The organism is Sandaracinobacter sp. T42 (assembly GCF_059115405.1).
Map to the genome: position 1 here is coordinate 1,247,994 of NZ_CM181101.1, position 53,150 is coordinate 1,301,143.

General features: G+C 68.8%; 61 protein-coding genes (2 of these 61 cut by a window edge). 24 read left to right on the top strand and 37 right to left on the bottom strand.

Features of this window, described 5'->3' with window-relative positions; translation table 11 throughout:
• Together recG and ACW9TV_RS05975 are read left to right on the top strand one after the other, a co-directional pair.
• Positions 1-98, top strand: partial view of an ATP-dependent DNA helicase RecG gene (recG, locus tag ACW9TV_RS05970; RefSeq protein ID WP_494304934.1) — the end only. The gene continues 1,975 nt to the left of window position 1, outside the view; 98 of the gene's 2,073 nt are visible here — the last part of the coding sequence; the start codon falls outside the window, past its left edge; it ends in the stop codon at positions 96-98.
• 82 nt (positions 99-180) lie between these two features.
• Positions 181-657 (top strand): tetratricopeptide repeat protein, encoded by a 477-nt coding sequence (locus ACW9TV_RS05975; RefSeq protein ID WP_494304935.1) that lies wholly within the window; start codon positions 181-183, stop codon positions 655-657.
• Positions 658-682: 25 nt separating this feature from the next.
• On the opposite strand, the gene grpE is transcribed toward ACW9TV_RS05975, so the two are convergent.
• Positions 683-1,207 (bottom strand): nucleotide exchange factor GrpE, encoded by a 525-nt coding sequence (gene grpE / locus ACW9TV_RS05980; RefSeq protein ID WP_494304936.1) that lies wholly within the window; start codon positions 1,205-1,207, stop codon positions 683-685.
• The gene (hrcA, locus tag ACW9TV_RS05985) at positions 1,204-2,247 is read right to left on the bottom strand and encodes a heat-inducible transcriptional repressor HrcA (RefSeq protein ID WP_494304937.1); all 1,044 of its coding nucleotides are present in this window, start codon (positions 2,245-2,247) and stop codon (positions 1,204-1,206) included. Before hrcA ends, grpE begins: the two co-directional genes overlap by 4 nt.
• Positions 2,248-2,474: 227 nt before the next feature.
• Between hrcA and rph the strand changes: the two genes are divergently transcribed.
• The 4 genes from rph to ACW9TV_RS06005 all read left to right on the top strand — a co-directional run bounded on the left by rph (position 2,475) and on the right by ACW9TV_RS06005 (position 5,424).
• Entirely contained in the window at positions 2,475-3,191 is a 717-nt protein-coding gene (gene rph / locus ACW9TV_RS05990; protein ID WP_494304938.1) for a ribonuclease PH, read from the top strand.
• 2 nt (positions 3,192-3,193) lie between these two features.
• A complete protein-coding gene (gene rdgB, locus ACW9TV_RS05995; RefSeq protein ID WP_494304939.1) occupies positions 3,194-3,805 on the top strand; it encodes an RdgB/HAM1 family non-canonical purine NTP pyrophosphatase in 612 nt (203 codons plus the stop codon).
• A gap of 85 nt (positions 3,806-3,890) precedes the next feature.
• Positions 3,891-5,081, top strand: a complete 1,191-nt coding sequence (hemW, locus tag ACW9TV_RS06000) for a radical SAM family heme chaperone HemW (protein WP_494304940.1) — start codon at positions 3,891-3,893, stop codon at positions 5,079-5,081.
• A gap of 19 nt (positions 5,082-5,100) precedes the next feature.
• Positions 5,101-5,424, top strand: coding sequence for a hypothetical protein (locus tag ACW9TV_RS06005; RefSeq protein WP_494304941.1), 324 nt, complete (start codon positions 5,101-5,103; stop codon positions 5,422-5,424).
• Between the two features lie 8 nt (positions 5,425-5,432).
• On the opposite strand, the gene ACW9TV_RS06010 is transcribed toward ACW9TV_RS06005, so the two are convergent.
• On the bottom strand, positions 5,433-6,446 hold the full coding sequence (locus ACW9TV_RS06010; protein WP_494304942.1) for an NADP-dependent oxidoreductase: 1,014 nt from the start codon (positions 6,444-6,446) through the stop codon (positions 5,433-5,435).
• A gap of 64 nt (positions 6,447-6,510) precedes the next feature.
• The gene (locus ACW9TV_RS06015; RefSeq protein ID WP_494304943.1) at positions 6,511-7,404 is read right to left on the bottom strand and encodes an alpha/beta fold hydrolase; all 894 of its coding nucleotides are present in this window, start codon (positions 7,402-7,404) and stop codon (positions 6,511-6,513) included.
• Between the two features lie 198 nt (positions 7,405-7,602).
• Between ACW9TV_RS06015 and ACW9TV_RS06020 the strand changes: the two genes are divergently transcribed.
• Positions 7,603-8,214: a TetR/AcrR family transcriptional regulator gene (locus tag ACW9TV_RS06020; RefSeq protein ID WP_494304944.1), complete on the top strand. Its 612-nt coding sequence runs from the start codon at positions 7,603-7,605 to the stop codon at positions 8,212-8,214.
• Between the two features lie 22 nt (positions 8,215-8,236).
• The gene (locus ACW9TV_RS06025; RefSeq protein ID WP_494305047.1) at positions 8,237-9,628 is read left to right on the top strand and encodes a protein adenylyltransferase SelO family protein; all 1,392 of its coding nucleotides are present in this window, start codon (positions 8,237-8,239) and stop codon (positions 9,626-9,628) included.
• Here the strand turns inward: ACW9TV_RS06025 and ACW9TV_RS06030 are convergent.
• The 19 genes from ACW9TV_RS06030 to ACW9TV_RS06120 form a co-directional block, all read right to left on the bottom strand.
• Entirely contained in the window at positions 9,599-11,023 is a 1,425-nt protein-coding gene (locus tag ACW9TV_RS06030) for an N-acetylmuramoyl-L-alanine amidase (protein WP_494304945.1), read from the bottom strand. The two genes, ACW9TV_RS06025 and ACW9TV_RS06030, sit on opposite strands and share 30 nt — an antisense overlap.
• Before the next feature lie 44 nt (positions 11,024-11,067).
• Positions 11,068-12,186, bottom strand: coding sequence for an EscU/YscU/HrcU family type III secretion system export apparatus switch protein (locus ACW9TV_RS06035; RefSeq protein WP_494304946.1), 1,119 nt, complete (start codon positions 12,184-12,186; stop codon positions 11,068-11,070).
• On the bottom strand, positions 12,179-12,946 hold the full coding sequence (locus ACW9TV_RS06040; protein WP_494304947.1) for a flagellar biosynthetic protein FliR: 768 nt from the start codon (positions 12,944-12,946) through the stop codon (positions 12,179-12,181). Before ACW9TV_RS06040 ends, ACW9TV_RS06035 begins: the two co-directional genes overlap by 8 nt.
• A complete protein-coding gene (locus tag ACW9TV_RS06045; protein WP_494304948.1) occupies positions 12,943-13,215 on the bottom strand; it encodes a flagellar biosynthetic protein FliQ in 273 nt (90 codons plus the stop codon). Before ACW9TV_RS06045 ends, ACW9TV_RS06040 begins: the two co-directional genes overlap by 4 nt.
• 10 nt (positions 13,216-13,225) lie before the next feature.
• Positions 13,226-14,047 carry a flagellar type III secretion system pore protein FliP gene (gene fliP, locus ACW9TV_RS06050; RefSeq protein WP_494304949.1) on the bottom strand — a complete coding sequence of 274 codons (822 nt, stop codon included), beginning with the start codon at positions 14,045-14,047 and terminating at the stop codon, positions 13,226-13,228.
• Complete coding sequence (locus tag ACW9TV_RS06055; protein ID WP_494304950.1) at positions 14,035-14,331, bottom strand: flagellar biosynthetic protein FliO; 297 nt, start codon at positions 14,329-14,331, stop codon at positions 14,035-14,037. Before ACW9TV_RS06055 ends, fliP begins: the two co-directional genes overlap by 13 nt.
• Positions 14,331-14,768 carry a FliM/FliN family flagellar motor switch protein gene (locus tag ACW9TV_RS06060; protein WP_494304951.1) on the bottom strand — a complete coding sequence of 146 codons (438 nt, stop codon included), beginning with the start codon at positions 14,766-14,768 and terminating at the stop codon, positions 14,331-14,333. Before ACW9TV_RS06060 ends, ACW9TV_RS06055 begins: the two co-directional genes overlap by 1 nt.
• Positions 14,765-15,550, bottom strand: coding sequence for a FliM/FliN family flagellar motor switch protein (locus ACW9TV_RS06065; protein WP_494304952.1), 786 nt, complete (start codon positions 15,548-15,550; stop codon positions 14,765-14,767). Before ACW9TV_RS06065 ends, ACW9TV_RS06060 begins: the two co-directional genes overlap by 4 nt.
• Before the next feature lie 10 nt (positions 15,551-15,560).
• Positions 15,561-16,046: a flagellar basal body-associated FliL family protein gene (locus ACW9TV_RS06070; RefSeq protein ID WP_494304953.1), complete on the bottom strand. Its 486-nt coding sequence runs from the start codon at positions 16,044-16,046 to the stop codon at positions 15,561-15,563.
• A 23-nt stretch (positions 16,047-16,069) separates the two neighbouring features.
• Positions 16,070-17,326, bottom strand: a complete 1,257-nt coding sequence (locus tag ACW9TV_RS06075; protein WP_494304954.1) for a hypothetical protein — start codon at positions 17,324-17,326, stop codon at positions 16,070-16,072.
• Entirely contained in the window at positions 17,323-17,739 is a 417-nt protein-coding gene (locus ACW9TV_RS06080; RefSeq protein ID WP_494304955.1) for a hypothetical protein, read from the bottom strand. Before ACW9TV_RS06080 ends, ACW9TV_RS06075 begins: the two co-directional genes overlap by 4 nt.
• Entirely contained in the window at positions 17,736-19,085 is a 1,350-nt protein-coding gene (locus tag ACW9TV_RS06085; RefSeq protein WP_494304956.1) for a FliI/YscN family ATPase, read from the bottom strand. Before ACW9TV_RS06085 ends, ACW9TV_RS06080 begins: the two co-directional genes overlap by 4 nt.
• Positions 19,082-19,672 carry a FliH/SctL family protein gene (locus ACW9TV_RS06090; RefSeq protein WP_494304957.1) on the bottom strand — a complete coding sequence of 197 codons (591 nt, stop codon included), beginning with the start codon at positions 19,670-19,672 and terminating at the stop codon, positions 19,082-19,084. The genes ACW9TV_RS06085 and ACW9TV_RS06090 overlap by 4 nt, the downstream gene beginning before the upstream one ends.
• Entirely contained in the window at positions 19,665-20,651 is a 987-nt protein-coding gene (locus ACW9TV_RS06095; protein ID WP_494304958.1) for a flagellar motor switch protein FliG, read from the bottom strand. The genes ACW9TV_RS06090 and ACW9TV_RS06095 overlap by 8 nt, the downstream gene beginning before the upstream one ends.
• Entirely contained in the window at positions 20,651-22,228 is a 1,578-nt protein-coding gene (fliF, locus tag ACW9TV_RS06100; RefSeq protein WP_494304959.1) for a flagellar basal-body MS-ring/collar protein FliF, read from the bottom strand. Before fliF ends, ACW9TV_RS06095 begins: the two co-directional genes overlap by 1 nt.
• 1 nt (position 22,229) lies before the next feature.
• Positions 22,230-22,565, bottom strand: a complete 336-nt coding sequence (fliE, locus tag ACW9TV_RS06105) for a flagellar hook-basal body complex protein FliE (protein WP_494304960.1) — start codon at positions 22,563-22,565, stop codon at positions 22,230-22,232.
• Positions 22,562-23,554 carry a sigma 54-interacting transcriptional regulator gene (locus ACW9TV_RS06110; protein ID WP_494304961.1) on the bottom strand — a complete coding sequence of 331 codons (993 nt, stop codon included), beginning with the start codon at positions 23,552-23,554 and terminating at the stop codon, positions 22,562-22,564. The genes fliE and ACW9TV_RS06110 overlap by 4 nt, the downstream gene beginning before the upstream one ends.
• A gap of 311 nt (positions 23,555-23,865) precedes the next feature.
• Positions 23,866-24,294, bottom strand: a complete 429-nt coding sequence (gene arfB, locus ACW9TV_RS06115) for an alternative ribosome rescue aminoacyl-tRNA hydrolase ArfB (RefSeq protein WP_494304962.1) — start codon at positions 24,292-24,294, stop codon at positions 23,866-23,868.
• Positions 24,291-25,484 (bottom strand): multidrug effflux MFS transporter, encoded by a 1,194-nt coding sequence (locus ACW9TV_RS06120; RefSeq protein WP_494304963.1) that lies wholly within the window; start codon positions 25,482-25,484, stop codon positions 24,291-24,293. Before ACW9TV_RS06120 ends, arfB begins: the two co-directional genes overlap by 4 nt.
• 91 nt (positions 25,485-25,575) lie before the next feature.
• Here ACW9TV_RS06120 and ACW9TV_RS06125 point away from each other — a divergent pair, with 91 nt between their 5' ends.
• From ACW9TV_RS06125 to ACW9TV_RS06155, 7 genes are all read left to right on the top strand, one after another.
• Positions 25,576-26,814, top strand: a complete 1,239-nt coding sequence (locus tag ACW9TV_RS06125) for an acyl-CoA dehydrogenase (protein WP_494304964.1) — start codon at positions 25,576-25,578, stop codon at positions 26,812-26,814.
• A complete protein-coding gene (locus ACW9TV_RS06130; protein WP_494304965.1) occupies positions 26,811-27,284 on the top strand; it encodes a glucuronosyltransferase in 474 nt (157 codons plus the stop codon). The genes ACW9TV_RS06125 and ACW9TV_RS06130 overlap by 4 nt, the downstream gene beginning before the upstream one ends.
• Positions 27,281-27,772, top strand: a complete 492-nt coding sequence (locus tag ACW9TV_RS06135; RefSeq protein ID WP_494304966.1) for a glycosyltransferase — start codon at positions 27,281-27,283, stop codon at positions 27,770-27,772. The genes ACW9TV_RS06130 and ACW9TV_RS06135 overlap by 4 nt, the downstream gene beginning before the upstream one ends.
• 16 nt (positions 27,773-27,788) lie before the next feature.
• Positions 27,789-30,023, top strand: coding sequence for a xanthine dehydrogenase family protein molybdopterin-binding subunit (locus ACW9TV_RS06140; RefSeq protein ID WP_494304967.1), 2,235 nt, complete (start codon positions 27,789-27,791; stop codon positions 30,021-30,023).
• On the top strand, positions 30,023-31,039 hold the full coding sequence (gene hemH / locus ACW9TV_RS06145; RefSeq protein WP_494304968.1) for a ferrochelatase: 1,017 nt from the start codon (positions 30,023-30,025) through the stop codon (positions 31,037-31,039). Before ACW9TV_RS06140 ends, hemH begins: the two co-directional genes overlap by 1 nt.
• Positions 31,040-31,115: 76 nt before the next feature.
• On the top strand, positions 31,116-31,838 hold the full coding sequence (gene phbB, locus ACW9TV_RS06150; RefSeq protein WP_494304969.1) for an acetoacetyl-CoA reductase: 723 nt from the start codon (positions 31,116-31,118) through the stop codon (positions 31,836-31,838).
• Between the two features lie 188 nt (positions 31,839-32,026).
• Positions 32,027-32,230, top strand: a complete 204-nt coding sequence (locus ACW9TV_RS06155; protein ID WP_494304970.1) for a ribbon-helix-helix domain-containing protein — start codon at positions 32,027-32,029, stop codon at positions 32,228-32,230.
• On the opposite strand, the gene ACW9TV_RS06160 is transcribed toward ACW9TV_RS06155, so the two are convergent.
• The 5 genes from ACW9TV_RS06160 to ACW9TV_RS06180 are packed head-to-tail and all read right to left on the bottom strand — an operon-like array spanning position 32,227 to position 35,989.
• A complete protein-coding gene (locus ACW9TV_RS06160; protein WP_494304971.1) occupies positions 32,227-32,742 on the bottom strand; it encodes an NUDIX hydrolase in 516 nt (171 codons plus the stop codon). The two genes, ACW9TV_RS06155 and ACW9TV_RS06160, sit on opposite strands and share 4 nt — an antisense overlap.
• The gene (locus tag ACW9TV_RS06165; protein ID WP_494304972.1) at positions 32,739-33,977 is read right to left on the bottom strand and encodes an acyl-CoA dehydrogenase family protein; all 1,239 of its coding nucleotides are present in this window, start codon (positions 33,975-33,977) and stop codon (positions 32,739-32,741) included. Before ACW9TV_RS06165 ends, ACW9TV_RS06160 begins: the two co-directional genes overlap by 4 nt.
• Positions 33,974-35,008 (bottom strand): phosphotransferase family protein, encoded by a 1,035-nt coding sequence (locus ACW9TV_RS06170; protein ID WP_494304973.1) that lies wholly within the window; start codon positions 35,006-35,008, stop codon positions 33,974-33,976. The genes ACW9TV_RS06165 and ACW9TV_RS06170 overlap by 4 nt, the downstream gene beginning before the upstream one ends.
• 12 nt (positions 35,009-35,020) lie before the next feature.
• Entirely contained in the window at positions 35,021-35,422 is a 402-nt protein-coding gene (locus ACW9TV_RS06175) for a beta/gamma crystallin family protein (RefSeq protein WP_494304974.1), read from the bottom strand.
• Between the two features lie 3 nt (positions 35,423-35,425).
• Positions 35,426-35,989 (bottom strand): beta/gamma crystallin-related protein, encoded by a 564-nt coding sequence (locus ACW9TV_RS06180; RefSeq protein WP_494304975.1) that lies wholly within the window; start codon positions 35,987-35,989, stop codon positions 35,426-35,428.
• 139 nt (positions 35,990-36,128) lie between these two features.
• Between ACW9TV_RS06180 and ACW9TV_RS06185 the strand changes: the two genes are divergently transcribed.
• Entirely contained in the window at positions 36,129-38,045 is a 1,917-nt protein-coding gene (locus ACW9TV_RS06185) for an alkyl/aryl-sulfatase (RefSeq protein ID WP_494304976.1), read from the top strand.
• On the opposite strand, the gene ACW9TV_RS06190 is transcribed toward ACW9TV_RS06185, so the two are convergent.
• From ACW9TV_RS06190 to ACW9TV_RS06215, 6 genes are all read right to left on the bottom strand, one after another.
• On the bottom strand, positions 38,042-38,776 hold the full coding sequence (locus tag ACW9TV_RS06190) for a type I pantothenate kinase (protein WP_494304977.1): 735 nt from the start codon (positions 38,774-38,776) through the stop codon (positions 38,042-38,044). The genes ACW9TV_RS06185 and ACW9TV_RS06190 overlap by 4 nt on opposite strands.
• Positions 38,777-38,849: 73 nt before the next feature.
• Positions 38,850-41,288: a TonB-dependent receptor gene (locus ACW9TV_RS06195; RefSeq protein ID WP_494304978.1), complete on the bottom strand. Its 2,439-nt coding sequence runs from the start codon at positions 41,286-41,288 to the stop codon at positions 38,850-38,852.
• Between the two features lie 75 nt (positions 41,289-41,363).
• On the bottom strand, positions 41,364-41,543 hold the full coding sequence (locus ACW9TV_RS06200) for a YezD family protein (protein ID WP_494304979.1): 180 nt from the start codon (positions 41,541-41,543) through the stop codon (positions 41,364-41,366).
• Entirely contained in the window at positions 41,537-42,205 is a 669-nt protein-coding gene (locus ACW9TV_RS06205) for an RBBP9/YdeN family alpha/beta hydrolase (RefSeq protein WP_494304980.1), read from the bottom strand. Before ACW9TV_RS06205 ends, ACW9TV_RS06200 begins: the two co-directional genes overlap by 7 nt.
• A gap of 172 nt (positions 42,206-42,377) precedes the next feature.
• Positions 42,378-42,839, bottom strand: coding sequence for an RrF2 family transcriptional regulator (locus ACW9TV_RS06210; RefSeq protein WP_494304981.1), 462 nt, complete (start codon positions 42,837-42,839; stop codon positions 42,378-42,380).
• Between the two features lie 84 nt (positions 42,840-42,923).
• On the bottom strand, positions 42,924-43,364 hold the full coding sequence (locus ACW9TV_RS06215) for a MarR family winged helix-turn-helix transcriptional regulator (protein ID WP_494304982.1): 441 nt from the start codon (positions 43,362-43,364) through the stop codon (positions 42,924-42,926).
• Between the two features lie 140 nt (positions 43,365-43,504).
• Here ACW9TV_RS06215 and ACW9TV_RS06220 point away from each other — a divergent pair, with 140 nt between their 5' ends.
• Positions 43,505-43,933: an organic hydroperoxide resistance protein gene (locus tag ACW9TV_RS06220; RefSeq protein WP_494304983.1), complete on the top strand. Its 429-nt coding sequence runs from the start codon at positions 43,505-43,507 to the stop codon at positions 43,931-43,933.
• 90 nt (positions 43,934-44,023) lie between these two features.
• On the top strand, positions 44,024-45,034 hold the full coding sequence (locus ACW9TV_RS06225; protein WP_494304984.1) for an NAD(P)H-dependent flavin oxidoreductase: 1,011 nt from the start codon (positions 44,024-44,026) through the stop codon (positions 45,032-45,034).
• 92 nt (positions 45,035-45,126) lie between these two features.
• On the opposite strand, the gene ACW9TV_RS06230 is transcribed toward ACW9TV_RS06225, so the two are convergent.
• Both ACW9TV_RS06230 and ACW9TV_RS06235 read right to left on the bottom strand, forming a co-directional pair.
• Positions 45,127-46,710 carry an ATP-binding cassette domain-containing protein gene (locus tag ACW9TV_RS06230; RefSeq protein ID WP_494304985.1) on the bottom strand — a complete coding sequence of 528 codons (1,584 nt, stop codon included), beginning with the start codon at positions 46,708-46,710 and terminating at the stop codon, positions 45,127-45,129.
• Positions 46,707-48,269, bottom strand: a complete 1,563-nt coding sequence (locus ACW9TV_RS06235) for an ATP-binding cassette domain-containing protein (RefSeq protein ID WP_494304986.1) — start codon at positions 48,267-48,269, stop codon at positions 46,707-46,709. Before ACW9TV_RS06235 ends, ACW9TV_RS06230 begins: the two co-directional genes overlap by 4 nt.
• A 90-nt stretch (positions 48,270-48,359) precedes the next feature.
• Between ACW9TV_RS06235 and ACW9TV_RS06240 the strand changes: the two genes are divergently transcribed.
• Genes ACW9TV_RS06240 through ACW9TV_RS06265 form a run of 6 tightly spaced genes read left to right on the top strand, consistent with a single transcriptional unit; the run spans position 48,360 to position 52,891 of the window.
• Entirely contained in the window at positions 48,360-49,943 is a 1,584-nt protein-coding gene (locus ACW9TV_RS06240; protein ID WP_494304987.1) for a cytochrome ubiquinol oxidase subunit I, read from the top strand.
• Between the two features lie 11 nt (positions 49,944-49,954).
• A complete protein-coding gene (gene cydB / locus ACW9TV_RS06245; protein ID WP_494304988.1) occupies positions 49,955-51,103 on the top strand; it encodes a cytochrome d ubiquinol oxidase subunit II in 1,149 nt (382 codons plus the stop codon).
• Between the two features lie 11 nt (positions 51,104-51,114).
• Complete coding sequence (gene cydX / locus ACW9TV_RS06250; protein ID WP_494304989.1) at positions 51,115-51,228, top strand: cytochrome bd-I oxidase subunit CydX; 114 nt, start codon at positions 51,115-51,117, stop codon at positions 51,226-51,228.
• Positions 51,225-52,067, top strand: coding sequence for a class I SAM-dependent methyltransferase (locus tag ACW9TV_RS06255; RefSeq protein ID WP_494304990.1), 843 nt, complete (start codon positions 51,225-51,227; stop codon positions 52,065-52,067). Before cydX ends, ACW9TV_RS06255 begins: the two co-directional genes overlap by 4 nt.
• 2 nt (positions 52,068-52,069) lie before the next feature.
• Complete coding sequence (locus ACW9TV_RS06260) at positions 52,070-52,459, top strand: ArsR/SmtB family transcription factor (RefSeq protein ID WP_494304991.1); 390 nt, start codon at positions 52,070-52,072, stop codon at positions 52,457-52,459.
• Between the two features lie 6 nt (positions 52,460-52,465).
• Positions 52,466-52,891 carry a thioredoxin family protein gene (locus ACW9TV_RS06265; protein ID WP_494304992.1) on the top strand — a complete coding sequence of 142 codons (426 nt, stop codon included), beginning with the start codon at positions 52,466-52,468 and terminating at the stop codon, positions 52,889-52,891.
• A 19-nt stretch (positions 52,892-52,910) separates the two neighbouring features.
• Here the strand turns inward: ACW9TV_RS06265 and ACW9TV_RS06270 are convergent, their stop codons facing one another.
• A protein-coding gene (locus ACW9TV_RS06270) for a tyrosine-protein phosphatase (protein WP_494304993.1) crosses the window boundary here: on the bottom strand, positions 52,911-53,150 show its end. The gene runs 825 nt beyond the window's last position; the window shows 240 of its 1,065 coding nt (coding positions 826-1,065); the start codon falls outside the window, past its right edge; the stop codon is at positions 52,911-52,913.

Below are 53,150 nucleotides of genomic sequence, written 5' to 3' on the forward strand. Positions count from 1 at the left end.
GCGACGGGGGGCTGACGGGTGCGCGCGGCGAGGCGGCGCGGAACCTGCTGTATCTGTTCGAGAAGGACGCCGCCGTTGCGACATTGCGTGGCGGTTGAACGACGGCATGTCCTTCAAATTGCCACAGTGATAGGTTAATCGGGGGCCATGTATCGACGGTTAAAATGGGCCGCCGCTGTATTGGCTGGGCTTCTCGTGTTCACGCCCCTGACCCCGGTCGGGGCTTCACCGTCCGATTCGGACAGGGCCCGGCGGGAGCTGGCGGACCTGTCCAGCGACCAGCTGATGGCCAGGGGTCTGACGGCCTTCAACGCCCGCGATTATGCCGCCGCGCGCGACCATTTCCGCCTGCTGGCGCAGCGCGACAACGCCACGGCCGAAACTCTGCTGGGCACCATGTCTGCCAGGGGGCAGGGCGTTAAACGCAACGAGGCGATCGCTGCCGCCTGGTTCCTGCGCGCGGCGCGGCGCGGCTATGCCCCCGCCCAGCTGGCGCTGGCGGATGCCTTCGCCCGGGGCAGCGGCGTTCCGCAAGACCAGGTGCGGGCGCGGGCGCTGGCGAAGGCGGCTGCCTCTCAGGGTCTGCCGGGCGCGGCCCAGCTCGCAAGCCGGCTTGGCCCGGAACGCTATGCGATGGTGACGGGCCGGCGGCCCTGACGCAGGGCCGCCGGCCGAAACGGCCTCAGGCGGCTTCGCTTTTCGCCTTGGCGACGGTGACGAGGGCCGGACGCAGCAGCCGGTCCTTCAGGGTATAGCCGGCCTGAAGCTCCGACACGATCGTGCCCGGTTCGGCATCCGACTCCACCTCCACCATGGCCTGATGCAGGTTGGGATCGAGCGGCAATCCGGTGGCGGCAACCCGCTTCACGCCGTTGCGTTCGAAGATGCTGGCAAGTTCGCGGCTGGTGGCTTCCAGCCCGGCGCGCAGGGCGTCCGACGCATCCTGGGGCAGGGAATCCAGCGCCCGGGCCAGATTGTCCGCCACCGTCAGCATATCGCGCGCGAATCCGGCGGCGGCATATTGCACCGCGTCGGCCTTGTCGCGTTCCAGCCGGCGGCGGGTATTTTCGGCCTCTGCGGCCATCCGCAGCGCGCGATCCCGCTCTGCGTCGCGCTCTGCCACGAGGGACACGATCTCTTCCCTTGCGGCTGCCAGTTCCTGTTCAAGCGTATTTTCTGCGCCGGTTTCCGGCGTTTCGGCAGTCATGCCATCAACCTCGACAATCTGTTTGCGGTGAAATCCACCATGGGGACGACGCGGGCATAGTTCAACCGCGTGGGACCGATAACCCCCACCACACCGATCACCCGCCCGTCCGCGCCGCGATAGGGTGCGGCGATCACCGACGAACCCGACAGCGCGAACAGCCGGGTTTCGGCGCCGATGAAGATGCGCATCGCCTGCGCCTCGCGGGCCTGATCCAGCAGGCGTGCGAGTTCGGCCTTTTCCTCCAGCTCTTCCAGAAGGGCCCGGGCACGATCCAGATCGGCGTCGTTCAGCAGATGCGCCTGTCCGCGCACGATCAGGACGGGGCCGGCCGCATCCGACGACCAGGACGCGAGGCCCTGGGTGACGAGGGTGGCGGTCAGCTGGTCAAGTTCTGCGCGATCGGTTTCGATTTCCACCTGCAGCCGGGCGACGGCGTCGGCGAGGGTGAGGCCGGACAGGCGGGCGTTGACATAGTTCTGCGCCTGTTCGAGCGCTTCACGCGGGAGATTTTCCGGCAGCGCGATAACCCGGTTCTCGATCCCGCCATCCGCCCCCACCAGAATGGCGAGGGCGCGCCCCGCACCCAGCGGCACCAGGTTCAGCTGGCGGATGACGGGTTCCGTCTTGGGCGCGGCGACGACGGCCGCGCACTGGGCGAGGCCGGACAGCGCGGAGGTGGTGCGGGCGAGCAGTTCCTCCAGGCTGGCGCCGGCCCGCATCGCCTCTGCCTCGATCGTGGCGATATCGGCGGCGTCCGGCACGGCAACCTGCATCATGCCATCGACGAACAGGCGCAGGCCCTGTTCGGTGGGCACCCGCCCCGCCGAGGTGTGGGGCGCTTCCAGCAGGCCCAGTTCCTCAAGATCCTGCATCACGTTGCGGATCGAGGCGGGCGACAGCTGCAGCCCGCCGAGCCGGGACAATGTGCGGGAACCGACGGGCGCGCCGGTTGCCAGATAGCTGTCGACGATTTCACGGAAGATGCCGCGCGCGCGCTCTGACAGTTGGGAGACGGAGATGCTGCCCGTTTCGTGCATGCGCGGAATGTAGGATGGAAGGCCGTGGCGCTCAACCGGGGCCATCGTGCTGCGGCGCGGCGCCTTGCGGGCCCGTCGTGCTGCGGCGCGGCGCCTTGCGGGCCCGTCGCGCTGCCGCGCGGCGCCTTGCGGGCCCGTCGCGCTGCCGCGCGGCGCCTTGCGGGGTTGGCTTGCCGGCGGCCGCGGCCTAAGGCGGGCGGGATTTTCCATTGCACAGAGGAATTGAGATGCGACCTTCGGGCCGTTCGCCGGACATGATGCGCGAGATCGGGATGCAGCCGGGCGTTTCCGCCTATGCGGAAGGATCCTGCCTGGTGAAGTTCGGCCAGACCCATGTTCTGGTGACGGCGAGCGTGGAAGAGAAGCTGCCGCCGTGGATGCGCGGCAAGGGCGAAGGCTGGGTGACGGCGGAATATGGCATGCTGCCCCGCGCCACCCACACCCGCGGCAGCCGCGAGGCCGCCAAGGGCAAGCAATCCGGGCGCACGCAGGAAATCCAGCGACTGATCGGGCGATCCTTGCGCGCCGTGACGGACCTGAAGGCGCTGGGCGAGCGGCAGATCACGCTGGATTGCGACGTGCTGCAGGCCGATGGCGGCACGCGCACGGCGGCGATTTCCGGCGCCTGGGTGGCGCTGCGGCTGGCGCTGGACAAGATCCATGCCGCCACACCCTTCACGATCGACCCTCTGTCCACGCAGGTCGCGGCGGTCAGTTGCGGCGTGTACGAAGGCACGCCGGTTCTGGATCTCGATTATGACGAGGATTCGGTGGCCCACACCGACGGCAACTTCGTGCTGACATCGAAGGGCGCGATCGTGGAAGTGCAGGCAACCGCCGAAGGCGCGGTGTTCGAGGAAGAGACCCTGCTGCGCCTGCTGCGTCTCGCCCGTATCGGCACCGACCAGATCTTCGCGGCCCAGCGGACGGCGACCGGGCGCTGAGGATGGACGACCTCGGCCCGAAACTGGTTCTTGCGTCTCATAACAAGGGCAAGCTGCGCGAGATTGCGGCCCTGCTGGCGCCGTTCGGGATCGAGGCCGTGCCGGCCTCTGACTTCGGGCTGGAAGAACCTGTGGAGACCGAGGACAGTTTTGCCGGCAATGCGCTGCTGAAGGCGCGCTTTGCGGCCCTGGGCGCAGGCTTGCCGGCGCTGTCGGACGACAGCGGCCTGTGTGTCGAGGCGCTGGGCGGCGCGCCGGGCGTGTACACCGCGGACTGGGCGGAAACCCCGCACGGGCGGGACTGGATGCTCGCCATGACGAAGGTGGAAGAGAAGCTGAAGGCGCTCGGCCCGGATGTGTCGCGCGCAGCTGAGTTCGTCTGCGTGCTGGCGTTGGTGTGGCCGGACGGACGGGAGGCGACGTTCGAGGGACGGATGCCGGGCTCTCTGGTGTGGCCGCCGCGCGGGGACATGGGCTTCGGCTATGATCCGGTATTCGTGCCGCAGGGCTATTCGCAGACCTTCGCGGAAATGGATCCGGCGGCGAAGCATGCGATCAGCCACAGGGCCAGGGCGTTTGCGAAGCTGAAGGCGGCGTTGGGGGCGGCGGGATGAGTCGTCGGACGGGTCCGCGTTTGCGGGCAAAGCCCGCAAGGCGGGCCTGCCGGCCGCGCGCTTCAGCGGGTCTGCGGGCCTTCGGATGATTGCCGCGCGATCAGCCGCCAGGCAGCAGCCGCTTTCGCTGTATATCCACTGGCCCTTCTGCGTCACCAAATGTCCTTACTGCGACTTCAACAGCCATGTGCGCGAGGCGGTCGACCAGTCCCGATGGCGGGCGGCGCTGCTGGCGGACTTGCGGCATGAAGCGCGGCTGACGGCCGGGCAGCGGCTTGTTTCCATCTTCTTCGGCGGCGGAACCCCCAGCCTGATGGAGCCTGGCACGGCGGAGGCGCTGATCGCCGAGGCCCTGGCGCTGTGGCCGAACGACGGTGCGGTGGAGATCACGCTGGAGGCCAACCCTTCCTCTGTGGAAGCGGCGCGGTTCGCGGATTTCGCGGCGGCGGGTGTGAACCGGGTTTCGCTGGGGTTGCAGGCGCTGGACGAGGACGCGCTGAAGCTGTTGGGGCGGCCGCATGATCTGGGCCAGGGCCTCGCTGCGCTGGCAGTGGCGCAGCGCCATTTCGCTCGCGTCAGCTTCGATCTGATCCACAGCAGGCCGGGGCAGACGGTGAAGGCCTGGGAAGCCGAACTGACGCGTGCGCTGAGCTTCGGGACGGAGCATCTGTCCGCCTATCAGCTGACGATCGAGGAAGGCACGCGCTTCCACACGCTGGCGCGAAAGGGGCTGCTGGCGCTGCCCGACGAGGAGGCTGCGGCCGACATGTTCGAGCTGACGGGCGAGATGTGCGCGGCGGCCGGGCTCCCGCTGTATGAGGTTTCCAACCACGCCCGCCCCGGCGCCGAAAGCCGGCACAATCTGCAATATTGGCGTTATGGCGACTATGCCGGCGTGGGGCCGGGGGCGCACGGGCGGCGCGGCGGGCTGGCGACGACCCGGCTGAAGCGGCCGGAAAGCTGGCTGGAAGCGGTGGAGGCGAAGGGGCAGGGGCTGGAGGCCGAAGTGCCCATCCGCCCCGAGGACGCGGCCGAGGAAGCGCTGATGATGGGGTTGCGGCTGGCAGCAGGTCTCGACCCGGCGGCGTTCGCGGCGCGCACGGGGATATCGTTGCATGCCGTTGCCTCGCCCGCGGCGCGTGCGCGGCTGGAAGCGATGGGTCTGCTGGCGCCGGGCGAGCGGCTTCGGGTGACGGCCGCGGGCCGGATGCTGACCAACCGGCTGATCCTGGAACTGGCCGCGGGCTTGAAACAGCCGGCCATCATGCCAAGGTGAACCGGCGAAGGAGACAGGGATGATCGGCAAGGTGATGACGGCACTGGCGGGGCGGAGCATCGCCCGGACTGTGGGCGGGGCCGCCGCCGGGCCGGCAGGCGCTGTGATCGGGGCCGCCGTGCCGGTGGTGCTGCCCCGACTGGCGCGCACGCTGGGGCCGGCGGGCATGGTGGGCGTTGCCGTCGGCGGCCTGCTGTTCAAGCGCTGGCTGGATCGGCGCAACGCCCGGCTGAAGGCGCAGGCGACAGCTGTTGCCGGGCTGCCGCCGCGCGATCCCGCCGCCGTGCTGGGCAGCCCGACGCCCCCCGACCTGCTGGAAGGCGAACTGCTGACCGACGCCTGAGGCCGGCCTCAGATATCGGCGACGTGCACCAGCAGCTTGCCGAAATTGCCCCCGGTATAGAGGAGTTTCAGATGCTGGTCGGCCTTGTCGAGGCCGGGACGGACATCCTGCCTTGTCTTGACCTTGCCTTCCAGCATCCAGCCGATCAGCGCCTGATAGGCTTCGGGGAAGCGATCCGCGAAATCCGAGACGATGAAGCCCCGGACCGTCAGGCGGCGCATCAGCAGCATGGTCCAGCGGCCCGGTTCCTCTTCGCTGTCGGTCGCGTTGTAGCCCGAGATCATGCCGCAAAGCGGGATCCGGCCGAAGACCTTCATGCGATCCAGCACGGTCGACATGATCTTCCCGCCGACCTGTTCGAAGTTGATGTCCACGCCTTCGGGGGCGATGCGGTCCAGTTCAGCGCCCACGTCCTGCGATTTGTAATCGATGGCGTGATCGAAGCCGAGTTCCTGAGTGATGTAGCGGCATTTTTCCGCGCCGCCGGCGATGCCGATCACCTTGCAGCCCTTCAGCTTGCCGATCTGGCCCACCACCTGCCCGACGCCCCCGGCTGCCGCTGAGACCACGAGCGTTTCGCCGGGCTTCGGCTGGCCGATATCCAGCAGGCCGAAATAGGCCGTTGGGCCGACGGCGGCCAGTGTTCCGAACAGCTGCGCGACCGTAAGGCCGGGGATTTCGGGGAACGGGCCCATGCCGGTTCCATCCGAGACGACATGGCTTGCCCATTCGCTGAATCCGGCGACGAGCATGCCCGGTTCATAGCCCGGCTTGCGGCTGGCGACGACACGCCCGACCACGCCGCCGCGCATCGGCGCGCCGAGTTCGACAGGGGGCATGTACTGCTCCATGTCGGACATCCAGATGCGGTTGGTGGGGTCGAGCGAGAGATAGCCGACCTTCAGCAGGAATTCGCCATCCTGAAGCGCCGGCAAGGGCTCTTCCCGGAAGACAAGGTCGCCGTCCGAGATATCCCCGACCGGGCGCTTCGCCAGCCGCCAGACGTTCCGTGTTTCCGCCATTTCGATCCTCCCGCTGAGCTGGACCTGCGGTGCCAGATCGCGGCGCGGGGGGCATCCTCTCGATTCAAGGGAATTGCTGCAGGAAGGCATCCAGCGCGGCGACGGCTTCGGGTTCGTCGAGCGTGGGGGCATGGCCGACGCGCGGCACGGTCACGGCCGAGAGCCGGGGGAGGCGGGCCGCCATCTTCGCCTGGGTATCGGCCAGCAGGATATCCGACAATTCACCCCGCACGGACAGCACGGGGCGGTCCCTGTAACTGTCGAGCGCGAGCCAGAGATCGAGCTGCTGGTCGCCGTGGGGCAGGTTGAGCGGCGCTGCAATCTCGGGATCATAATCCCAGACGATCGGCCCGGCGCGGCTGACGCGGCAGAGCCGCTTGGCGTGGGCGAGCCAGTCGTCCAGATGCCAGCAGGGATAGAGATCGGCCTGGCGTCGCGCGATATCGCGCGCGGCCGCCAGCCAGCTGGGCCAGTTGCCGCCCTTGCCGAGCTGGGCGCGGATGCGGGTGAGCCCGGGCTCGTTCATGTCCGGGCCGACATCGTTCAGCACCAGCCCCGCGATGCGCTGGCGCTGGGTGACATCGAGCAGAAGCCCGATGAGACCGCCCAGCGAGGTGCCGATAATGATCACCCGGTCCAGATTCGCCGCATCCAGCAGCCGCCCCATGTCCTGAAGGTAGGTGAGCGGAACATAGGTGAGCGGATCCCGGGCATAGCCCGATTCCCCGCGGCCACGGAAGCTGGGCGTGACCACCCGGAAAGCGGGCGCATGGCGGCGCGCGAGCGCTTCGAAATCGCGGGCGTTCCGGGTCAGCCCGGGCAGGCACAGAAGCGCCGGACGGCCATCCGCACCGCCTGCGAAATCGCGATAGTGCAGGCGGACATTGTCTGCCGTCCACAGATACTGATCGGTGTAGTCTGCGCTCACGACGGCCCTTCTAGGGTGCGGCTGGCCCATGTGCAATTTCCGCTTCCCGCATTGCGGATCTGCAACTTTTGACTGCCACTCAGTTTTGGCGCATAAGCAGTGCGGGGACCGGGGTTGCGAGAGAGGACGCAGACGACAGTGGCCACAGGTGCACGCGCAACCGATACCAGGTCCCAGAAGGCGGAATCCGAAAACAGGGCACGCAGATATGATCCCGCCGAAACACGCATGCGCGTGCTGGAGGCCGCCTATCTGCTGTTCGGTTCGCGCGGCTACGCCAACACCGGCACCGCCGACATCGCGGCGCAGGCCGATGTGTCGGAAGGCTCCATCTTCTATCATTTCGGTTCGAAGCGCGCGCTGCTGGTGGAACTGGGCAAGCTGCACGGGCAGAAGCTGATTGCCGCGATGCAGGCCGGCGACGCGATCGAGGATATCAGCTTCGAACAGAGCCTGGCCCGCTGTTTCGACTTCTGCGAGGTGCACAATGTGTGGGAGACACCCGGCGCCTGCGACGACACCGCGCTGAACAAGAAGATCAACAAGCAGAACCCGGAAGCCGAGCCCTTCTTCCATGCCGCGAAGGAAACCGTCGTCGTGTGGACACGCTCGCATCTGGATGCGGTGCACCAGAAGCGCGGGATCCGGGGAATCCCGACGGACGTGACGGCGAACCTGATCTTCGCGGCCGTTGGCGAGGCGATGCACCAGTATTTCGCCCCCGGCGTGACCGCAGCGGAGAAGGCCCGCATCCGGGCCGAGGCGATCCGCTTCTGCGACGCGGCCGCCGGTCTTTCCGCCCCGATTGCTTCGGCAGACCGGGCTGCATCGGGAGGTTGAACCGCCCGCATCCGCACGCCATGTGCGGGGGGTGACGGATCGCGGCGCATTCCGGCCCGAGGTGGCCTTCCTGTCCCTTGGCGATGATTTCCACGACCCTGTCGCCCCGGCAGCCTTCCCCAGGCATGAACTGCGCTATCGCAACCAGCGCGCCGCAGCCGAGGTGGGGCTGGATGGCCTTGCCGACGCCGGCTGGATCGCGCATTTCGGCCGCTTCGAACCGCTGCCCGGCAGCCTGCCGCAGCCGCTGGCGCTGCGCTATCACGGGCATCAGTTCCGCACCTACAATCCCGAACTTGGCGATGGCCGCGGGTTCCTGTTCGCGCAGCTCAGGGATCGAGCCGGGCGCCTGATGGATCTGGGCACGAAGGGATCAGGCCGCACGCCCTGGTCCCGCTTCGGCGACGGCAAGCTGACGCTGAAGGGCGCCGTCCGCGAAATCCTGGCGACCGAAATGCTGGAAGCCCTGGGGGTGACCACCTCGCGCACGCTGTCCGTGATCGAGACGGGCGAAGCGCTGGAGAGGGGCGACGAGCCATCGCCGACCCGTTCGGCGGTGCTGGTGCGGTTGTCACACAGCCATGTGCGCTATGGCAGTTTCCAGCGTCTTGCGGCGCTGCAGATGCCGGAGGCGATGCAGCGGCTGACTGACTATGTCCTTCGCGAGATCGCGGCGGCAGACCCGGGGCCGGATCCCTTCGCGGCATTGATGGCCTATGCCGTGGAAGGCGCGGCGCGGCTGGTCGCCCAATGGCATGTGGCGGGTTTTGTGCACGGGGTGCTGAACACCGACAACATGAACATTTCCGGGGAGAGTTTCGACTATGGGCCCTGGCGGTTCCTTCCCGCCTGGGACAGCGGCTTCACGGCGGCCTATTTTGATCATTTCGGCCTCTATGCCTTTGGCCGGCAGGCGGAAGCGGTGCACTGGAACCTGGTGGAACTGGCGAAGGCGCTGCGCCTGATCGCTCCGGCAGAGAGCCTGGTGCCCGCGTTGCAGCGCTGGCCGGAGCTGCTGGGGGCCGAGGTGCGGCGGCAGGCGCTGTGGCGGCTGGGGCTGAAGCGGGGCGACGCCGCCAGGGAGGAGGCGCTGGTGCGCGCGCTGGAAGTGGGCATGGGCGAAAGCGGAATCCAGCCTGACGCCGCCTGGTACGCGTTTCGCGGCGGCCGTGTGCCGAAGGGGATGCACCCGGCCTTTGCAATGTTCGCCGAACTGCTGGACGGGTTCGAGGCAGTCGAGGGGGCGCTGGACCACCCCTATTGGGCCGATGGCGCACCCGAAACCATGCTGATCGATGAGGTGGAGGCCCTGTGGTCACCGATCGCGGAGGGAGATGACTGGTCCATGCTGGTGCGCAAGATCGAATCGGTGCGACGGATGGGCTCAGCGCTTGCCGATATGGGCGACGACTGATTCCGCGATGCCGGTGGCGATCGCGCGCCGGCCCTGTGACGACATCAGGTAGCGGGCGTCCTCTTCGTTGGACAGGAAGCCCGTTTCGAGGAGGACAGCCGCGACGCCGAGGTTCCTCAGCACCTGGAAATTGGCGAAACGGTGGAACTGGCTGCGGAAGGCCACGCCTTCCGGCTCCATGCCGTTCTGCAGGGCCTCTGCGAAATCGGCGCTGGCGTTCATGCTGTCGCGCATGCCCAGATCGACGAGAATGGAGGCGACTTCGCGATTTTCCCCGCGAAGGTCGACGCCGGCAATGAGGTCCGCGCGGTTTTCCTTGGCGGCGACCCGCGCCGCCTCCCGGTCGGACGCGACTTCGGACAGGGTATAGACGGAGGCCCCGCGCGCAAGCGGGTTGGGCGCGCTGTCGGCATGGATGGAAATGAACAGATCCGCCTTCCAGTCGCGGGCGAGGCGGACGCGGTTGCCCAAGGTCACGAAGACGTCGCTGTCGCGCGTGAGGCGGACATCGACGGGCAGGCCCTTTTCCCTGGCGCGGCGCTCGATCAGGGCCTTGGCCTGTTTCGCGATGGCGAGCGTGACATCCTTTTCCGAGCCGCCGCCGATCACGGACGGCGCGCCCGGATCATGGCCGCCATGGCCGGCATCGATGACGATCACGGCCCGCTTCCCCCGCGGCTTGCGGGCGCTGGCCGTCACCTGCGGCGGGGCGGCGGCAGCCTTTGCCGGCGGGGCCGTCGCTGTCTTCGCCGGCGGCGGAACGCGGGGTTCCGGACGGGGGGCGGTTTCGGGGTTCAGGCGCGGATCGATCGGGCTGGCAGGCCGGGCCGCTGGTGCAGGGGGTTGCAGATCCCGGCCGGCTTCCGCCAGCGCGGCTTCCACGGCATCGATGCGCGCGGCGCTGTCTGCCGCAAGATCGGGGGCCGGCGCCGGCCCGGGCGGCACCGCACGCGGCGCTTCCTGATAGAATGGACTGACAGGGCTTCGCCCGCGTGCGACCAGCCGGCGGAATTCCGCCTCCTCCACCGGGCGGAACCGCAGTTCCAGCACCTGGGCGCGATCCTGGATCACCTCTGCAAGGCGCATGGGTCGGCCCAGATCGACAACGATCCGCACTGTCCGGGGATCGAACTGGGAGACACGGGCAGCCTTCACGTCGCCCGCTGCCGCGACCTCCCGACGGACGCTGGAGGCGCCGTCCAGATCGATCGCCCAGCGCATGGGATCGGCCAGGGCGAAGGCACGCGGCGGCGCGACAAGCGGTTCCGAGAGCGCGAGGCGCACTGTCGCCCCTTCCGCCGTGGGCAGGACGCGGATGTTGCCCGCGACAGCCGTGGCATCGGCGGCGGCGGGCGAAAGCAGGAGCAAGACGAGAAAGACGAACAGGCGGCGCATGGGTCGGGGCCTTGTGGCAGGCCGGTCCGGGCTTGGGAATCCCCTCAGTCGGCGAGCCGCCGCCCGGATTCGTCATACCGTGCGGATGGCGGGGCCTCTGCCGGCGGCGCTTCGCCCTCTGCGCCCATGCGCAGCACGAAAGCCAGGATGGTGGCGACCGCGGCATACAGATCCGGGCGCACCAGCTGGCCAACCTTGCCGGTGAAATACAGCGCCCGGGCGACGGAGGGATAGGAAAGGATCGGCGTGCCCTGCGCGGCCGCCAGTTCGCGGATCACATCTGCCACGATACCCCGTCCGCGCGCGACGATCTGCGGGGCCTGATCCTGTTCGGGGCGGTAGCGCAGGGCAACGGCGAAATGGGTGGGGTTGGTCACGACGACGGCGGCTTCCGCCATGGTGGTTCGGCTGGCGCGGCGGATCGCATCCCGCCCGGCACGGCGGATGGCGGCCTTCATTTCCGGCGAGCCTTCCTGCTGCTTGTGCTCGTCACGGATATCCTGTTTCGACATGCGCAGCTTCTTCAGCCACTGGAGCAACTGAACCGGCAAATCGATTCCGGCGATGACGGCCAGGCCCGCACCCAGCCAGAGCAGCAGCAGCCCCGCCAGCCGGGCGGCCTGCCGCACTGCGGATTCGAGCGGCAGGGCGGACAGGCCGGCAAGCTGCTGTTGATGATCCCGCAGGAACCAGGCCGAAACGCCGAGCAGCAGACCGGCCTTCATCAGCGATTTTGCAAGTTCCATGAGCGCCCGCAGCCCGAACACGCGCTTCAGGCCCGCGACGGGGTTCATCCGCTCGGGCTTTGGCGCGAGCAGGCCGGGGACGAAGCCAACGCCACCGCTTGCGGCCTGTCCGACCGCGGCGGCCACCACCAGCAGCGCGCCAAGCAGGGCGACGGGCAGGATGAGCGGCGTCAGCATTTCCACAGCCCGCTCGACAGGGGCGAAGCTGCGCAGGTCTGCCGGAGACAGGGTGAGGGCCCCAGCAAGACCGGCGGACAGCCGGGACGTCAGGGTTTCGGCCTGCGACCACAGCCACAGGAAGCCCGCAAGCCCGGCGACGGCGGTTGCAAGATCGCGGGAGAGCAGGCGGTCGCCCTTGTCCAGCGCATCCTGTCGCCGGCGCGGGGTGGGGGCCTCTGTGCGGTTGTCTTCAGCCAAGCAGAAGGTCCGCCAGACGGCCCTGCGCGGCGACGATCATGCCCTGGAAGCTGGCGGCGAGCGCCGGCAGCGCCAGCGGCAGGGCGATCAGCCCGATCAGCAGCATGAGCGGAAAGCCGATGGAAAAGAGGTTCAGCTGCGGTGCGGACCGCGCCGCGACGCCGATGGCGAGGTTGACCAGCAAAAGGGTCGCGCCGACGGGCAGGGCGGCGATGAAGCCCGAGGCCAGCGCATAGCCGCCCCACGAGACGATGGCGGAAAGCCGCCCGGGTTCCAGCAGGGCCGCAGCCGTCGGCATGGCGGCATGGCTTCGCACGATGATGTCGAGGAACAACAGGTGGCCGCCGCCCGAAAGCAGCAGCGCCCACATCAGCAGCGCGAACAGGCCGGAAAGGACGGGGGCCTGCGGCAGCGAGGGATCGACGAGCTGGGCGAAGCCGAGGCCCATCGCCTGCGCGAGCCAGTCCCCGGCGGCCAGTGCGCCGGCAAAGGCGGCATGCAGCGCCAGCGCCGCCGCAAGGCCGATCAGCAGTTCGCCCGCGACGATCACAAGGCCCGCCGCGCCAAGGATGTCAGCGGGAGGCGGCGGCCCGTGCCCGCTGCCGATCACCAGCCAGCCGATGGCGCCCGACAAGCCGATGCGCACGCGCAGCGGAATCAGCTGGCCGCCGAGCGCGGGCAGCAAGGCGAGCGCCGCCCCCGTCCGCAGGCTGGCGAAGATCAGCTGGAACAGCAGAGGTTCTGCTGCGGGAAGATTCATCGGGCCATCAGCGGAATGGCGCCGACGGCCTCGCGCAGGAAATCGGCGAGAAGGCCGCCGATGACGCCGCCGAACAGCACAAGGGCGACGAACACGCCGATCAGCTTGGGAATGAAGCTGAGCGTCGCTTCCTGGATCGAGGTGGCGGCCTGCAAGAGGCCGACGACAAGCCCGATGGCCAGCGCGGGCAGCAGCGCGGGCAGCGTGGCGAGCACCAGCACCCAGGCCCCGCGCGCGGCGGTGTCGTACAGAAGGTCGGTGCCGGTCATGCGGGGGCTTTCATGTGGCGAAGCTGCGGGCAAGCGAGGCCGTGACGAGCGCCCAGCCATCCACGGCGACGAACAGCATCAGCTTGAAGGGGAGGGCGATCAGCACCGGCGAGACCATCATCATTCCCAGCGCCATCAGGACGGAAGCGACGACGAGATCGATGATCAGGAAGGGCAGGAACAGCAGGATTCCGATCTGGAACGCCGTTTTCAGTTCTGACGTGGCGAAGGCCGGCAGAAGGATCCGCATCGGCACGTCCGCCTCCGTGGAGAAGGGCGGCGCGTTCGCCAGACCGGCGAACAGGTCGAGATCGGTCGTGCGCGTATGCTGCAGCATGAAGCCGTGCAGGATGTCCCCCGCGCGGCCGATGGCCTGCTCGGCGGGCAGCTGGCTTGCCACGAAGGGTTGCAGCGCCTCGTCGTTGATGCGGTCCAGCCAGGGCTGCATCACGAAGAAGGTCAGGAACAGCGCGAGGCCGATCATCAGCTGGTTGGGCGGGGCCTGCTGCAACCCGATGGCCTGCCGCAGGATCGCCAATACCACCACGATCCGCACGAAGGCCGTCATCATCAGCAGCACCGACGGCAGCAGCGTCAGCAGCGTCATCAGCAGCAGCACCTGCAACGACAGCGAGAAGGCGGTGCCCTTCTCTCCGCCGGCCAGCGCGATCAGGCCGCCGACTGGCGAGCCGGAGCCGGCCGGCGGCGCAGGCGTGGCGGGCGACGGCACCGCCTGGGCGAGCGCGGGCGCTGCCGCGAGCAGCAGGGCGAGCAGGCCGGCAAGCAGCAGGAGTGCATCGCGGTGGCGGCGCGCGACGGTCAGGGTTCGCATGGCGTCTCCAGCGGTGTGGAAGGGTCGGCGGTGGCGATCAGGGCAATCGACGCGCCGGACTGGCCGATGAGGAGGTCGCGCCCGCCGAAGCGGACGACCGCCAGCCGCACACCGGGCCCGAGCGTGCGGCTGGCCCTGAGATCGAGCAGCGGCGCGGACTGCGGCATGCGGGACATTCGGGGCAGGCCGATCCAGCCGCGCTTCACTGCCCAGAGGGCGAGGGCCGCGGCGGCGCAGACCAGGGGCAGGGCGACCGCCAGGCGGAAGAGGAATTCCCCCAGCATCAGACGGACTCCGCGGACGCGTCCGCGATGTTGGTGAGGCGGACGCCGAACCTGTCCCCGATGGCGACAATCTCGCCATGTGCGAACAGCCGTCCGTTGACGAGAATTGCCACCGGCTCGCTCGTCAGCCGGTCGAGCGCCAGAAGCTGGCCCGGCTCCACCTCCATCAGCTGCCGGAGGGGGATGCGCAATTGGCCGACTTCCACCGTGAGCGTGAGTTCAAGGGCCGCAAGACCGGGCGGCACCGGCGGTTGTGGGGGCTCCCCCCGCCGGGCGGTTGGCGGGGGCTGTTCGGGCGCGGATGCCGGTGGGACAGCTTCCGTTGCGGGCAGGACGTCGTCCGCCAGGTCAGTTGCAAAATCCATGGTCAGGCGCACATGATCGGCATCCGGCGCGGGTTTCCCCGACAGCTGGCCCCTTGGCGGCAGCGCATTCATGAACCCGATCCTTCCGGCGGCAGGAGAGAGGCTGCCGGCAGGCGGGCGATGCGCCGGCCTCCGGCCAGAAGGTCGACTTCGTCCGGCCGGTCGAGCGGCAGGATGTCGCCCGCGCGCAGGCGGGCAAGGTCAGCAAGGCCGATGCGCCGTTCGGCAATGCGCAGCGCAACGGGCAGGTCGAGATCAAGGGCGCGTGCGCCGGCGCGCTGGCGCCAGCCGGACAGGTCCGGTGGGGGCGGCGGCGCGGTGCGGCGGGCAGGTTCCAACGCAACCGCCAGCGTGGCGGTCACACCCTCGATATCGAGATCGAGCTGGAAGGCCGGCTCGGTGGCGAGTGCCCTCGGCCTGTCCGGCAGGCGGGCGGGCGCCGCCGGGGCCGCGTTCGCAGCCGGAAGCGCGCGGATGAAGGCCTGGACCAGAATCCGGCAAAGGGTGGCCCAGGCGGCGGAGCCAGGCGGCAGGGCTTCCACGCCGGCCGGGCGCGGGGCGCCCTTGCCTGGGCGGGCGCCGAACAGCCGCTCGAGCAGAAGCGCCGCGCTGTCGGCCGGGGCGCCGAGGCCGATGGCGGCAAGATCAGCCGGCTGGGCGAGGGCGACCGATGCGAGGTGGAGAAGGGGGGCCTTTGACTTTGCCGGGCCGGTGTGGGCGGTGATCCGCGCCCCGACAAGGCGGGCGAGTTCAGGACCGAATGCAGCGGCGAGCGCGGACGTGTCCAGCGCGTCGGCAAGGGCGGGGGGCGGCGCTTCGGCGCCGATGCTGGGCCAGACAATGGCGCGGGCCATGGCGGCGGGCCTATTGCATCACGAAGCTGGTGAGGAAGACGTCATCGACGCCGGCGATCCCGCTTTTGCGCTGAAGCACGTCGTTGATCGACAGGCGCATCTTGCGGGTCAGCACGTCGCGCCCGCCGGGGCTGGCAAGATCCTCTTCCCGCGTATCGGCGAGGATGTCGAGAACGGCCGCGACGATCGCGACATGATGGCGCTTCACGGCTTCCGCGACGGGCGGGCCGCCCTGCGTGGAAATGGCGATCTTCACCTGAACGAAGCGGCCCGTATCCCTGAGGTTGGCTGTGAAGCTGTTGGGAATCTCCACATATTCCAGCGGGGCGACCTCGGGCTTCGGGGGTTTCGCTTCGCCCGCCTGCGGCACCAGCGTGGGCATGAACACGGCGCCGGCCGCACCCGCCGCCGCACCGCCCAGCAGCAGGATCAGCGGCAGCGCCAGCCGTTTGATCAGGCCCGGCCGGGCAGGTGTTTCAGGGGTGGCTTCAGCCATGGTCGGCGCTTTCGTTCGGATGGTCAGGCATAGCGGTCGATCGTGCGGGCGGCGGATGGGTCGGGCCCGGCAGGCGGGCGGAGGTTCGAGCCCTGGGGCGGCACCCGGGGGCGGGGAGGCGGATAGCCGCCATCCGAGCCGGGGCGGCTGCCGCGTTCGCCGGGCCGATCCCAGGGCGCGCCGGCCGGCTGGTCGCGGGGCGCTGCTTCGTCTGGGTTTGCGTCACGGGGCGCTGCTTCTGCGGGTATGAAGGCCTGCGCGTCGGCCGTGCCATCAACAGCGACAGGGTCCGCGCCGCCCGGCTGTCCGGGCGGGTTGGACCCGGCGTCGGCAGATGTCTCTGGCAGGGGGATGCCCAGCCGCGCCCCCGTGGCAGCCGCCCCGTCCTTGTCTGCCGCCCCGCCGCTGTCGGCCTGGATGATCGCCATGGCATCGGCCTCGCCCCCCGGGTTGCCGTTCGGATTGCCCATGTTCCCGCTGCCCGCATCGGGGCGGGAAAGGCCGGAACCGGCCCCTGCTTCGCCCGGCGCGGCACGAAGCTCCACAGCAATCAGATCCACTTCGGCACCGACACGGGCGAGATCGGCCCTGAGATCCGGCCGGGCGGCAGTCAGCCGGTCCCTGAGATCGGGCGACCCTGTGACCAGCGTGACCTGAAGCGCCTGTTCGCCGGGCGCGCTGATGCGGATGTCGGCTGGCGCGGGTGGCGGCGTCGTCGGGGCGGGCGGAGGGATTGCCTGCACGACGGCGTCCGCAGCCGCCGCGCCCCGGGCGGGTGGAGGTTGCGAGTGCGGCGTTTCCAGCCGCAATGGCGGCAATTGCGGCCCGGCCGGGGGCGCTGGCCTTGCCTGGGCGGACACTGGCGCGGCGGCCTGCGGCGCGGGCATATCCTCTGCGCCGGATGCGGGCTGCGCGGTGGCCAGCGGGGCCGGAGCAGGCGGCGCGCGCGTCGGTTTCGGCTGCACATGCCGCGCGCTGACAGTCGGCTGTCCTTCCTCTGTCGGCTGATGTTCCGACGCGGCGGGCGGCGCTTCGGGCGGAACCGGCATGTCCCGTGGTGGGCGGGCCACCTCATCGCCAGGATCGCCGCGGGGTGTTGGTTCATCGTCTGCCCCGGGGGATGGTGCGCCGACGGAATCCGGAACCTCTGCAGGGGCGGAGGGGGCCGCCGTATCCACAGGAAGCAGGAACGGGGGCAGTTGCGGGCCCGTCTGGCGCTGACGCTGCAGACGTGAGGGCGCAAGCGGCTGATCCACGACGGCCGGAAGGGCGGATGTCATGGCCGGGCCCTTCGCGCGGGGCGATCGGCCGCCCGTTCCGCTGCCCGTTCGCCGGTGTGGCGGCTTTCCGCCACCCGCTCGGCGATGTGGCCGCTGCGGGCACGGGCCTGTTCCGCTGTCCGCTGGGCGAGGGCCCTGCGCTGTGCAGCCGCGTCGACTTCCTGGCGGGCGGCCGCTCCGGCGGGCGTGAGCAATCCGCGAAGATGCGCCCCTGCAATCAGCCGATCAGCCGAGACGGACCCCACGGGCGAGGCGCTGTCCGCCACCAGTGCCAGCACCCGGTTGCGCCGCGCGGCTGCGGCCGCCTCCGCCGCGATGGCGCGGCCCAGTTCGCGAAGCGCCACTGCCTCTCGCACGCGGGCGGCGCCCAGCAGGCGGTTCAGCCTGTGCTGTCGGATCCGGTCCGGCGTCATGCCGCGCCCCAGCCTGCGACCAGCGCCGCGACGGAGTCATCGAACGGCAGCGGATCGCCGCCGGGCTGGGCGAGGAACGCCTCCATCTCGGCACGGCGGGCAAGCGCGCGATCGAGCAGCGGATCATGGCCGGGGGCATAGGCGCCCATCGCGACCAGATCCTGGTTGGCTTCTGCCAGCGCATGGTCACGGCGGAAGGCGGCGGCCGCCGCCCGCTGCGCCGGAGCGATGCAGGCCGACATGGTGCGGCTGAGCGAATGGCCGAGGTCGATCGCCGGAAAGCGCCCGCGCGCCGCGATCGCGCGGGACAGGATCACATGGCCGTCGAGCACGCCGCGCGCGGTATCCACCACCGGATCGGCAACCGTATCGTCACCGTCCGCCAGCACGGTCGCAATCAGCGTGATCGCGCCGCCACTCGCCGCATCATTGCCGGCCCGCTCCACAAGCCGGGGCAGAAGCGCCAGCGCGGACGGCGGATAGCCGCGCGCACCGGCTGGCTCACCCAGGGAAAGGCCGATTTCGCGCTGGGCATGGGCAACCCGGGTGAGGCTGTCGACGAGGAGGAGGACATGCCGCCCTTCCGCGCGCAGCGCTTCCGCCGAAGCGAAGGCACACAGGCAGCCGCGCAACCGGGCCGGCGCTGCGGCATCCGCCGGAACGGCGACGATGTGCGTGCGGGACAGGGCCTCTGGCGGCAGGGTGTCGCGGAAGCCGGCGATCTCCCGGCCACGCTCGCCGATCAGGCCGACGACGACGCAATCGGCCGCCGCGCCGCGCACAAGCTGGTGGAGCAGGGTGGATTTGCCGACTCCGCTGCCCGCCATCAGGCCGACGCGCTGGCCGCGCCCCAATGTCAGCAGGGCATCCAAGGCGCGAACGCCGGTGGGGAACGGCTGGCTGACATCGGCGCGGTCGAGCGGCGGAAGCGGCCGCCCCGCCAGCGGCCAGCGCCCCTTTGTGCGGATGGGGCCAAGGCCGTCCAGCGGCTCGCCCAGCGCGCCGGTCACGCGGCCCAGAAGGGCCGGTCCGGCGGGAGTGTCGCCTGCGGGGACCTGAAGCCAGACAGGGTTGCCGGGGGCCACGGGCGCTTCGTCCAGCACCATCATCAGAAGCCGTCCGTTCCGGAATCCGATTGCTTCGCAGCCCACGGGGCCGGCCGGGCCTTCGGCGCACAGCAGCGCGCCCACAGGGGCGTCCGGCCCATCCGAGGACAGAAGCAGGCCTTCGGCGGTGCGGATGCGCCCGCCTGGCTGTGCGGCGGGCCGGGCCGGGCCAATACCCGCGCGGGCGGCTTTCAGCGCGGCAGTCAGCAAGATGCCAGGGCTGGCAGGCGCGGGCGTCATTCGGGCGCCCCCTGCCGCGCCCTGAGTGCTTCGAGCCGGAGCGCTTCGAGCCGGAGCGAGAGGCCCGCACGCGCAAGCGCCGGGCCGGCTTCCACCCGGATGGTGCCGCTGCCAAGCGCGGGATCGGCCTGAACGCGCCACCCGGCCGAGGGCGCGAAGCCGGGCAGATCCTGCGGGGCCAGGTGGATCGTCCCCGCCTCGCCAGCGGGCAGGGCGGCGATTGCCTCTGCGACGAGGGCGCGCAGCGTGTCTGCCGGGAAGGGCGGTTCGGCATCGAGCAACTGGCGGACGATGGCATGGGCCAGTTCGGCAAGGCTGTCCGCGAACTGTCTGTCGAGCGCGGCCAGCAGATCGCGGGTCAGCTGCTCCTGCCTGGCAAGGGCCTCGTCGGCCTGTGCGATCACCTTTGCATGCCGATCTTCCGCCGCTGCGAGGCGCGCCTGCCATTCGCTGTCCGCCTCGGCGCGGGCGCGGGCTTCGGCCTCTGCCAGGCGGTCATCCTCCTGGGGGGTGGGCAGGATGACAGGCAGGGCGGCGGACGAAGGCCGCAGCAGCCGCGCCAGGGGAACGGGCTGCGCGTCAGACATAGGCGGGCCCCTTGCCCGGCAGGCTGATCGTCCCCTCCGCTGCCAGGCGGCGGGCGGCGGCTGCGATCGCCTTCTGTGCAGTCGCCGCCTCGTCCAGTTTCACCGGGCCGCGATTGTCCAGTTCGTCGCGCAGGGCTTCGGCAGCGCGCTGGGGCATGGCGGACAGAAGCTGGTCGCGCAACGCAGGCGGTGCGGCGCGGAGCGCGGGAACCAGCTGTTCGCTGTCCACGGCGCGCAGCAGGGTCTGAAGGGTTCGGGCGTCAAGCCGGGCGAGATCGGCGAAGGTGAACAGGGTTTCGCTGAGCAGGTCTGCCGCGCCCTTGTCGACGGTCGAGAGTGCTTCCAGTGCCCGGCTTTCATCCAGACCGGCGAGGTTGATGAGATCGGCCGCGCGCTGCATTCCGCCCAGATCCGAGAGCGGCTGGCGCGGGCGGGCCGCCGCGATGCGTTCGGACAGGGCGGCGTCAAGCGCTTCCGCGACGGCAGGCATCACGGGGCCGAGCGTGGCAATCCGGCGAACCAGATCGGGGTGCCGTTCGGCCGGCAACCGGGCCAGCACCGGCGCCGCCCGTTCGGCGGGAAGGCTGGCTAGGACGAAGGCCTGCACCTGCGGATTTTCGGGCTCCAGCAGCGTCGCGATGGCCCAGGGCTCCTGCCAGGCGAGCTGTTCGAACAGCGGCGCGCGGGCCTCCTCGCCCAGCCGTTCCAGGATGCCGCCGGCGCGCTCGTCGCCCAGCGCGCGGCCCAGCAGATCCCGCACCGTCGGCGCGCCTTCGCCGACGGCGACGATCTCGCGCGCGGCATCCAGCACTTCGCCCAGGACCTGGTCGATGGTATGGGGCGAGGCGTCCGCGACGTTCAGCATCGCGCGGCCGATCTGCTCGACTTCGTGCGGCTCCAGCCGGGCCAGCAGGCCGGCGGCCTCCGGCTCGTCCAGCAGCAGCAGCAGCAGGGCGGTCTTGTCCGCGCCGCTCAGCATCAGGCGGCGCCGCCAGAGAGCAGCCGGCGTGCCACGGCCGTTGCCCGGGCGCTGTCGGTGCTGGCCAGAAGCCGGGCTTCGGCGAGCTTCTGGCTGTAATCGGGAAGGGCGGCCGGCTGTTGTGGAAGGATTGTGACCGCATCGGCCTGTGCGGCTTCCGCGGCATCCGATCGGGCCATCGCACGGCGGACGATCGGGCGGATCACGAAGCCCAGCAGAGCGACTGCGACAAGTGCGACGGCCAGCCATCTGGCGCTTTCCGCCACGACCGGTTCCTTCCACAGGGGCAGGCTGGCGTCGGCGGCGGGTGCAAAGCTGCTGGCGGAAACGGCGATGCGGTCGCCGCGCCGCTGGTCGTAGCCGACGGCCCCTTCGACGAGGTTGCGCAGTTCGGCCAGTCGTCTGGCGCGTCCGGCCGGCGGGCCCAGCGCTTCGGCGCGGATGGCGACGGCGGCCGTCAGGCGCCGGATGTCGCCACCCGCGCGGCTCGTGACTTCGACGGAGCGGCCCAATTCATAGTTGCGGGTCGAGGATTCGGTGCCGGTCGTCTGCACCGTCGGGCCCGTGGCAGCCGGGGGTGGCGTGGCGGAAACGGTGGGCGCCGACGGAATCGTGTTGCTGAGCGCGCCGGGGATGCCGATGGCGCGCGGCTCCGACGATGTCGCGCGGCTGACCTGTTCGGATCGCAGTGCGCCTTCGCGGTCAAACCGCTCAAGGGCTTCCTCCCGCGCGGCGAAGTCGAGTTCGATCCGGACCTGCGCCGACAGATTTTCCGGGCCCACGACAGGCCCCAGAAGTTCCAGGATCGACTGCCGGATCCGGGCCTCCTGCTCGGCCTGGAGCTTCAGGCGGCGATCATCCGCCTGCAGCCGGCCGCGGCCCGGTTCGCCCGCCAGCAGGCGGCCGGTCTGGTCGGCGATGGCGACATTGTCGGGCGAGAGGCCGGGGACGGCGCCAGCCACCAGATGGACGACGGCGCGGGCCTGCGATTCGGCCAGAACGCGCCCGGCGGCGTGCGTGACCGTGACGGACGCCGTGACGGGGGCCCGATCCCGCAGGAAGGGCGAGGGTTCCGGCCGGGCGATCAGCACGCGCGCCGCCTGCACGCCATCCAGGCTTTCGATGGCGGCGGCGAGTTCGCGTTCCTGTGCCGATTTCAGCCGGGCGGATTCCAGCGCACGCGACGTGCCCAGCGGGATGTCCGCCATCAGGTCAGCGCCCCCCGGTGCCGCCTTCGGCAGGCCTTGCGCGGCAAGCAGCATCCGCGCGCGGGCATGGTCCTGTTCCGGCAGCAGCACCGCGCCGGTTCGGGGATCCAGCGCCACGGACAGGCCGGCATCCTCCAGCGCGGTGACGACGGCGGCCTTGTCCGCTTCGGGCAGCTGGCCGAAGACAGGGCTGCGGGCCGGTTCGGCGAACAGCAGCCATCCCCCCAGCAGCAGGCCGGCAAGGGCGGTGGCGCCGACCGGCCAGCCGAAGCGGGCGAAGACCGGGTTCTGCCGCAGGTTCTGCAGCGGGCCGTCGAGCGCGGCCGGAAGCGCGGCGCGCATGGGCGTGGGGAGCGGATCCTCTGCCATGCTACACCGGCATGTTCATGATGTCGCGATAGGCCGACAGCAGGCGGTTGCGGGCCTGCAACGTCGCTTCGAAGGCGATGGAGGCCTTCTGGCGGCTGAGCATGACAGCCGCAATGTCCTGCGTGTCCCCCCGTTCCCAGGCGGCCGCGTCCGCGCTGCCCTGCGATTGCAGCCGGTCCACGGCCTTCAGCGCATCCTGCATGGCGGACCCGAAGGCGGCCGGGCCGTCGGGCTTCGCTGCGGCCGGTGCGGAAATTGCCCCGAGCGACTGGCTTTTCTGCAGGATCTCGGCACGGAGCTGCAGCACGCCGGACAGGCCGATGGGCTGGATGCTCATGCGGGAACCCGTGCGATCGTTCGGGGCCTGCCGGCCTGGGCGGCGAGCTTGTAACGCAGTGTGCGTTCCGAAATGCCCAGCCGCCGCGCGGCTTCCCGCCGCCTGCCGCCGGTTTCGGCCAGTGCGCTGGCGAGCATGTCCGCTTCGTGCCGGCGCAGCTGACCGGGCAGCGCTGTGGAAGCGGCGGTTGCGGGGTGGGGGAGCTCCAGATGGGCGTCTGTCAGCGGGCCGCCCGCGGCGAGGATCCGGGCGCGTTCCAGCCGGTTGCCCAGTTCGCGGACATTGCCCGGCCAGCCGTGGCGCAGCAGCGTAGTCAGTGCGGCTTCGGACAGCCGGACCTCGCAGCCGCGCAGCATGCGTGCCGCGAGCGGCAGGATATCAGCCGGGCGCTGTGCCAGTGGCGCGAGCGCCAGCGGAAAGACCGAGAGCCGCCAGAAGAGATCCTCGCGGAACCGCCCGGCGGCGGCTTCGGCGGATAGATCGCGGTTGGTGGCGGCGATCAGCCGGGCCTCGAACGGGACGCTGACGCTGGCCCCCAGGGGCAGGACTTCGCGCGCTTCGATGGCGCGCAGCAGCTTGGCCTGCAATGCGAACGGCAGTTCCCCGATCTCGTCGAGGAAAAGCGTGCCGCGCCCCGCCGCGCGGAACAGGCCGGGCGCTGCCCTGTCGGCGCCGGTGAAGGCCCCGCGCTCATGCCCGAACAGCAGGCTTTCCAGCATGGCGTCCGGAAGGGCGGCGCAGTTGAGCGCCAGGAACGGCTGATCGGCCCGGTCGCTTTCGGCGTGCAAAAAGCGGGCGATCACGTCCTTTCCCGCCCCTGACGGGCCGGTGACAAGGATGGTGGCGCTTGAGCGGGCGGCCTGGCTGGCAAGGGCGAGAAGCCGGCGGCTGAGCGGATCGACCGCGACCGGCCCTTCGGATGCGGAGTCTGCAAGAAGGGCTTCGAACTGGCGGGCGAGAAGCCCCTGTCGGGTTGCGGGTTCCAACATTTGTCTGCGCCGTCCTGCTTTCTGTCCTGTCAGCCCTTGTGGGCGGGCCTGGTTTCACCGGAGGTGCCCGCCGGGGGGTCGCGAACCCGGCGGGCACTGGGCCGGTAAACTTGCGAGGGCGGGCAAGTTTTCCGATGACCGGCCGTTACCAGGACAGAAGCAAGGCGCGTGCCAAGCGGCCCGCCCTAGGAGAAGTCGGCTGTGGATGTGGCGCGGCGTCAGGAAACTGGCGGCCCGGCGCCTTGAAGCGTCAGGAAATTGACGCCCCAGGCGTCGGTGTTGCCATTTGACGCCACAGGCGTCGGTGCAGCTCAGTCCGCCTGGGGCCTCCCGCGTCCCGTCTTTATGTCGGACCGGCGCTTCTTGCTGTCCAGCCGCCGCGCCTTGGCGGCCTTCCCCGGCTTTGTCGGACGGCGCGCCTTGGGCGCGATGGCGGCTTTTGCCAGCAGTTCCACCAGCCGCTGGATCGCATCTTCGCGGTTCATCGCCTGGGTTCGAAATCGTTCCGCGAAGATCAGGATTTCGCCCGCATCCGTGAAGCGCGAACCCGCGAGCGTGGCGGCGCGGGCCTTTACCGCCGGGGGCAGAGAGGGGGAATTGGCGAGGTCGAAGCGCAGCTCGACGGCTGTGGACACCTTGTTGACATTCTGCCCGCCGGGGCCGGAGGCGCGGACGAAGCGCAGCGACAGTTCATCCGCATGGATTGCGAGCCCGCGATTGACCGGAATCCAGCCTGTCATCCGCGGATGGCGCGGCGGATGCAGATCATCGCGCCCAGGAAGCCGGCCGCCATCGCGGCCGCCATCGCCAGCGGGCCGGCGGCCGCGAAGGGGGCGGTGACGGCGCTTGCGAGCGCGCCGAACAGGAAGGAGCCCGCGCCGATCAGGGCGGAGATGGACCCGGCGCGCTGCGGCATCGCCCCCAGCGCCAGCGCCGACGCATTGGCCGAGACGAAGCCGTAGCTGCCCAGCCCGAAGAAGAGCAGCGCCATGGTCACGGCCATGTCGTCCACGCCGGCGGCCGACAACAGCAACAGCAGCGTGGCGAAGGCCAGCGCCGCCGCCGAGCCCCGGCGGGCGATGAGGCCGGGCGGCCAGCGTGTCAGCGCGGCCCGGTTCAGCTGAGAGGCGATGACAAGGCCGAGCGCGTTCAGCGCGAAGATCCAGCCGAAGGCGGAGGGCGGCCGGGCATAATGTTCGATGAACAGTGCGGGCGAGGCCGAGACATAGGTGAAGAGCGCGGCGCTGTTGAACGCGCCCGCGCCCACGAAGCTGAGGACACGCCGGTCCGCCAGCGCCGCGCGATAGCTTTGCAGCGGGGTTTCGCCGGCCGCCTGTTCGGCCGTGGCGGCGGTGCGGCTTTCGGGCAGGCGGAACAGGACGGAGACGCCAACGATCAGGCCGAAGGCGGCGAGAACGAGGAAGATGGATTCCCAGCCCCAGCGCGCCAGCAGAAGCGCGCCGCCGGTGGGCGCCAGCATGGGGGCGATGGCCAGCACCAGGAAGGTCAGGCTGAACAGGCGGGCGGATTCGGTGGTATCGTAGCGGTCCCGGATGACGGCGCGGGCGATCACCAGCCCGGCGCTGGCGCCCAGCCCCTGCACGAAGCGCCCGGCGGCCAGCGCCTCGATCGAGGGCATCCGGGTGAGCGCGAGGGAAGCGAGCGTGTAGAGGAGAATGCCGGCCAGCAGCGGCGGGCGGCGGCCGACCCGGTCCGAAAGCGGGCCCCAACCCAGCTGGCCGATCGCCATTCCGGCAAGGAACGCCGACATGGTAAGCTGGGCGGCGGCGGGGCCGGCGCCGAAATGGCGTGCGATATCGGGAAGTGCCGGCAGGTAGAAATCGATGGAAACTGCGCCGAACGCCGTCAGCGCGCCGGCCAGCAGGACGAAGCCAAGGGTGGGGCGGCGGGACTCGACAGGGGCATGCATCGTCTTCGCGCCTAGCATGGGGGAAGCGCCTTGGCACCCGTGCTGCGCTCGCGTAACGGGCAGCCATGCAATTTCGGGACGGAGACGGGCGATGACGGCAGCAGGCGCAACGGCAACCGGGGCAGAGAAATCGCCCGCGAAGCCATGGCCCCGGTTCGACTGGGCCGATCCCGCGCTGATCGAGCTGGAGTTGACGCAGGAGGAGCGGATGGTGCGCGACACCGCGCGTGCCTTCGCCGAGCAGCACCTGGCCCCGATCGTGACGCAGGCGAACCGCCACGAGACGAGCGACCCCGCGCTGATGAAGGCCTTCGGGGAAGCAGGGCTGCTGGGGCCGACCATCCACGGCTATGGCTGCGCGGGCGTTTCCTATGTCGCCTACGGGCTGATCGCGCGCGAGGTGGAGCGCGTGGATTCGGCCTATCGCTCGGCCTTTTCGGTGCAGTCGTCGCTGGTGATGTACCCGATCTGGGCCTATGGCACCGAGGCGCAGCGGCAGGAATGGCTGCCGAAGCTGGCATCCGGGGAATGGATCGGCGCCTTCGGCCTGACAGAGCCCGACGCCGGATCGGACCCGGCCGGCATGAAGACGCGCGCGGTGCGCACGGCGGACGGCTTCCGGCTGACCGGCGCGAAGATGTGGATCACCTCCAGCCCCTATGCGCATCTGTTCGTGGTGTGGGCGAAGTGCGACCTGGGCGACGGCGCGGGCGAGCAGATCCGGGGCTTCGTGCTGCTGCGCGGCGACAAGGGGCTTTCCACGCCGAAGATCGAGGGCAAGTTCAGCCTGCGCGCCTGGGTGACAGGCGAGATCGTGCTGGCCGATGTGGACATTCCGGCCGACCGGCTGCTGCCGAATGTCGCCGGGCTGAAGGGACCGTTCGGCTGCCTGAACAACGCCCGTTACGGCATCGGCTGGGGCGCGATGGGCGCGGCCGAGTTCTGCTGGCACGCGGCCCGGCAATATACGCTGGACCGAAAGCAGTTCGGCCGGCCGCTGGCGGCCACCCAGCTGGTGCAGAAGAAGCTGGCCGACATGCAGACGGAAATCACGCTGGGGCTGCTGCTGGCGCTGCGGTCCGGCCGGTTGATGGATGCGGGGAAGCTAGCGCCGGAGACGATTTCGCTGCTGAAGCGCAACAATTGCGGCAAGGCGCTGGAGATCGCCCGTGTCGCCCGGGACATGCATGGCGGCAACGGCATTTCGGACGAATTCGGCGTGATCCGCCACGCAATGAACCTGGAAGCCGTGAACACCTATGAAGGCACGCACGATGTGCATGCGCTGATCCTGGGCCGGGCGCAGACGGGGCTTCAGGCCTTTTCGTGAAGCGGGTTCTCGCGATCTCGTCCACGGGGGGGCACTGGGTGCAGCTGAACCGGCTGATGCCCGCGTTCGAGGGGTGCGAGGTGCACTGGGCCTGCACCAGTCCGGATCATGAGGCGCGGCTTCGTGTTGCGGCCGGGCGGTTGGGGCAGCAGGTGGCGAGCTACACGCCAATCACCGACGCCAACCGATGGACGAAGCTGAAGCTGGTGAAGCAGATGCTGGAAACGGTGGCGCTGCTGATCCGGGTGCGGCCGGACGTGATCGTGACGACGGGCGCGAGCGTCGGCTATTTCGCGATCCGGGCGGGCAGGCTGCTGGGGGCGCGCACCTGCTGGATCGACAGCATCGCCAACGGCGACGAGCTTTCGCTTTCGGGCGTGAAGGCCGGGCCCCATGCCGACCTGTTCCTGACCCAGTGGCCGCATCTGGCGAAGCCGGGCGGGCCCGATTGCCGGGGCGCGGTGCTGTGATCTTCCTGACAGTGGGAACACAGGAGCCGTTCGACCGGCTGGTGAAGGCCGTGGACGACTGGGCCGCCGGCCATGACGTGCCGGTGTTCGGCCAGCTGGGGCGGCTGGAGCCGGGCAGCTACCGGCCGCGGAATTTCCCTTTCGAGCCCTTCATTACGGCAGACGAGTTCCAGGCGCGGGCCGAAAGCTGCACCCTTATGGTGGCGCATGCGGGCATGGGATCGATCATTTCCGCACTGACGATGGCGAAGCCGCTGCTGATGATGGCGCGTCGGGCCGCGTTGGGCGAACATCGCAACGAGCATCAGATGGCGACGGCGGCGCGGTTCGCCGGGCGCGCGGGGCTGCATGTGGCGGCCGACGAAAGGGAAGTTGGCCCGCTGATCGACCGGCTGCTGCGGGATTCGCGTGAGCCTTCGGGGGCGATTTCGCCCTACGCGCAGCCGGAGCTGATCGCGACGCTGAAGCATTTCATTCACGACGCTTAACGCGTAGGATTTTGCCATGCTGCAGAAATCGCCAGACGCATCGCCCCGCAAATCCCGGTTCGTGCCTTCGCGCCGGGGGTTCCTGATCGGGGCAGGCGCGACGCTGGGGCTGGTGGTGGGCTATGCGCTGTGGCCGCGCAGCTGGCCCAACGCCTGGGAAGCGGGCGAGGGCGAGACGCTGCTGGGCCCCTGGGTGAAGATCGGGCCGGACGGCCGGGTGACGGTGCCGGTGCCGCAGGCGGAAATGGGTCAGGGCGTGATGTCCGGCTTTGCGCAGATCGTGGCGGACGAACTGGGCGCGGCCTGGGCCATGATGGCGGTGGAACCCGCCCCCTGGCACCCGGCCTACGCCAATGTGGGCATGGTGCGCGAAGGAACCGCCGGGCTGCCGGCGGTGGTGCGCGGGCTGGCGGCCCGCGTGGGCGAGGAAGCCGTGCGGCGGATGAACCTGCACCTGACGGGGGGCAGCACCAGCATCAAATCCTATCACGACGATCTGCGGCTGGCTGCAGCCGAAGCCCGGGCCCGGCTGGAAATGGCCGCGGCTGACGAATGGGGCGTTGCCGCCGGCGAGGTTCACACCGAGAACGGCTTCGTTGTCTACAAGGCCAACCGGATGGCCTTTGCCGATGCGGCGAAGCTGGTGAATCCCGATGCCGAGCCGCCCGAGCCGGTTCTGCGGGCGGCTGCGGCGCGGCGGCTGGCGGGCAAGGCGCTGCCCCGGCTGGATCTGCCGCTGAAAGTGGATGGCTCTGCCCGGTTCGGGGCCGATGTGCGGGTGCCCGGCATGGTCTATGCCGCGATCCGGCACGGGCCTGTCGGCGGGCGGCTGGCCCGTGCGACGGCCCCGAAAGGGGTCAGCCTGGTGAAAGGCCCGAACTGGGTGGCGGCAACGGGAATCACCAGCTGGGAAGCGCGCCGCGCGCTCGACAGTGTGGAGGCCGATTTTGCCGTTGACGGCCGCAAGGCGGGCCCCTGGATCACCGACGAACTGAAGAAGGCCGCGCAGGGCGACGGCGGCGAGGAAGTGGCCGGGCATGGGGATGTCGGCGCAGCCGACGGAACGGTGATCGTGGCGGATTACGGCCTGCCCTATCTGGCGCATGCCTGCATGGAACCGATGACGGCGACGGCCCGGATCGTCGGCGGCCGTGCGGAAGTGTGGGGCCCGACGCAATCGCTGACGCTTGCGCACTGGCACGTGGCCGACGCGCTGGGCATGGACAAGGCCGATGTGGTGATCCACCCGACCTTGCTGGGTGGCGGTTTCGGGCGCAAGGCGGAAGCAGACGCCATGGTCGAGGCCGCCCTGATCGCGAAGGCCATAGGCAAGCCGGTGCAGCTGATCTGGAGCCGGGAAGAGGATTTCGGGACAGACATGTACCGCCCGCCGGTCCAGGCGAAGATGCGCGGCGTGCTTTCGGCGGATCGAAAACTTCTGGCCTGGGACAGCCGCATCGCCGTGCCGGCGCTGAACAACAATTTCAGCAAGCGCAACATGCCGATGATGGCCTCTGCCGAGGACAAGCCGAACGCCGGCGATATCGAGGGGCTGGCGGACATCCCCTATGCGGTTGACGCGTTCCGGGCGATCCATGTGCCGGTGGGGCAGCCCGCGCAGCTTGGCTACTGGCGATCGGTGGGGCACAGCTTTTCGGGGTTCATCGTGGAAAGCTTCATCGATGAACTGGCCGCTGCTGCCGGCGCGGATCCGCTCGCCTTCCGGCTGGCGCTGCTGAAGGACAGGCCCCGCCATGCCGCCGTTCTGAAGGCGGCTGCCGATCATGGCAAATGGAGCGAGCCCGCGCCCAAGGGGTTTGCACGGGGCATCGCCGTGCACGAAAGCTTTGGTTCGATCGCGGCGATGGTGGTGACGGCGGGTGTTGTGGCAGGCAGGGTGAAGCTGCTGGAAGTGGTGAGCGCCATCGACTGTGGCCGTGTGATCGCGCCCGATTCCGTGCGTCAGCAGCTGGAAGGCGCGGCCATCATGGGCCTTTCTGCCGCCATGGGCGAAGAAATCACCTTCGCCGAGGGCGAGGCGGAACAGCGCAATTTCCACATGTATGATGTGCTGAAGCTGGCGGATTCCCCGCTGCGGCTGGCGACCGTGATCGTGGAAAGCGGCGCGGCCCTGGGCGGTGTGGGCGAACCGGGCCTTCCCTGCGCCGCGCCGGCGCTTGCGAACGCGCTGGCCGCCGCAACCGGCAGGCGCGCGCGGCAGCTGCCGCTGGCGAAGCTGTACAGCGCCTGATGAAAATGCCCGAAGGCCATCCGCCCGTCCGCACCGGCAAGGTGGGACTTCTGCTGCTGAACCTGGGATCTCCGGATGCGCCGGAACCTGCGGCTGTCCGCCGTTATCTTGACCAGTTCCTGTCGGACCGGCGCGTGGTGGAGATCCCGCCGATCATCTGGCAGCCGATCCTGAAGCTGTTCGTGCTGACGCGGCGGCCGGCGAAATCGGCGGCCAATTATGCGAAGATCTGGGATCGGGAAGTGAACGACAGCCCGTTGCGGGCGATCACCCGCCGGCAGGCGGATGCCCTGCAGGGCGCTTTCGGCGACAATGTGATCCTGGACTGGGCGATGCGCTACGGATCGCCCTCGATGGCGGAGGCGATCGCACGGCTGAGGGCGCAGGGGTGCGATCGCATCTGTGTGGCCCCGCTCTATCCGCAATATTCCGGCGCGACGACGGGCAGCGCGCTCGATGAACTGTTCCGGATCCTGAAGGGCCAGCGCTGGTTGCCCGCCATCCGCACGCTTGCGCCCTATTACGATCATCCGGCCCATATCGCGGCGCTGAAGGCTTCGGTGGAACGGCAGCTGGGTGCGCTGGATTTCACGCCGGAGAAGATCGTGTTGAGCTTCCACGGCATGCCCCGGCGCACGCTGGATCTGGGCGACCCCTATTACTGCCACTGTCAGAAGACCGCCCGTCTGCTGCGCGAAGCGCTCGGGCGGACCGAGGCGGAGATGCCGCTGGCCTTCCAGAGCCTGTTCGGCCGCGCCGAATGGCTGAAACCCTATGCCGAGCCGCTGCTGGAGGAGCTTGCGCAGGCCGGAACCCGGCGTGTCGCCGTGCTGATGCCGGGTTTTTCCGCCGACTGCATCGAGACGCTGGAAGAAATCGCGATCGGCGCGCGGGAGACGTTCCTTGAGGCCGGTGGCACCCATTTCGCCGCGCTCAGCTGCCTGAACGCGTCGGACGAGGGCGTGGCAATGCTGAAAGCCTTGCTGCAGGACGCACTGGCAGGCTGGATTCGCTGAATATTTCGGCGACCCGGCGGCTTGTGCCTGGCAAGGCCGGCGTCTAGCTTCGCCGGAAACGGGAAGGGAGAGTTTCATGGCGCGTGTTGCACTGGTCACCGGGGGAACCCGGGGCATCGGCGAAGCCATCTGCACGGGACTGAAGGCGGCAGGGTTCACGGTCGCGGCCAATTATGTGGGATCGGACGACAGGGCGAAGGCCTTCACCGAGCGGACGGGCATCCGGGCCTGGAAGTTCAACGTGGCCGACCACCAGGCCGTGCTGGACGGCGTGGCCGCCATCGAGACGGAACTGGGGCCGATCGACGTGGTGGTGAACAACGCCGGAATCACGCGGGATGGCACACTGCTGAAGATGACGTTCGAGGCCTGGAAGGAAGTGATCGACGTGAACCTGGGCGGCTGTTTCAATACCGCCAAGGCGACGTTCCCGGGCATGCGGCAGCGCGGCTGGGGCCGGATCGTGAACATCGGCTCCATCAACGGGCAGGCCGGGCAATATGGGCAGGTGAATTATGCTGCCGCGAAAAGCGGCATCCACGGCTTCACCAAGGCGCTGGCGCAGGAAGGCGCGAAGTTCGGGGTCACGGTGAACGCCATCGCGCCGGGCTATATCGACACCGACATGGTGGCCGCCGTTCCGCCCGACGTGCTGGAAAAGATCGTCGCGAAGATCCCGGTGGGCCGGCTGGGCCATGCCGAGGAGATCGCGCGCGCGGTGGTGTTCCTGTGCGCCGAGGACGCCGGTTTCATCACTGGCTCCACGATGAGCGTGAACGGCGGGCAGCACATGTATTGACGGCGGCGGCTGCGCTTGGCGCAAAGCGCTAACGCGCAGACTCGCAGCAGTACGGCCGGCGGAATCGGCGATTTCTATCGCCGATCCGTCCGACGGCGCAGGCTTTGCCTGCGCTTCCTTCTTCTTCCTTCCCCTCCCAGGCGAAAGCGGACTCGGCGGCTCCGCCGCCGGCCGCTATATCCTCCGTCATGCTGAAGAAACGCAGCTTCACCATCCAGGGGCATCGCACCTCTGTCGCGCTGGAGCCCGAGTTTTGGGCCGCGTTCGACGAGGCGGTGGCCAGCGAAGGGATCACGCCCACCGGCTGGATCACGCGGCTGGATGAAGCCCGCACAACGCCACTCGCCAGCGCGATCCGGGTGGAACTGCTTAGGCGCGCGCGCCGCGCCTAGACCAGGCCGAGCCCGATCAGCAGCCGGGTATCGATCACGCAACCGCGTGACCGGGCGGATTCAATGAACGACGGGATCAGCGACACGGGCACGACATGGGGAACGATGCCTTCGTTCGCCACGCCGCCGCCGGCGCCGGTGCGGCGCAGGCCCGTGGCGCGAAAGAGGTGGAAGATCTCGCCGACCATGCCGGGGGAGGAGGCGAATTCGCCGAACTCTTCCCATATGTCGGCCTCATAGCCGGTTTCCTCGAACAGCTCGCGCCGGGCGCTGTCGAACACATGCTCGCCGTCGGTCTCGTCGCCCACCAGCCCGGCGGGAAGCTCGATACAGGGCCGGCCCAGCGCCGGGCGGAACTGTTCGACGAGGACCAGCTCATGCAGATCGGTGAGGGCGACGATGACGGCGGCCTGTATGCCGCGCACGCGCTTCACATATTCCCACTGGCCGCCGTCGCCCCAGGGGGCGACATGCGCTTCCAGGAATTTCCCCTGCCAGACGGCGGTGCTCATCCGGCCGTCTTCACGAACGGCACCGGCAGGCCATCCGCTGTCGGCGTCGCCTCGAACTCAGTGCCCTGGCGCATCAGCTGGCGGCCGATGGCGAACTTGTGCACTTCCGTCGGGCCATCATACAGGCGGAACGGGCGCATGTCGCGGTAGATCATTTCCACAACCGTCTCGTCCGTGACGCCGATGCCGCCCAGGATCTGCACGCAGCGGTCCGTCACCTGGAACAGCCGTTCGGATATTTCGGATTTCGCGATCGAGCTTTCGTGGCGGCCCTTGACGCCATTGTCCATCAGCCAGGCCGTCTGCCAGATCAGCAGTCGGCTGACCTTCAGGTCGATCTCGTTCTGGGCGAGGAGGAAGGAGACGCCCTGATGTTCGCCCAGCGCCTTGCCGAAGGCGGTGCGGGTGCGGGCGTGATCGATGGCGATCTTGTGGGCGCGCGCGGCGGCCCCCAGCCAGCGCATGCAGTGCGTCATCCGCGCGGGCGCAAGCCGCATCTGGGCATAGCGGAAGGCTTCCCCCACTTCGCCCAGCAGGGCGTCCGCCGGCAGCTTCAGATTGTTGAAGCGTACCACGCCATGGCCTTCGACATAGTTGCGGTCCATCGAGTTCATCACCCGCTGGATCTCGATGCCGGGGGTGCCGCCTTCACAGACGAACAGGGTGGGGCCATCCGGGCCGTGGGCGTTGGGCAGCACGCGGGCCATGATGATCCAGGTCTTTGCGCCATTCGCCCCGGTGATCAGCCATTTCAGGCCGTTGATCGTGAAGTGGGTGCCGTCGAACACGGCCTCTGTCTTCAACTGGGCGGGATCCGAACCCGCGCCCTCGGGTTCCGTCATCGCGAAGACGGAGCGCTGGTGGCCCTGCACCACGGGCTTCAGATACCGGTCCGCCTGATCGGGGCGGCAGATCTTCGAGAGGATGAACATGTTCCCCTCGTCCGGGGCGGCGCAGTTCATTGCGACGGGCCCCAGCGTGGACCAGCCCGAGGCTTCCAGCACGACGGCGACTTCGGTGTGGGACAGGCCCTTGCCGCCATAGGTGGTGGGGCATTGCACCGACAGCAGGTCTGCCGCGCGCGCCTTTTCCACCAGTTCCTGCCTGAGATCGTCCGTCGGCCCATGCTGGGTCAGCCGCGGATCCCGTTCGTAGGGGATGATCTCGTCGATGACGAACTTGCGGGTGCGGGCGGCGAGCGCCGCGAGTTCGGGCGATATCGAGAAGTCGATCATGGCTGGTCCTCAAACTGGTCGAGCGCCTGGGCGAGGATCGCCGAGGCGAGGGAATCGAAGCCCGCATAGCGGCTGCCGGAAAGACCTCCCTGCTGCCACAAGCGATAGAGTTGCATCCAGGCGGTGGCGAGGCGGAGCCGGGCGAGGCCCAGATGCCAGCCCAGATGCGGCGGAATGTCGCCGGCCGCGCCGGCATAGGCGGCGATCACGGCGGCCCGGCCCGGCCAGCCGGGGGCAAGCGATGGAACGGCCTCCAGCGCATGGGTGGCCTTCGGGTCGCCGGGCTCGATCCAGTAGGAAAGCAGCACGGCGAGATCGAAGGCGGGCGGGCCCAATGTGCCCATGTCCCAGTCGATGAGGGCGGTGGGCGTACGTGTCGCGGGATCGACCAGCAGATTGTCGAACTTCGCATCCATGTGCAGCAGGCGGGCGGGCGGATCGGGCGGCAGGGTTTCCGCCAGCCGCGCCAGCAGCGGGCCCAGCACGGGCGGCGCATCGGCTCCGAAGGCGGCTTCGGCGCGCTTCGTCCAGCCCTTCAGCTGGCGTTCGGCAAAGCCGGTGGGCTTGCCCAGCGATGTCAGGCCGTCCCGGTCGGGATCTAGGGCGTGCAGGCGGGCCAGCGCGCCCACCAGCGCGGCGATCAACCAGCTGCTGTCGGCGCCGGACAGGCCGGCTGGCGGCACGCCGCCGATCGCGACGCCCGGGCGATATTCGATCAGCTGGAACGGAACCCCGATGACGGCGACATCGTCGCAGAAGGCCAGGCTGCGTGGCGCGAGCGGAAACACCGGGTTCAGCGCCCGCAGGACACGGGCTTCGCGCGCCATGTCGGACGCGCCATGCGCCAGATCCCCGCCCGGGGGGCGGCGGAACACGGCGGGCGCGCCATTCACGCTGACCAGATAGTTCAGATTGGCAAGGCCGCCCGCGAACTGGCGGGGTGGCGGTGCGGCATCAAGCCCGAGATCCTGGCCCTGAAGCCAGCGGGATATGGCCGTCCAGTCCTGCGGCACTGAATCGTTACGGAACATGCAGCGCTGCTGTCAGGATTTTTCGCCCTTGTCTTTCTCTTTCGGGAGGTCCTCCTCTTTCGGTGGTTCCGCCTTGTTCTGCGGGGCTGCCTTGCCCTGCGAAGCCGAAGATGGCAGCGGCCGGGCCGACCGGACAACCCCGGAAAAGGCGCGCGGCAGGCTGATGCTGGCGCTGCTGGCCTTCACCGCGATGCAGGCGCCGCCGAAGAAGGGGCGGGGACACAGCTGCCAGGCTTCCGCCTCCGTGATGCGCACGGACCGGGGCGAGAAGTTCATGTTGGGGCTGTCGGCAATCAGATCGTAGCGGGCGCCCTGGAAGTTCCGCTGACTGAACATGGCGACTTCGGCTGAAGCCGGTGCCGCGAGGGACGCCACGAGGGACAGGACGGCAATCGGCAGGATCGAAGAACGCATCTGTCAGTACCCCGTCCGCACGCAAAGCACATCGGCCAGATAGACCCTGCGGTTTTCGGTTTCCATCAGTTCCCGTGCAGATCCGCGCCAGCCGGCATCCTGGCAGAAGCGGTCGGCGGTCTGCGCCGCGCAGGCGGCCGTGGCGGATCCGTTGGCGCAGGCCAGCACGCGGGAATTGCCGCGGCGTGGCGCCGGGAAGAATTCCGAAGCCATGCCCTTCAGGCGCTGGCCGCCGATCGCCCCGCCGCCCCATCCGCCGCCGCCCGCGACGCGCATGGATTGCAGAGGCCCCGGCCAGCCGAAGCTGCGCCGCAGATTCGGATCGGATCCGTTGACGACAAGGCAGCGGCCCCGGAAATTCGGTTCCGGGCAAAGCTCCCACCGGCCGCTGCCGACCCGGATCGAACTGACCTGGAAATTAAGCCGCATGTTGGGGTTCGCGCCGTTGACGGCAACTGCCGGACCGCTGAAATTCGCGTCTCGATAGACGGTCGCCGTCTGTGCGCCGGCCGGGGCCGTGATGGCCAGTCCGGCGGCTGCCGCGGCTGCAAGAACTGCTGCTTTCATGCGCTTTCCCCTTGTTGCCCCGGGCCAATTGCTAACCCGGCGTCGGATGCTTGCCAATGCCCAGTTTCATGCTGTCTTGTGCGTGCCGCCATGACATGGCGCAAGAATGCCGGAGCGCAGGCATTGAGGGGGAGGATATATGCATCGACTGAGGGGATTGCTGTTGGCGGCCGCCCTGCCCTGGGCTGTGCCGGGGGGTGCGCAGGCGGTTTCGCCACAGACACGCGCTGCGAACGCCGCCATTCTCAAGTCGCTGCCGGCAGAGGACGGACAGGATGCCGATTTCGCCGCCCGCGGATTTCTTGGCACCCATCCGGCGGCTTCCATCCCGCGCGACGATGGCAAGGGCGTGGCGTGGGATTTCGCCGCGCTCGACAAGCTGAAGGGCCCCGCGCCAGAGAGCGTCAATCCATCCTTGTGGCGGCAATCCCGGCTGATGGCGAAACATGGGCTGTTCAGAGTGTCCGACCGTGTCTTCCAGGTGCGCGGTTTCGACATTTCGGTGATGACGGTGATCCTGGGCGACCGGGGCTATATCCTCGTCGATCCGCTGCTGTCGGTGGAAACGGCGCGCGCCGCGCTGGCGCTGGTGCGGCAGAAGCTGGGCGACCGGCCGGTGACGGGGCTGATCTATACCCACAGCCATGGTGACCATTTCGGCGGGGCTGCCGGCGTGGTGGACCAGGCGGCCGCAGGGGCGATTCCCATCGTCGCCCCGGATGGCTTCCTGGAACATGCGGTGGCGGAAAATGTGATCGCGGGCAATGCGATGAGCCGGCGCGCGCTCTATCAGTTCGGCACGTTCCTGCCGTTCGGTCCGCAGGGCAAGGTGAATTCAGGGATCGGGCCCGCCATCTCGGCCGGCACGACGAGCCTGCTGCCGCCCACCGATGTCGTGAAGGCGACCGGCGAGACGCGCGTGATCGACGGGGTGACGTTCGAGTTCCAGCTGACGCCCGATACCGAGGCGCCGGCCGAAATGAACTTCCACCTGCCGCAGTTCCGTATCCTGCACCTCGCCGAAAACGCCAATGCGACGATGCACAACATCCTGACGCCGCGCGGGGCGCTCGTGCGCGACTCGAAGGGCTGGGCGGATTATCTGACGCAGGCGCTGCGCCTTTACGGCGGGAAAAGCGACATCGTGGCGACAAGCCATGGCTGGCCCCGCTTCGGGCAGGCGGTTGTTCAGGATTACATCGCCAGCCACCGCGACGCCTACAAATATCTGCACGACCAGTCGGTGCGGCTGATGAACAGGGGGCTGACGAAGGACGAGATCGCGGAACAGATCGAGTTGCCGCCGGCGCTGCGGGCGCGCTGGTTCAACCGTGGCTACTATGGCACGATGAACCACAACGCCAAGGCGGTCTATCAGCGCTATCTCGGCTGGTATTCCGGCAATCCCGCCGAACTGCACCGGCATCCGCCCGAGGCGCTGGGGCAGCGTTACGTGGCCGCGCTGGGCGGGCCTGATCGCGTGGTTGCGCTGGCGAAGGCGGCGGCCGCGTCCGGCGATTACCGATGGGCGGCGACGCTGCTGGATCATCTGTTGTTCGCCGGCACGGCCGGGCCTGAGGCAAAGGCTTTGCTGGCCGACTGCTATCGGCAGATGGCCTATGCCGCCGAAGGCTCTCTCTGGCGCAACATGTATCTGGCGGCTGCGACAGAGGTGGAATCGGGCCCGGTGGCGGCCCCGGCCGGCGGGATGGCGATGGCGCGCTTCATTCCCACCCCGATGCTGCTGGATCTGCTGGCGGTGCGGCTGGTGCCCGATCGCGCACCGGCCAGATCCTTCACGCTGGCGCTTGTGCTGCCTGACGTGAAGGAGCGGCATTTCATAACCGTCCGCAACGGCGTGCTGGTGCATGAACAGGATGTGCCCGATCCGGCCGACGTGACGGTGACGATGCCACGTGCGGCCTTCCTGCGCGCGCTGGCGGGCGCAGGCGCCGGCGGGCCGCCGCCCCAGGTAGAGGGCCAGGCCGATCTTCTGCCCCTGTTCCTGGGCCTTTTCGAGACCCCGCCCCCCGATTTCCCGATCGTCACGCCCTAGGGCGCGGAATCCGGCCGCACCAGTTGCAGGCTGTGATCGCGCGACTTGGCGACCAGGATGTCGGCCAGCGGGCGGGCGCGGGCGATATGGTCGTGCAGGTTCGGCAGGTTGATGCGCCGCCACGCGACCGTCCGGGCGAAGCCGCGTGCTTCGGGCTCACTGAGGGTGCGGAACTGGGCATAGAAGCTTGAGGGATCCTGTTCCGCCGCGTGCCACAGGGTCATGAAGCGTTCGATGAACCAGTGCTCCAGATCCTCCTCGGTCGCGTCGAGGTAGAGAAGACCGTCCAGCGCATGGCTCACGCTGCTGTCGCCGCTGGCGGGTGCGAACCCAAGCCCTTCCACCAGGATCAGATCCGGCCTGTCGATCATGCGCGAAAGCGCCGGGTCCACATCATAGAGGCTGTGCGAATAGCCGGGAATCCGCACCGGGCGCATCCGCGCCGCCTCCAGCGTGCGGGCGAGGTTCGTGATGTCGTAGGATTCCGGATAACCCTTGCGCAGCGCCAGGCCGCGCGCTTCCAGTTGCTCGTTCGGCAGCAGGAAACCGTCTGTCTGCACGATTTCCACCCGAAGATAGGGCGCAAGTTCAGCCGCGAGTTCCCCTGCGAGGGTGGACTTGCCGGCTGCCACCGAGCCCGTCAGTCCGAAGATGGTGACGGCGCCGGGTTCGCAGCGATTGGCGATCAGCGCGCCGAGGGCGCGTGGGGTTATGAGACGAGGGGCCGCCATCAGGTTGAAGAATGACCTGTTTTGCTGTCCGCCTCAAGAGAGGGGCCGGCGCGCCGCGCCGGCCCGGCTTTCTTCAGAAGCGATAGCTGATGGTGCCGCCGAAAGTACGCGGATCACCCAGCTGGGCCGAGATCAGGCCGGTGTTGCCCGGCGTGACGGCGAGGGATTCATAATAGTTCTGGTCGAAGGCGTTGCGCACCCAGCCGAAGATGTCGAGCCCATCGGTGCGGAAGCCCAGCCGGAAATTGTGCAGTGAATAGCCCCGGACATCCGTGTAGATCGACCGTGAGGCGTTGGACGAGAAGGTGGAGCGATAGCTGCCTTCATAGCCCAGATAGGCCTCGCCTTCCTTGCCCAGAAGCGTGGCCGGCAGATTGGCTTCGCTCCCCCATGAGAAGGACCAGCGCGAGATGCCCGGTAGCCACTGGCCCGAGACGTCGCAGTTGGCCGGGCTGTTGGCGCCCGGCGTGGATGGCGGGCCGACAGGCGTGCCGGTGCCGCCGCCCGCCAGTTCGGGCGGGCAGGGGGCGTCCACGAACCGCACGAACCGGTGGTCGGTGAAGGCGCCGGACAGGAAGGCGTTGAAGCGCTCCGAAGGGCGGACGGAGAAATCCGCCTCCACCCCGCGCACCCGCACCTTGTCGGCGTTGGCGAGGTAGCCGCGAAGCGTGCTGGAGCCGGAGATGTTGCTGATCACGCTGGCCTGGAAATCGCGGATTTCCGTCCAGTAGGCGGCAAGGTTCAGGGTCGCCTGACGATCCCAGAACTGGCTTTTCAGGCCCAGCTCGAAATGATCCACCTTTTCCGGCTTGATCTGGGCGACTTCCAGCGCCGGAAGTCCGTTGGAGAGGTTGGGCACACCATTCAGGTTGATGCCGCCCGTCTTGAACGAGCGCGCATAGGTGGCATAGCCCAGCAGATCGTCCGACAGCTGGTAGGACAGGTTGAGGTCGAACGAGAGGTTCCAGGCGGAAAACGCCGGTTCAAAGAATTGCGAGGATTGCAGGCCACGCTGGGCGGCGATCCAGGGATCGTTGTAATAGGGATGCGTGCTGTCGTTGGTGACAAGCTGGCGGGTGCCGTTCGAGGCGTTTCCCGTCACCACGGAATCATAATAGCCTTCCTTCTTGTCGTAGTTGATCCGGATGCCCGGCGAGACGGTGAAACGGTCGCTTGCCTTCCAGTTCAGCTTGGCGAAGCCGGCGAGGCTGAGATTGTCGAGACGGATGTCGTTTTCGGCGATCACCCCGTTCAGCACGGCCGGGTTCTTCGACAGCGCGCTGGTGGGGTTCAGGAGCCAGGCGCTGGCGGCCGGGCCGGATTCCTGGACGCCGCTGGTGCGGATCTTCTGGTAGAACAGGAAGCCGCCGACGACGGCGTCGATCGAGCCGGCCTCGAACGCGTAGCGCAGTTCCTGCGTCCACTGATCCTGCTTCGTGGGGTTGTTGACCTTGGTGTAGACGGGAAGGCCGGTGAAATCGCGGTCGTTCTTCGGCCCCCAGTCCCAGTAGCGCCAGGCCGAGACGGAGGTGATCGTGCCCGGTCCGACATCCCATTCGGCGCGGATCGAAAGACCTCCCAGCTCGTTTCGGGCGGCGAGGTCGGCATCGAGGTCGGTCACGCGGTCGAAGGCGTTGGTGCTGGGCACCTGATAGCCCGGGAACAGGGCGGTGAGCGCCGGATACTGCCGGCTGGCGACGCGCTGGGTGGTGCCCAGCCGTGCGTAGATCTGGCCGCAGCAGAGCGGATCCTGAAGATTCCAGTCGCCGGAAAAGGTGATGCGGAAGCTATCGGTCGGCTTCCACAGCAGCGCGCCGCGGACGCCGATATTGTCCTGCGAGTTGATCCAGCTGTCTGTCGCGACATTGTAGATGGTGCCGCGCCGGTCCGTGGCGGAGAGGCTGATGCGCGCCGCCAGCGTGTCCGTCAGCGGGCCGGAGACGGAGGCCTTGGCCTGCTTGAACCCGTAATTGCCGATGGAGATTTCCGACCGCCCCTCGAACGCGAAGCTGGGCGCGCGGGTGGTGATGTTGATGGCGCCGGCGGTCGTGTTCTTGCCATAGAGCGTGCCTTGCGGCCCGCGCAGCACTTCGATCTGCTCCACATCGACGAAGTCCAGCGTCGCGGAGGCGATGCGGTTGTAATAGACCTGATCGACATAGACGCCCACACCCTGCTCGAACCCATCGTTCGTCAGGCCGAAGGGCGCGCCGATCCCGCGGATGTTGATGAAGGTGTTGCGCGGATTGGTCGAGAAGAACTGCAGCGCAGGCTGAAGCTGCGTCAGACGGCTGATGTTGAAGACACCCTTCGAATCCAGCGTCGCGCCGTCCACGACGGAAATGGCGACAGGCACATCCTGCACATTTTCCGCCCGGCGGCGTGCGGTGACGACGATGGCGGTATCGTCGGCTGTGGCTTCGGCGGCGATTGCCGCCCCGGTGTCAGGCGCCGTCGGGGAAGGGGACTGCGCGGCGAGCGCGGCGGGTGCGAGCAGGAATGCAGAGATCATGCGGATCCTCCGTCAGTTGTCTGGAGAGAGGCATGACTCCGGTGGTCCGGTCGCCAGGCAGTTGGTGGGTGGGGGTCAGGTCTGGCTGAAGCGCGTGCGCTCCGTGATGTCGAGCTGGACGAGGCGGCCTTCGTGAACGATCAGCCGGATGTCGCCGAAGCGGATGCGGCCCAAGGCTTCGACGATCTGTGCGACGGCACTGTCCGGCACGGCTTCGGCGCGATGCAGGGGCTGTGGCGATGGTCGGCTTACCATGTGCGGATCTCCTGCCCGGGTTCGGTTCCGATCGAAAGGAAGCGCGCGGCGTCGGCCAGCGCGCGGTCGGCATCGGCCCGCAGATGGGCGGCATCCGCGAGCCGATCGACGAGGGAAATGCCAAGCGGCCAGTCGCCAAGGTTGCTGTCGGCGTTCAGGTGCCCGGCATTCCCGGCATCCACCAGGTGGCTGCCCCAGGCCCGCGCAAGACGGGCAGAGCGGTCGAAGCTCGACCATGGGTCGTTGCGGCTGGCGACAAGGATGGACGGGAAGGGCAGGGGGCCGGGGGGCGTGGGGGCGAACTGCCGCAGGTGAGTGCCCGCGCCGGCCGCTTCCGGATCCGCCGGGGCCACCAGCAGCGCCCCCGCGACCGGGTCGCGATAGGCATGTCCCTGAAGCGCGGCCCACCAGGCGACGGCCACGCAGCCCAGGCTGTGCGCCACCAGGATGACAGGCTGGCGCGCGGCGCGGATCGCGGAATCCAGCCGCTGCACCCAGACGTTCCGGTCAGGCGTGTCCCACAGGCCCAGATCGACCCGTTCGAACCAGGGATAGAGCTGTTCCCAGCGACTCTGCCAATGCGCCGGTCCGCTGTTGTTGAGGCCGGGGACATTCAGAATCTGCGGCGTAGCCTGGGCGGCGAATCGACTGTCGTTCGGCATCGTCGTCTCCCTTTCCTGAATACAGGCGGAGGGTAACTCAACTGAACAGATAGACAAGAATGAAATTGACGAAGTGCGCCTTTGTCCCGGCAAAGCGCGGCTTGCAGGTTCCTTTAAAGCGGACAGCGCCCGGCCGCCGGGGCAGCCGGGCCATCTGTGCGCCCTTCTCGGCCTAGTGGGACGCTGCGGCGGTCGTCGGTGCCGGGCTGGACAGCTCGACCGTGCCGGGCGGCGGATCCGCCAGGGTCAGCCTGTCGAGCACGTCAGCGGTGGCATCCCGCACGGCCAGCATCACCAATCGCAGGTGGCATTCGCTTTCCGGGACGCAGTTCTCGCAGGGTTCATAGGCGAGTCGCGCCGCGCAAGGCACCAGCGCCAGCGATCCGCGCGTGATTCGCACGATGTCGCCATAGCTGATCTCGGACGGGTTCCTTTCCAGCCAGTAGCCGCCCGCGCGGCCGCGCTTGGTGCCGATGATCCCCTCACGCGAGAGTTCGGACAGGATCACCGTGAGAAACTTGCGCGGAATCCGCTGGGTGTCGGCGATCTCGCCGATCTGCACGGGCCCTTCGCCATAACGGCTGGCCAGATAGAGGAGCGCCCGCATCGCGTAGCGCGACTTCATGTTCAACATCTCGGCATGTCCAATGCGCCTGCGGATGGCACATATCAACCCATCTGGCAGACTTTGGGCGGCATCCGCCCTGTCCGGATGGAGTCAGAGGGCGGCCCGAAGCGCCTTCAGTTCGGCATTCAGTGCGGCCAGGCGCGGCAGATCGGCGACATTCCCGTCCAGCAGCCGCGCAGGGATGTCCCGCGCGCGCTCCGCCAGCGCGGTCCCCTCGGCGGACAGCCCCACCAGCACCACCCGCTCATCCGCCGGGTTGCGCCGTCGGGTGACGAGCCCGGCTGCCGCCATCCGCTTGAGCAGCGGCGTCAGGGTGTTCGTCTCCAGGCAGAGACGTTCCCCCAGCGCGCCCACTGGCTGGGCCCCCGTCTCTCGAAGCGCAACCAGCACCAGATACTGCGGATAGGTCAGCCCCAGCGGATCGAGCAGCGGTTTGTAGCGCCGGCCGACCGCGAGGTTCGCGGCATAAAGCGAGAAGCACAGATAATCCGCGAAGGGATCCGACGGGTCGGAAGGGGGCGTGTCCGGCATGGCCGGAAGATAGGTCGCGCGCGATCTTCTCGCAAGCATTGACAGTGTTCGATTCGTCAGTCATATCGCAAGCGAGATAATCGCAGGCGATAAATCAGCTTCGCCGATCACGTCCTTGCGTCGCAGAAAGGATGAACAACATGGCAATCCAGGCTCTCTATCGCACCAGCGCCACGGCCACCGGCGGGCGTGACGGGGCCGCCCGTCTGGATGACGGCAGCTTCGAGGTCTTGATGGGCCTGCCGCGCGAACTGGGCGGCGCCGGGCGCGGGGTGAACCCCGAGCAGTTGTTCGCAACCGGATTCGCCGCCTGCTTCCTCAGCGCGATGAAGGCCGTTTCCGCCCAGAATCCGGCGCTGGCCCGCGTTCCGGCCGACGCGCAGGTGCAGGCCGGCGTCGGCATCGGGCCGCGCCCGGAGGGGGGCTTCGGGCTGGAAGTGGCCCTTCGGGTGACGCTGCCCGGCGTGGAGACCGCAGCCGCGGAGGCGCTGGTGTCGGCCGCAGATGCAGTCTGTCCCTACAGTCACGCGGTGCGCGGCAACATCGATCTCAGCGTCGCCGTCGCCTGACGCGCCTGCCCGCCCGGCTGGCATTGAGGTGAGGTGCAGCCGGTGCGGCAGTCAGGCTAGGGGAAGTTTCTGTCCAGGAGGGAGTCTGCCATGCCGTTTCGCACCCGCATCACGGAAATGCTCGGGATCGAGCATCCCATCGTCCAGGGGGGGATGCAGTCCATCGGGATCGCCGAACTGGCGTCCGCCGTTTCCAACGCGGGCGGCCTCGGCATCCTGACGGCGCTGACCCAGCCCAGCCCCAAGGCGCTGGCGCAAGAGGTGGAGCGCTGCCGGGGCATGACCTCCAAGCCGTTCGGCGTGAACGTCACCGTGTTCCCCACGACGATGTCGCCCGATTATGTGGGCTATGCGAAGGCCGCGCTCGATGCCGGCGTGCGCATCTTCGAAACGGCCGGCACCCAGGCCGTGGCCGAGGTGTGGGAAGTGCTGCGGCAGGTGCCGGGCACGGTGATCCTGCACAAGTGCACCGCTGTCCGCCATGCGCTGTCGGCCGAACGCAAGGGCGTGGACATCATTTCGATCGACGGCTTCGAATGCGCGGGCCACCCCGGCGAGGACGACATCCCCGGCCTGATCCTGATCCCGGCGGCGGCCGACAAGGTGAAGATCCCGATGCTGGCGTCCGGCGGCTTCGGCGACGGGCGCGGGCTGGTCGCGGCGCTGGCGCTGGGGGCCGAGGGCATCAACATGGGCACCCGGTTCTGCGCCACCAAGGAAGCGCCGGTGCACGACAATGTGAAGCAGAAATACATCGAGAATGACGAGCGCGGCAGCCATCTGATCTTCCGCAACTTCCACAACACCGCCCGCGTGGGGAAGAGCGACGTTTCGGACGAGGTGGTGCGCCGGCTGAAGAACCCGGATGCGAAGTTCGAGGATGTGCGTGAGCTTGTTTCCGGCGCGGCCGGCAAGGAACTGCTGGAAACCGGCGATCTTTCGAAAGGCGTGTTCTGGGCCGGCATGGTGCAGGGCCTGATCCACGACATCCCGACCTGCGACGAACTGATCCGCCGCATCATCGGCGAAGCGGAGGCCATCCTGGACCAGCGCCTGGCCGGTTTCCGTGTGCCGGCCGGCGGCGCAACGAAGGCGGCCTGAGCCGGAGGCGATCACAAAGGCCTGAGCCGGAGGCGATCACAAAGGCCTGAGCCGGAGGCGATCAAAAAAGGCCAGAGCCAGAGGCAACAGCCTCAGTCCAGGGAGAGCGTCCGGGTTGTCAGTGTCCTGAGGGCCGGGCGGTGCGTTGCGATCACCGCCCCGCAGCCCGTCTGATCCAGCCACTTCGCCAGCCGGCGGGCGAGTTCGGCTTCGGTCGCGCTGTCCAGTCCCTCGCTCGGTTCATCAAGCAGAAGCCAGGGGCGCCCCGCCAGCAGGGCGCGCGCCAGCGCGAGGCGTTTCACCTGCCCGCCTGACAGGCGGGCGCCGCCTTCGCCAAGGAAGGTCGAAAGGCCGCCGGGCAGGGCGCGGACATCGGCGGCGAGGCTGGCTGTTTCCAGCGCGCGCCACAATTCGGCTTCCGAAAGGCCGGGCCGGGCCAGGCGAAGATTGTCCTCCACCGTGCCGGCGATCAAGGCCGGATGCTGTGGGGCAAGCGCGAACAGGGCCGAAAGCGAAGCAAAGCCGATCGTCTCGGCAGGCCGGCCATCGACCAGCGCCGGAACCGGCGAACTGGCCCTCAGCCCGGCCAGCGTCTCCAGCAGAGAGGTCTTGCCCGATCCGGATCGGCCGGTCAGCAGCAACCGCTCCCCGGGCTGCAGCCGTTCGCCTGCGAGATGCAACTGGTGTGGCCCCGGCCGAAGCGGCTCGGGCTCAGCGGGCGGCTCCGCCGCCAGCCGTTCCAGTTCGGCAAGGCCGGTCCGGGTGCGGGCCTGTTCCAGCCGGAAGCGAAGCGGCCCGCCCAGCGCTTCGGCGGAGACAAGCACGGCAAGCGCCGCAGCGGCCGTCGCGGGTGCATTCCCGCCCGAAAGTGCGAAGGTCAGCGCCGCAAGAAGCGGCCCCGCGGCCGAAAGCAGGCCAGAGGCCAGCGCCCCGCCGCGCGCCGCGGCCAGTCGCGCGGCATCCATGTCCGCGGCAGTCTGCCGAATTCCGGCCGTCGCGGTTTCGGCGAGGCCGTAGATAGCCAGTTCGGGCCCGGCCATCAGCAACTCGGCCAGCTCTGCCTTGATGCGCCCATGCAGCTGTTCCGCAGCTGCGATATGCGGGTCCACCAGTCGCCTGGCCAGCCTGTCCAGCACGGCCGGAAGCGCCAGAAGGACAAGAGCCAGAACCGGCAGCGCCATCGGGCTCGCCCAGCCGGCGAGCCCCAGCGCGACAAGGGTGGCCGCAATCGCCGCCGGCCGCGCCGGGGCCTGGACCTGCCGCGCTTCCAGCGCGTCGATCCCGCTTGTCAGGCGGGCGACGGATTCGCCGGTGGAAAAGGATGCGGCGCGGCGCGGATCGGTCGCCGCCAGCCGGGCGAGAAGATCCGTGCGCACATCGGCCAGCGACAGGATCGCCGCCTGATGCGACAGGAACCGTTCCCCATAGCGGCCGGCCGTGCGCAGGATTGCCGCAAGCCGGATGAAGGCGCTGGGCACCAGATAGTTGAAGGCGGCTGCAGCCCCCGCCAGCCCGGCAAGGCCAGCCCCGGCGAGGAACCAGCCCGAAACCCCCAGCAGCGCCGAACCCGCGAAGGCGGCCAGAACGGCGCACAGGATGGCGGCCCGCATCGCTCGCGATCGGGCGCGGGCATGCCGGGCGACCAGTTCCGCGACGGGGCTGGCGGGTTCTTTCATCCCAGCCGCACCACTTGCCCGGCCAGCGCGGCAAGTGCTTCGTCATGCGTGGCGACAAGGATGGCGCGGCTGCGCGCGGCGTCGGCCAGCGCGGCCCGCACCCGGGCAGCGCTGGCGGCATCCAGATCGGCGGTGGGTTCATCCAGCAGGAGCAGCGGCCGGCCCGACAGCAGGGCCCGGGCGACTCCGATACGCCGCCGCTCGCCGCCCGAAAGGCCGGAACCGCGCCAGTCGATCGCGCCATGCAGCCCGCGCGCCGTGATCAGGGGGGAAAGGCCCAGGCTGTCGGCAACCGCCAGGATTTCGGCGTCCGGCGTGCCGGGCCGTGCCAGCGCGAAGTTTCCGGCCAGCGTCCCCGCGAGGATCAGCGGCCGCTGCCCTGCCCAGCCAAGCGGCGGGGGCGCCCCCCCGACCCAGTCCAGCGTGCCGGCCGCCAGGGGCGCCCGGCCAGCGATCGCCGCCAGCACAGAGGATTTGCCCGAACCGGTCGGGCCGACAAGGGCGACGAGACCGGTTTCCCCGATGGAGAAATGGACAGGGCCGATTTCCGGCCCGTCGGAATGGCGAACCACAAGCCCGTCGGCGGCAAGGCCGCTGTATTCCGCGGTTCCGATTGCGGGGCAGAAGGCCGGCGCGGTCAGCGCGGCTTCGGCCGCCTCGCCCAGCTGCCTGTCGTGGTAGGCGGCGGCCAGCCGGCGGAAGGGCAGATAGAATTCCGGCGCCATTGCCAGAACGAAGAAGGCGGTCAGCAGCGTGAGTGTTTCGGGCACGCGGACCGGCAGGATGCCCAGCAGGCTGAAGCCCGCATAGACGGCGACGAGCGCCACCGCGATGGCGGCGAAGAACTCGATCACGCCGCCTGAAAGGAAGGCGATGCGCAGCGTGGCGATGGTGCGGCGCGCCAGTTCCCGGCTGCTGTCGCGCATCTGGCGCAGAATGCGGTCTTCCGCGTGGAAGTGGCGGATTTCGGGCAAGGCCCGCAGCCGATCGACGAACAGGGCGTTCAGGTCACGCAGGGCGCCGAGCTGCCGTTCGGCCGTGGCGCGCGCCGCCGTGCCGGCCAGCGCCAGGCCGGCGACGAAAAAGGGCAGGGTGATCAGCAGGATCGCGGCCGAAACCGGGCTTGCCGCCGCCACGATCAGGGCCACGAGCAGCGGGCTTGCGACCGCCGCGGACCTGAGCGGCCGGAACCGGGCCTCCAGCCCCTCCAGCATCTCGATGGAATCGATCGCGCGGCCCAGATCATCGCCCGACAGGCTGGCGGCGCGCGGCGCAGACAGCAGGGCAGGCCAGTGGCGTGCGCGTTCCGCCGCCTTGCGGGCCAGCCCGGCCTTCAATCCGGAATCGGTCGCCAGCCATTGGGCGACCGCGCGAACCACCCCGCCGGCTACCAGCAGCAGGGCAGCCAGCCACGGATCCGCCGACCCGGGGCGCGCGACTGCCGCAACGCCCAGCGCCAGCCCGGCCGCAGCCAGCACCGCGCCCGGCACATCGGCCAGCCATCCGATCATCGCGGCCCGGCGGCCATGGCGGGGGGTGCGCTGTTCTGACGCTTTCATTCCCTCGGCTTTTTAATTAGGAAATCCTTATATAAGGTGTGCGGACGGGCTGGCAATCGACTCGCCCGCCGCGATTCCAAGAGGTGAACCATGGTCGATCTGGCCGTTGTCGAAATGTCCCGCCTCCAGTTTGCGCTGACGGCGATGTATCATTTCCTGTTCGTCCCGCTCACGCTCGGCCTTTCCTTTATGCTGGTCATCATGGAAAGTGTCTATGTGATGTCGGGCAAGGCGGTGTGGCGGGATGCCACGCGCTTCTGGGGCAAGCTGTTCGGGATCAACTTCGTGCTGGGGGTGGCCACCGGCATCACCATGGAATTCCAGTTCGGCACGAACTGGTCCTACTACAGCCACTATGTCGGCGACATCTTCGGGGCCCCGCTGGCGATCGAGGGGCTGATGGCCTTCTTCCTGGAGGCGACCTTCGTGGGTCTGATGTTCTTCGGCTGGGACAAGCTGACCCGGCTGGGGCACCTCTTCGTCACCTTCATGGTGGCGCTGGGATCGAACCTGTCGGCGCTGTGGATCCTTGTCGCGAACGGCTGGATGCAGAACCCCGTCGGTTCGCGGTTCAATCCCGATACGATGCGCATGGAAGTCACCGATTTCATGGCCGTGCTGATGAACCCGGTGGCGCAGGCGAAGTTCGTTCACACCGTGTCGGCCGGCTATGTCACGGGGGCGGTCTTCGTGCTGGGGGTTTCCAGCTGGTACCTGCTGAAAGGGCGCTTCGGGCCGATCGCCCGCCGCAGCTTCGTGGTGGCGGCGTCGTTCGGGCTCGCCGCTTCGCTCTCGGTCGTCGTCCTCGGTGATGAATCCGGCTATGCGTTGACGGACAACCAGAAGATGAAGCTCGCCTCGATCGAGGCCATGTGGGAAACGGAGCCCGCGCCCGCCGGGCTGACGATCTTCGGCATCCCGGACAAATCCGCACAGGTGACGCATTTCGAAATCCGCGTGCCCGCCGTGCTGGGCCTGATCGCGACCCGGTCCTTCACCGGAGAGGTCACGGGCATCCGCGAACTGGTCGAAACCGCCGAAGTGCGCATCGGGCGCGGCATCCTTGCCTATGATGCGCTTGAAACGCTGAAGAAGGATCGCGCCGACATCGCCGCGCGGGAACAGTTCGAACTGCACCGGGCGGATCTTGGCTATGCGATGCTGCTGAAGCGCTTCGTGGCCGATCCGCGTGCCGCGACCGCCGACGACATCCAGAAGGCCGCCTGGAGCACGGTGCCCAATGTGCCGGTGCTGTTCTGGCTGTTCCGCGGCATGGCGGGGCTGGGCTTCTTCTTCATCGCCTTCTTCGGCACGGCCTTCTGGCTGGCCAGCAAGCGCCGGTTCGAGGTGCGCTGGTTCCAGAAGCTGGCCGTCGCGGTGATCCCGCTGCCCTGGCTCGCGGCGGAAATGGGCTGGGTGCTGGCGGAATATGGCCGCCAGCCCTGGGCGGTGGAAGGCGCATTGCCCACCTTCCTCGCCTCTTCCAGCCTGACCCTGCCACAGATCTGGACGACGATCGCGGGCTTCACCCTGGCCTATGGCATCCTGGCCGTGATCATGGTGCGGCTGATGCTGGCCGCGATCCGGCATGGGCCGGAACGCGGCGAACTGCGTGGGCCTTCCGCAGCCGAGGATCGCGCGCGCGGCGGCTTCGTGCCGCTGCCGGCCGAGTAAGGAGAGAGGCGATGCCCATTCCCTTCGATTATGAAACGCTCCGTCTGATCTGGTGGCTGCTGCTGGGGGTGCTGCTGATCGGCTTCGCCCTGACGGACGGCTTCGATCTCGGCGTGGCGGCCGTGCTGCCGTTCGTTGCCCGCACCGACGAGGAGCGGCGGCTGGTGATCAATTCCATCGGCGCCACATGGGAAGGCAACCAGGTGTGGTTCATCCTGGGTGGCGGCGCGATCTTCGCCGCCTGGCCGCATGTCTATGCGATCAGCTTTTCCGGCTTCTATCTGGCCATGTTCCTGGTGCTGATGGCGCTGATCCTGCGGCCGGTGGGCTTCAAATACCGCTCGAAGAAACAGGATCCGGCCTGGCGCGCCCGGTGGGACTGGGCGTTGTTCCTGGGCGGCTTCGTGCCCGCGCTGGTGTTCGGCGTGGCCGTCGGCAATGTGCTGAAGGGCGTGCCCTTCCACCTGGACAGCGACCTGCGCGCCTTCTGGGATGGCGGGCTGCTCGATCTGTTCTCGCCCTTCACCCTCCTCACGGGTCTGCTCTCCGTCTCGATGCTGGTGCTGCACGGGGCCGGCTGGCTCAGCCTGAAGATCGAACAGGGGCCGGTGCTGGATCGCGCCCGCCGTTTCGGCCTTGCGGCAGGCGTGCTCAGCCTGCTGCTGTTCGCGGCCGGCGGCCTGTTCGTGGCGATGGGCGACATGGGCGTGCAGGTTGCGGCCGGGGTTGATCCGAACGGCCCGTCCAATCCGCTGCTGCATGGCGCTGTCGCGGCGCCGGGCGCCTGGCTGAAGAATTATGCCACCCATCCCTGGATGCTGCTGGCCCCGCTGCTGGGCTTCGCCGGAACCGCGCTCGCCATGCTGGGCATCGCACGGCGCTGGGATGTGGGTGTGTTCCTTGGTTCTTCTGCGGCTGTCATCGGCATCATTTCCACCGTGGGCCTGTCGATGTTCCCGGTGATCCTGCCCAGCACGGTCGATCCTGCCTCCAGCCTCACCGTCTGGAATTCCTCTTCAAGCCACCTCACCTTGTGGATCATGCTGCTGGCGACGGTGATCCTGCTGCCGCTGGTGCTGCTGTATACGGCCTGGGTGTTCAAGGTGCTGTTCGGGCGGGTGACGACGGACCAGGTTCGTTCGTCCGCCGATTATTACTGAAAGGGTTCGCAATGTGGTATTTCACCTGGGTGCTCGGCCTTGGTCTTGCGGTCGGCTTCGGCATCCTGAACGGCATGTGGCACGAATTCCACGCCGATGACGACGGCGAGCCCTGGTGGGAGTGAACCCCCCCGCAAAGGGCGCCGATGACTGGTCTGGCGAACGCGGACTTCGCTGGCTGAGGGATCTGGACGTGATGGAGGCGCAACTGGCGCCGTTCGGGGCCGCGCTGCTGGATCGGGCCGCGATCCGGCCCGGAGAGCGTGTTCTGGACATCGGCTGCGGCGGCGGATGGACCACGCGCCGGATCGCGGCGGCGGTCGGCCCGTCGGGGCTGGCAATGGGCCTCGATATCTCCCCGGCGCTTGTCGCGGAAGCGACGCGCCGCGCCGAAGATCTGCCGCAACTGCGCTTCCTGGCCGGGGATGCCGCAAGCGCCAGCCCCGAAGGCGGGCCGTTCGACCGGCTGGTGTCGCGGTTCGGGGTGATGTTCTTCCCCGATCCGCCCGCCGCCTTCCGCCACCTGGCATCGTTGCTGGCGCCGGGCGCACGGCTGGATCTGGCCGTCTGGGCGGAGCCCCGGCGAAATCCCTGGATGATGGAGCTGCAGCGTCTTGTCGGCGCGCATGTGGAACTGCCGCAGGTGGATCCGCTCGGCCCCGGCCCGTTCCAGCTGTCCGCCCCTGCCTTCCAGCAGCGGCTTCTGGAAGGCGCGGGCTTCACCGCCATCGATCGCCAGCTGCTGGAACGGCCGATACTGGTTGGCGGACCCGGCGCGAAACCGGCCGCCGCGGCGGCGTTCGCCCTTGGGGCCTTTTCCGTTGGCGAACTGGCCGCCGCCGCAGGGCCGGATGTTCTTGCGGCCGTGACGGCGGATCTTGAATCGCTATATGCCGGTCTGGCGACGGACGCGGGTGTTCCGATGGACGCGGCCGTGTGGCTGATTTCGGCGGAGAAGGTTTGAAGATGCTTAATGTTGCAGCGCATGCGCTGCCACCTGCGGGCGAGTTGATGCCGCTTGGTCGGGATGCCGATGCAATGGCGCGTGTTCTGAAGCTGTTGGCCAATCCGGATCGCCTTCGCATGCTCTGCCGCATGGGGATGTCCGAACTGGACGGCGGCCAGCGCCCGACCGTGGGCGAGATGGTGGCGCTGACGGGGCTGTCGCAGTCGCGCGTGTCCCAGCATCTGGCGCTGCTGCGCGAAGCCGGTGTTGTGGTGCCGCAGCGTGAAGGGCAGCAGGTGCGCTACCGGCTGGCGGACGCGCGGGTGCGCGCCGTGATGGAGGCGCTATGCGACATCTGTGATGCGGGCCTGCCGCCTTCTCGGCTGGATCTGGTGCCGGAAGGGATCTGAATCGCCATGGAACAGCTGCCGTGCCCCGCATGTGGCGCGATCAACCGGGTGCCGGCCGAGCGCCTGGGCGACAGGCCGAACTGCGGGCGCTGCAAGTCCCCCCTGTTCACCGGCCGTTCGCTGCAACTGGATGAGGCCGGGTTCCGGCTGCACCGGGATCGCGCCACGCTGCCGCTGCTGGTGGATTTCTGGGCACAGTGGTGCGGGCCCTGCCGGGCGATGGCCCCGGCCTTTGAATCCGCGGCTGCTGCGCTGGAACCGCATGTCCGCCTGGCGAAGGTGGACATCGATGCAGCGCCTTCGCTGGCCGGCGCGCTGGGGATCCAGTCCGTACCGACCCTGCTGCTGCTGAAGGGCGGGCGAGAGATCGACCGCGTTTCGGGCGCGCTGTCCCTGCCGCAGATCCGGGCGTTCGCGGCCCGCGCACTCTAGCCCGCCCCCAGGCGGTGTCTCAGTCCCTCAGGTAGCGCGTCTTCAGCATGTCGATATCGGCATCGGTCAGCTTCAGTTCGTCGGCCAGATACCGTTTCATTCCGCCCTTCGCCTCGATCGCGGCGAAGCTGGCATCCAGATAGCTGCGATCCACGCCCATCAGCGCCCGGATCACCTCGGGCGGCAGGTTTGCGAACATCCGGGCCGTCGGATCGTCGGCAGCCGGGGGCCTGGGGCGATAGGTCTCGTTCGACAGCAG

What these genes read in the sequence shown, in the direction of transcription:
- grpE (WP_494304936.1), bottom strand. Translation starts at nt 1,207, where the DNA reads ATGACTGCCGAAACGCCGGAAACCGGCGCAGAAAATACGCTTGAACAG.
- hrcA (WP_494304937.1), bottom strand. Translation starts at nt 2,247, where the DNA reads ATGCACGAAACGGGCAGCATCTCCGTCTCCCAACTGTCAGAGCGCGCG.
- rph (WP_494304938.1), top strand. Translation starts at nt 2,475, where the DNA reads ATGCGACCTTCGGGCCGTTCGCCGGACATGATGCGCGAGATCGGGATG.
- rdgB (WP_494304939.1), top strand. Translation starts at nt 3,194, where the DNA reads ATGGACGACCTCGGCCCGAAACTGGTTCTTGCGTCTCATAACAAGGGC.
- hemW (WP_494304940.1), top strand. Translation starts at nt 3,891, where the DNA reads ATGATTGCCGCGCGATCAGCCGCCAGGCAGCAGCCGCTTTCGCTGTAT.
- ACW9TV_RS06005 (WP_494304941.1), top strand. Translation starts at nt 5,101, where the DNA reads ATGATCGGCAAGGTGATGACGGCACTGGCGGGGCGGAGCATCGCCCGG.
- ACW9TV_RS06010 (WP_494304942.1), bottom strand. Translation starts at nt 6,446, where the DNA reads ATGGCGGAAACACGGAACGTCTGGCGGCTGGCGAAGCGCCCGGTCGGG.
- ACW9TV_RS06015 (WP_494304943.1), bottom strand. Translation starts at nt 7,404, where the DNA reads ATGGGCCAGCCGCACCCTAGAAGGGCCGTCGTGAGCGCAGACTACACC.
- ACW9TV_RS06020 (WP_494304944.1), top strand. Translation starts at nt 7,603, where the DNA reads ATGCGCGTGCTGGAGGCCGCCTATCTGCTGTTCGGTTCGCGCGGCTAC.
- ACW9TV_RS06030 (WP_494304945.1), bottom strand. Translation starts at nt 11,023, where the DNA reads ATGCGCCGCCTGTTCGTCTTTCTCGTCTTGCTCCTGCTTTCGCCCGCC.
- ACW9TV_RS06040 (WP_494304947.1), bottom strand. Translation starts at nt 12,946, where the DNA reads ATGAATCTTCCCGCAGCAGAACCTCTGCTGTTCCAGCTGATCTTCGCC.
- ACW9TV_RS06045 (WP_494304948.1), bottom strand. Translation starts at nt 13,215, where the DNA reads ATGACCGGCACCGACCTTCTGTACGACACCGCCGCGCGCGGGGCCTGG.
- fliP (WP_494304949.1), bottom strand. Translation starts at nt 14,047, where the DNA reads ATGCGAACCCTGACCGTCGCGCGCCGCCACCGCGATGCACTCCTGCTG.
- ACW9TV_RS06055 (WP_494304950.1), bottom strand. Translation starts at nt 14,331, where the DNA reads ATGCTGGGGGAATTCCTCTTCCGCCTGGCGGTCGCCCTGCCCCTGGTC.
- ACW9TV_RS06060 (WP_494304951.1), bottom strand. Translation starts at nt 14,768, where the DNA reads ATGAATGCGCTGCCGCCAAGGGGCCAGCTGTCGGGGAAACCCGCGCCG.
- ACW9TV_RS06065 (WP_494304952.1), bottom strand. Translation starts at nt 15,550, where the DNA reads ATGGCCCGCGCCATTGTCTGGCCCAGCATCGGCGCCGAAGCGCCGCCC.
- ACW9TV_RS06070 (WP_494304953.1), bottom strand. Translation starts at nt 16,046, where the DNA reads ATGGCTGAAGCCACCCCTGAAACACCTGCCCGGCCGGGCCTGATCAAA.
- ACW9TV_RS06075 (WP_494304954.1), bottom strand. Translation starts at nt 17,326, where the DNA reads ATGACATCCGCCCTTCCGGCCGTCGTGGATCAGCCGCTTGCGCCCTCA.
- ACW9TV_RS06080 (WP_494304955.1), bottom strand. Translation starts at nt 17,739, where the DNA reads ATGACGCCGGACCGGATCCGACAGCACAGGCTGAACCGCCTGCTGGGC.
- ACW9TV_RS06085 (WP_494304956.1), bottom strand. Translation starts at nt 19,085, where the DNA reads ATGACGCCCGCGCCTGCCAGCCCTGGCATCTTGCTGACTGCCGCGCTG.
- ACW9TV_RS06090 (WP_494304957.1), bottom strand. Translation starts at nt 19,672, where the DNA reads ATGTCTGACGCGCAGCCCGTTCCCCTGGCGCGGCTGCTGCGGCCTTCG.
- ACW9TV_RS06095 (WP_494304958.1), bottom strand. Translation starts at nt 20,651, where the DNA reads ATGCTGAGCGGCGCGGACAAGACCGCCCTGCTGCTGCTGCTGCTGGAC.
- fliF (WP_494304959.1), bottom strand. Translation starts at nt 22,228, where the DNA reads ATGGCAGAGGATCCGCTCCCCACGCCCATGCGCGCCGCGCTTCCGGCC.
- fliE (WP_494304960.1), bottom strand. Translation starts at nt 22,565, where the DNA reads ATGAGCATCCAGCCCATCGGCCTGTCCGGCGTGCTGCAGCTCCGTGCC.
- ACW9TV_RS06110 (WP_494304961.1), bottom strand. Translation starts at nt 23,554, where the DNA reads ATGTTGGAACCCGCAACCCGACAGGGGCTTCTCGCCCGCCAGTTCGAA.
- arfB (WP_494304962.1), bottom strand. Translation starts at nt 24,294, where the DNA reads ATGACAGGCTGGATTCCGGTCAATCGCGGGCTCGCAATCCATGCGGAT.
- ACW9TV_RS06120 (WP_494304963.1), bottom strand. Translation starts at nt 25,484, where the DNA reads ATGCATGCCCCTGTCGAGTCCCGCCGCCCCACCCTTGGCTTCGTCCTG.
- ACW9TV_RS06125 (WP_494304964.1), top strand. Translation starts at nt 25,576, where the DNA reads ATGACGGCAGCAGGCGCAACGGCAACCGGGGCAGAGAAATCGCCCGCG.
- ACW9TV_RS06140 (WP_494304967.1), top strand. Translation starts at nt 27,789, where the DNA reads ATGCTGCAGAAATCGCCAGACGCATCGCCCCGCAAATCCCGGTTCGTG.
- hemH (WP_494304968.1), top strand. Translation starts at nt 30,023, where the DNA reads ATGAAAATGCCCGAAGGCCATCCGCCCGTCCGCACCGGCAAGGTGGGA.
- phbB (WP_494304969.1), top strand. Translation starts at nt 31,116, where the DNA reads ATGGCGCGTGTTGCACTGGTCACCGGGGGAACCCGGGGCATCGGCGAA.
- ACW9TV_RS06155 (WP_494304970.1), top strand. Translation starts at nt 32,027, where the DNA reads ATGCTGAAGAAACGCAGCTTCACCATCCAGGGGCATCGCACCTCTGTC.
- ACW9TV_RS06160 (WP_494304971.1), bottom strand. Translation starts at nt 32,742, where the DNA reads ATGAGCACCGCCGTCTGGCAGGGGAAATTCCTGGAAGCGCATGTCGCC.
- ACW9TV_RS06165 (WP_494304972.1), bottom strand. Translation starts at nt 33,977, where the DNA reads ATGATCGACTTCTCGATATCGCCCGAACTCGCGGCGCTCGCCGCCCGC.
- ACW9TV_RS06170 (WP_494304973.1), bottom strand. Translation starts at nt 35,008, where the DNA reads ATGTTCCGTAACGATTCAGTGCCGCAGGACTGGACGGCCATATCCCGC.
- ACW9TV_RS06175 (WP_494304974.1), bottom strand. Translation starts at nt 35,422, where the DNA reads ATGCGTTCTTCGATCCTGCCGATTGCCGTCCTGTCCCTCGTGGCGTCC.
- ACW9TV_RS06180 (WP_494304975.1), bottom strand. Translation starts at nt 35,989, where the DNA reads ATGAAAGCAGCAGTTCTTGCAGCCGCGGCAGCCGCCGGACTGGCCATC.
- ACW9TV_RS06185 (WP_494304976.1), top strand. Translation starts at nt 36,129, where the DNA reads ATGCATCGACTGAGGGGATTGCTGTTGGCGGCCGCCCTGCCCTGGGCT.
- ACW9TV_RS06190 (WP_494304977.1), bottom strand. Translation starts at nt 38,776, where the DNA reads ATGGCGGCCCCTCGTCTCATAACCCCACGCGCCCTCGGCGCGCTGATC.
- ACW9TV_RS06195 (WP_494304978.1), bottom strand. Translation starts at nt 41,288, where the DNA reads ATGATCTCTGCATTCCTGCTCGCACCCGCCGCGCTCGCCGCGCAGTCC.
- ACW9TV_RS06200 (WP_494304979.1), bottom strand. Translation starts at nt 41,543, where the DNA reads ATGGTAAGCCGACCATCGCCACAGCCCCTGCATCGCGCCGAAGCCGTG.
- ACW9TV_RS06205 (WP_494304980.1), bottom strand. Translation starts at nt 42,205, where the DNA reads ATGCCGAACGACAGTCGATTCGCCGCCCAGGCTACGCCGCAGATTCTG.
- ACW9TV_RS06210 (WP_494304981.1), bottom strand. Translation starts at nt 42,839, where the DNA reads ATGTTGAACATGAAGTCGCGCTACGCGATGCGGGCGCTCCTCTATCTG.
- ACW9TV_RS06215 (WP_494304982.1), bottom strand. Translation starts at nt 43,364, where the DNA reads ATGCCGGACACGCCCCCTTCCGACCCGTCGGATCCCTTCGCGGATTAT.
- ACW9TV_RS06220 (WP_494304983.1), top strand. Translation starts at nt 43,505, where the DNA reads ATGGCAATCCAGGCTCTCTATCGCACCAGCGCCACGGCCACCGGCGGG.
- ACW9TV_RS06225 (WP_494304984.1), top strand. Translation starts at nt 44,024, where the DNA reads ATGCCGTTTCGCACCCGCATCACGGAAATGCTCGGGATCGAGCATCCC.
- ACW9TV_RS06230 (WP_494304985.1), bottom strand. Translation starts at nt 46,710, where the DNA reads ATGAAAGAACCCGCCAGCCCCGTCGCGGAACTGGTCGCCCGGCATGCC.
- ACW9TV_RS06235 (WP_494304986.1), bottom strand. Translation starts at nt 48,269, where the DNA reads ATGAAAGCGTCAGAACAGCGCACCCCCCGCCATGGCCGCCGGGCCGCG.
- ACW9TV_RS06240 (WP_494304987.1), top strand. Translation starts at nt 48,360, where the DNA reads ATGGTCGATCTGGCCGTTGTCGAAATGTCCCGCCTCCAGTTTGCGCTG.
- cydB (WP_494304988.1), top strand. Translation starts at nt 49,955, where the DNA reads ATGCCCATTCCCTTCGATTATGAAACGCTCCGTCTGATCTGGTGGCTG.
- cydX (WP_494304989.1), top strand. Translation starts at nt 51,115, where the DNA reads ATGTGGTATTTCACCTGGGTGCTCGGCCTTGGTCTTGCGGTCGGCTTC.
- ACW9TV_RS06260 (WP_494304991.1), top strand. Translation starts at nt 52,070, where the DNA reads ATGCTTAATGTTGCAGCGCATGCGCTGCCACCTGCGGGCGAGTTGATG.
- ACW9TV_RS06265 (WP_494304992.1), top strand. Translation starts at nt 52,466, where the DNA reads ATGGAACAGCTGCCGTGCCCCGCATGTGGCGCGATCAACCGGGTGCCG.